Source organism: Argonema antarcticum A004/B2, from assembly GCF_023333585.1.
In the GTDB taxonomy this organism is placed as follows: domain Bacteria; phylum Cyanobacteriota; class Cyanobacteriia; order Cyanobacteriales; family Aerosakkonemataceae; genus Argonema; species Argonema antarcticum.
On sequence record NZ_JAIQZN010000059.1, the window covers coordinates 1 to 46261 of the forward strand.

Annotated in this window: 51 protein-coding genes and 1 pseudogene; 27 read left to right on the top strand and 25 right to left on the bottom strand. The window is 45.6% G+C overall.

Translation table 11 applies throughout. The features are described 5' to 3' along the window. Positions 1-76 precede the first annotated feature (76 nt). The 3 genes from rne to LAY57_RS22585 form a co-directional block, all read right to left on the bottom strand. A complete protein-coding gene (gene rne / locus LAY57_RS22575) occupies positions 77-2386 on the bottom strand; it encodes a ribonuclease E (protein ID WP_249069109.1) in 2310 nt (769 codons plus the stop codon). Positions 2387-3336: 950 nt separating this feature from the next. Continuing rightward, on the bottom strand, positions 3337-6129 hold the full coding sequence (locus LAY57_RS22580) for a TIGR03936 family radical SAM-associated protein (protein ID WP_249069215.1): 2793 nt from the start codon (positions 6127-6129) through the stop codon (positions 3337-3339). Between the two features lie 315 nt (positions 6130-6444). Then, positions 6445-6804 (bottom strand): STAS domain-containing protein, encoded by a 360-nt coding sequence (locus LAY57_RS22585; protein WP_249069110.1) that lies wholly within the window; start codon positions 6802-6804, stop codon positions 6445-6447. A 687-nt stretch (positions 6805-7491) separates the two neighbouring features. On the opposite strand from LAY57_RS22585, the gene LAY57_RS22590 reads away from it, so the two are divergent. Beyond that, a complete protein-coding gene (locus tag LAY57_RS22590; RefSeq protein WP_249069111.1) occupies positions 7492-7686 on the top strand; it encodes a hypothetical protein in 195 nt (64 codons plus the stop codon). A 24-nt stretch (positions 7687-7710) separates the two neighbouring features. Here the strand turns inward: LAY57_RS22590 and LAY57_RS22595 are convergent, their stop codons facing one another. Next, positions 7711-8085, bottom strand: coding sequence for a hypothetical protein (locus LAY57_RS22595; protein WP_249069112.1), 375 nt, complete (start codon positions 8083-8085; stop codon positions 7711-7713). A gap of 533 nt (positions 8086-8618) precedes the next feature. Between LAY57_RS22595 and clpS the strand changes: the two genes are divergently transcribed. From clpS to LAY57_RS22615, 4 genes are read left to right on the top strand one after another with little or no spacing between them, the layout of a single operon-like run. Further along, the gene (gene clpS, locus LAY57_RS22600; protein WP_249069113.1) at positions 8619-8900 is read left to right on the top strand and encodes an ATP-dependent Clp protease adapter ClpS; all 282 of its coding nucleotides are present in this window, start codon (positions 8619-8621) and stop codon (positions 8898-8900) included. Positions 8901-8917: 17 nt separating this feature from the next. Beyond that, the gene (locus LAY57_RS22605) at positions 8918-9736 is read left to right on the top strand and encodes a CPBP family glutamic-type intramembrane protease (protein WP_249069114.1); all 819 of its coding nucleotides are present in this window, start codon (positions 8918-8920) and stop codon (positions 9734-9736) included. A gap of 44 nt (positions 9737-9780) precedes the next feature. Next, positions 9781-10026 carry a DUF433 domain-containing protein gene (locus LAY57_RS22610; protein WP_249069115.1) on the top strand — a complete coding sequence of 82 codons (246 nt, stop codon included), beginning with the start codon at positions 9781-9783 and terminating at the stop codon, positions 10024-10026. Between the two features lie 8 nt (positions 10027-10034). Next, a complete protein-coding gene (locus tag LAY57_RS22615; RefSeq protein WP_249069116.1) occupies positions 10035-10382 on the top strand; it encodes a DUF5615 family PIN-like protein in 348 nt (115 codons plus the stop codon). 117 nt (positions 10383-10499) lie between these two features. Here LAY57_RS22615 and LAY57_RS22620 read toward each other — a convergent pair whose 3' ends face one another. The 3 genes from LAY57_RS22620 to LAY57_RS22630 all read right to left on the bottom strand — a co-directional run bounded on the left by LAY57_RS22620 (position 10500) and on the right by LAY57_RS22630 (position 14285). Continuing rightward, a complete protein-coding gene (locus tag LAY57_RS22620; protein ID WP_249069117.1) occupies positions 10500-11204 on the bottom strand; it encodes a pentapeptide repeat-containing protein in 705 nt (234 codons plus the stop codon). An 8-nt stretch (positions 11205-11212) separates the two neighbouring features. Continuing rightward, positions 11213-12583, bottom strand: coding sequence for a DICT sensory domain-containing protein (locus LAY57_RS22625; protein ID WP_249069118.1), 1371 nt, complete (start codon positions 12581-12583; stop codon positions 11213-11215). Between the two features lie 130 nt (positions 12584-12713). Continuing rightward, complete coding sequence (locus tag LAY57_RS22630) at positions 12714-14285, bottom strand: photosystem II high light acclimation radical SAM protein (protein WP_249069119.1); 1572 nt, start codon at positions 14283-14285, stop codon at positions 12714-12716. A gap of 621 nt (positions 14286-14906) precedes the next feature. Here LAY57_RS22630 and LAY57_RS22635 point away from each other — a divergent pair. The 5 genes and pseudogenes from LAY57_RS22635 (at position 14907) to LAY57_RS22655 (ending at position 18145) form a co-directional block, all read left to right on the top strand. After that, the gene (locus LAY57_RS22635; protein WP_249069120.1) at positions 14907-15296 is read left to right on the top strand and encodes a DUF1830 domain-containing protein; all 390 of its coding nucleotides are present in this window, start codon (positions 14907-14909) and stop codon (positions 15294-15296) included. A gap of 215 nt (positions 15297-15511) precedes the next feature. Continuing rightward, positions 15512-15949 (top strand): DUF4079 domain-containing protein, encoded by a 438-nt coding sequence (locus LAY57_RS22640; RefSeq protein WP_249069121.1) that lies wholly within the window; start codon positions 15512-15514, stop codon positions 15947-15949. A gap of 120 nt (positions 15950-16069) precedes the next feature. Continuing rightward, positions 16070-16339 carry a hypothetical protein gene (locus LAY57_RS22645; RefSeq protein ID WP_249069122.1) on the top strand — a complete coding sequence of 90 codons (270 nt, stop codon included), beginning with the start codon at positions 16070-16072 and terminating at the stop codon, positions 16337-16339. 71 nt (positions 16340-16410) lie between these two features. Then, positions 16411-16992: pseudogene (locus tag LAY57_RS22650) on the top strand (hypothetical protein). A gap of 397 nt (positions 16993-17389) precedes the next feature. After that, positions 17390-18145, top strand: coding sequence for an ABC transporter ATP-binding protein (locus LAY57_RS22655; RefSeq protein ID WP_249069123.1), 756 nt, complete (start codon positions 17390-17392; stop codon positions 18143-18145). 208 nt (positions 18146-18353) lie between these two features. On the opposite strand, the gene LAY57_RS22660 is transcribed toward LAY57_RS22655, so the two are convergent. From LAY57_RS22660 to LAY57_RS22675, 4 genes are all read right to left on the bottom strand, one after another. After that, positions 18354-18614 carry a type II toxin-antitoxin system RelE family toxin gene (locus LAY57_RS22660; RefSeq protein WP_249069124.1) on the bottom strand — a complete coding sequence of 87 codons (261 nt, stop codon included), beginning with the start codon at positions 18612-18614 and terminating at the stop codon, positions 18354-18356. Then, the gene (locus LAY57_RS22665; RefSeq protein ID WP_249069125.1) at positions 18611-18850 is read right to left on the bottom strand and encodes a hypothetical protein; all 240 of its coding nucleotides are present in this window, start codon (positions 18848-18850) and stop codon (positions 18611-18613) included. The genes LAY57_RS22660 and LAY57_RS22665 overlap by 4 nt, the downstream gene beginning before the upstream one ends. Before the next feature lie 328 nt (positions 18851-19178). Further along, a complete protein-coding gene (locus LAY57_RS22670; protein ID WP_249069126.1) occupies positions 19179-20405 on the bottom strand; it encodes an RNA-guided endonuclease InsQ/TnpB family protein in 1227 nt (408 codons plus the stop codon). A gap of 176 nt (positions 20406-20581) precedes the next feature. Next, positions 20582-21340 (bottom strand): response regulator transcription factor, encoded by a 759-nt coding sequence (locus LAY57_RS22675; RefSeq protein ID WP_249069127.1) that lies wholly within the window; start codon positions 21338-21340, stop codon positions 20582-20584. 393 nt (positions 21341-21733) lie between these two features. On the opposite strand from LAY57_RS22675, the gene LAY57_RS22680 reads away from it, so the two are divergent. Next, positions 21734-21982: a DUF6761 family protein gene (locus LAY57_RS22680; protein WP_249069128.1), complete on the top strand. Its 249-nt coding sequence runs from the start codon at positions 21734-21736 to the stop codon at positions 21980-21982. A 516-nt stretch (positions 21983-22498) separates the two neighbouring features. On the opposite strand, the gene grxD is transcribed toward LAY57_RS22680, so the two are convergent. The 8 genes from grxD to LAY57_RS22720 form a co-directional block, all read right to left on the bottom strand. Next, on the bottom strand, positions 22499-22822 hold the full coding sequence (gene grxD / locus LAY57_RS22685) for a Grx4 family monothiol glutaredoxin (RefSeq protein WP_249069129.1): 324 nt from the start codon (positions 22820-22822) through the stop codon (positions 22499-22501). A 157-nt stretch (positions 22823-22979) separates the two neighbouring features. Beyond that, positions 22980-23219, bottom strand: a complete 240-nt coding sequence (locus tag LAY57_RS22690; protein ID WP_249069130.1) for a BolA family protein — start codon at positions 23217-23219, stop codon at positions 22980-22982. Positions 23220-23271: 52 nt separating this feature from the next. After that, on the bottom strand, positions 23272-23892 hold the full coding sequence (locus tag LAY57_RS22695; protein ID WP_249069131.1) for a hypothetical protein: 621 nt from the start codon (positions 23890-23892) through the stop codon (positions 23272-23274). Positions 23893-24008: 116 nt separating this feature from the next. Continuing rightward, the gene (locus LAY57_RS22700) at positions 24009-24722 is read right to left on the bottom strand and encodes a lysophospholipid acyltransferase family protein (protein ID WP_249069132.1); all 714 of its coding nucleotides are present in this window, start codon (positions 24720-24722) and stop codon (positions 24009-24011) included. A gap of 233 nt (positions 24723-24955) precedes the next feature. Continuing rightward, positions 24956-25435 carry a tRNA adenosine(34) deaminase TadA gene (tadA, locus tag LAY57_RS22705; protein ID WP_249069133.1) on the bottom strand — a complete coding sequence of 160 codons (480 nt, stop codon included), beginning with the start codon at positions 25433-25435 and terminating at the stop codon, positions 24956-24958. 63 nt (positions 25436-25498) lie between these two features. Next, the gene (gene grxC, locus LAY57_RS22710; RefSeq protein WP_249069134.1) at positions 25499-25813 is read right to left on the bottom strand and encodes a glutaredoxin 3; all 315 of its coding nucleotides are present in this window, start codon (positions 25811-25813) and stop codon (positions 25499-25501) included. A gap of 264 nt (positions 25814-26077) precedes the next feature. Next, positions 26078-26380: a putative antibiotic biosynthesis monooxygenase gene (locus LAY57_RS22715; RefSeq protein WP_249069135.1), complete on the bottom strand. Its 303-nt coding sequence runs from the start codon at positions 26378-26380 to the stop codon at positions 26078-26080. A 32-nt stretch (positions 26381-26412) separates the two neighbouring features. Then, positions 26413-26712, bottom strand: coding sequence for a putative antibiotic biosynthesis monooxygenase (locus LAY57_RS22720; RefSeq protein WP_249069136.1), 300 nt, complete (start codon positions 26710-26712; stop codon positions 26413-26415). A gap of 174 nt (positions 26713-26886) precedes the next feature. Between LAY57_RS22720 and glpX the strand changes: the two genes are divergently transcribed. The 4 genes from glpX (at position 26887) to LAY57_RS22740 (ending at position 30002) form a co-directional block, all read left to right on the top strand. Beyond that, positions 26887-27924 (top strand): class II fructose-bisphosphatase, encoded by a 1038-nt coding sequence (glpX, locus tag LAY57_RS22725; protein ID WP_249069137.1) that lies wholly within the window; start codon positions 26887-26889, stop codon positions 27922-27924. A 131-nt stretch (positions 27925-28055) separates the two neighbouring features. After that, positions 28056-29357, top strand: a complete 1302-nt coding sequence (locus tag LAY57_RS22730; protein WP_249069138.1) for a glutamyl-tRNA reductase — start codon at positions 28056-28058, stop codon at positions 29355-29357. Positions 29358-29512: 155 nt separating this feature from the next. After that, a complete protein-coding gene (locus LAY57_RS22735; RefSeq protein WP_249069139.1) occupies positions 29513-29767 on the top strand; it encodes a DUF4160 domain-containing protein in 255 nt (84 codons plus the stop codon). Next, the gene (locus tag LAY57_RS22740; RefSeq protein WP_249069140.1) at positions 29730-30002 is read left to right on the top strand and encodes a DUF2442 domain-containing protein; all 273 of its coding nucleotides are present in this window, start codon (positions 29730-29732) and stop codon (positions 30000-30002) included. Before LAY57_RS22735 ends, LAY57_RS22740 begins: the two co-directional genes overlap by 38 nt. A gap of 56 nt (positions 30003-30058) precedes the next feature. On the opposite strand, the gene LAY57_RS22745 is transcribed toward LAY57_RS22740, so the two are convergent. The 4 genes from LAY57_RS22745 to hpsL form a co-directional block, all read right to left on the bottom strand. Beyond that, positions 30059-30337, bottom strand: a complete 279-nt coding sequence (locus LAY57_RS22745) for a hypothetical protein (protein ID WP_249069141.1) — start codon at positions 30335-30337, stop codon at positions 30059-30061. A 24-nt stretch (positions 30338-30361) separates the two neighbouring features. Beyond that, positions 30362-31546: a hormogonium polysaccharide biosynthesis glycosyltransferase HpsP gene (gene hpsP / locus LAY57_RS22750; protein WP_249069142.1), complete on the bottom strand. Its 1185-nt coding sequence runs from the start codon at positions 31544-31546 to the stop codon at positions 30362-30364. 75 nt (positions 31547-31621) lie between these two features. Then, positions 31622-32602, bottom strand: coding sequence for a hormogonium polysaccharide biosynthesis glycosyltransferase HpsN (gene hpsN, locus LAY57_RS22755; protein ID WP_249069143.1), 981 nt, complete (start codon positions 32600-32602; stop codon positions 31622-31624). Between the two features lie 52 nt (positions 32603-32654). Beyond that, a complete protein-coding gene (gene hpsL, locus LAY57_RS22760) occupies positions 32655-34301 on the bottom strand; it encodes a hormogonium polysaccharide biosynthesis protein HpsL (RefSeq protein WP_249069145.1) in 1647 nt (548 codons plus the stop codon). A gap of 243 nt (positions 34302-34544) precedes the next feature. Here hpsL and ffh point away from each other — a divergent pair, with 243 nt between their 5' ends. The 10 genes from ffh to LAY57_RS22810 all read left to right on the top strand — a co-directional run bounded on the left by ffh (position 34545) and on the right by LAY57_RS22810 (position 41563). Next, complete coding sequence (ffh, locus tag LAY57_RS22765; protein WP_249069146.1) at positions 34545-36005, top strand: signal recognition particle protein; 1461 nt, start codon at positions 34545-34547, stop codon at positions 36003-36005. Between the two features lie 85 nt (positions 36006-36090). Beyond that, positions 36091-36351, top strand: coding sequence for a 30S ribosomal protein S16 (rpsP, locus tag LAY57_RS22770; protein ID WP_249069148.1), 261 nt, complete (start codon positions 36091-36093; stop codon positions 36349-36351). Continuing rightward, on the top strand, positions 36314-36733 hold the full coding sequence (locus LAY57_RS22775) for a KH domain-containing protein (protein WP_249069156.1): 420 nt from the start codon (positions 36314-36316) through the stop codon (positions 36731-36733). Before rpsP ends, LAY57_RS22775 begins: the two co-directional genes overlap by 38 nt. Positions 36734-36851: 118 nt before the next feature. After that, positions 36852-37025, top strand: coding sequence for a 30S ribosomal protein S21 (rpsU, locus tag LAY57_RS22780; RefSeq protein ID WP_249069165.1), 174 nt, complete (start codon positions 36852-36854; stop codon positions 37023-37025). Positions 37026-37202: 177 nt separating this feature from the next. Beyond that, positions 37203-38156: a PhoH family protein gene (locus LAY57_RS22785; protein WP_249069173.1), complete on the top strand. Its 954-nt coding sequence runs from the start codon at positions 37203-37205 to the stop codon at positions 38154-38156. A 205-nt stretch (positions 38157-38361) separates the two neighbouring features. Beyond that, the gene (locus LAY57_RS22790; protein WP_249069174.1) at positions 38362-38769 is read left to right on the top strand and encodes a ChuX/HutX family heme-like substrate-binding protein; all 408 of its coding nucleotides are present in this window, start codon (positions 38362-38364) and stop codon (positions 38767-38769) included. Next, positions 38770-39645: a DUF6816 family protein gene (locus LAY57_RS22795; protein ID WP_249069176.1), complete on the top strand. Its 876-nt coding sequence runs from the start codon at positions 38770-38772 to the stop codon at positions 39643-39645. Between the two features lie 17 nt (positions 39646-39662). Then, entirely contained in the window at positions 39663-40283 is a 621-nt protein-coding gene (locus tag LAY57_RS36295) for a serine O-acetyltransferase (protein ID WP_249069178.1), read from the top strand. Next, positions 40283-40939, top strand: a complete 657-nt coding sequence (locus LAY57_RS22805) for an HAD-IA family hydrolase (protein ID WP_249069180.1) — start codon at positions 40283-40285, stop codon at positions 40937-40939. The genes LAY57_RS36295 and LAY57_RS22805 overlap by 1 nt, the downstream gene beginning before the upstream one ends. 102 nt (positions 40940-41041) lie before the next feature. After that, positions 41042-41563 carry a low molecular weight protein-tyrosine-phosphatase gene (locus LAY57_RS22810; RefSeq protein ID WP_249069182.1) on the top strand — a complete coding sequence of 174 codons (522 nt, stop codon included), beginning with the start codon at positions 41042-41044 and terminating at the stop codon, positions 41561-41563. Positions 41564-41683: 120 nt separating this feature from the next. Here LAY57_RS22810 and LAY57_RS22815 read toward each other — a convergent pair whose 3' ends face one another. Then, positions 41684-42319, bottom strand: a complete 636-nt coding sequence (locus LAY57_RS22815; protein ID WP_249069183.1) for a response regulator transcription factor — start codon at positions 42317-42319, stop codon at positions 41684-41686. Positions 42320-42443: 124 nt separating this feature from the next. Between LAY57_RS22815 and LAY57_RS22820 the strand changes: the two genes are divergently transcribed. Next, entirely contained in the window at positions 42444-43205 is a 762-nt protein-coding gene (locus LAY57_RS22820) for an HpcH/HpaI aldolase family protein (protein WP_249069193.1), read from the top strand. Between the two features lie 250 nt (positions 43206-43455). Then, a complete protein-coding gene (locus LAY57_RS22825; protein WP_249069203.1) occupies positions 43456-44124 on the top strand; it encodes a 2OG-Fe dioxygenase family protein in 669 nt (222 codons plus the stop codon). Positions 44125-44484: 360 nt separating this feature from the next. On the opposite strand, the gene LAY57_RS22830 is transcribed toward LAY57_RS22825, so the two are convergent. Beyond that, positions 44485-46071: a glucose-6-phosphate isomerase gene (locus LAY57_RS22830; RefSeq protein WP_249069213.1), complete on the bottom strand. Its 1587-nt coding sequence runs from the start codon at positions 46069-46071 to the stop codon at positions 44485-44487. Positions 46072-46261 lie beyond the last annotated feature (190 nt).

Sequence of the window (46261 nt, forward strand, 5' to 3'; positions counted from 1 at the left end):
ACTTTTGACTTTTGACTTTTGACTTTTGACTTTTGACTTTTGACTTTTGACTTTTGACTTTTGACTTTTGACTTTTTTACTGGTTGTTCTCACCATCCGTGGCTGAGGAGCGACGGCGGCGACGTCGCCGCAGCATTACAGAATCGGCCCGATCGTCGGATTCGCTTGATGTCATACCTACATCATTAGGCTCAGCACGAAAATCAGCGTCAGCGTCAGCGTCAGCGGTATCTGTGTCTTGGTTTTCTCTTTTCGAGTCTGAGTCAAAATCTTGCTCAGTTGGGAAGCTCGGAACTGTTATGTCCACCTCTGTACTAGAGACATCACTTCTGCCTGTACTTGGTGGTGCTGTTTCATAAGCAATATCTTCCTCTGCTTGTCCCGGCAACTTCACGATCACAGTTGCGGCTTTGGGATTTTTAAGCTGCCGATTTAAACGCACAATCGGCGACACGCCCATAAACGCATAAACTTGCTGTTCCTCTGGGGTCATTTCTACAGAAACTATCTCTGGAGGTGAAGTTTCTGGCTTAGCAGGTCGCTCTATCCGCGATGGATCGAGCCGGATGGATTTTGGCCCTGTTGACGAAAACGGCTTTGAAGTAGCCGGTTCGGGCTCGCTCATCCATTTTGGATCGGTACTTATGGGGCTAGCTGGTGCAGTAGAAGGCATGAAAGGATTCAGCTTGCCGGACTCTTCTTCTGGGCGTTCATTTTCCTCACCAATGCGGCGACGACGCCGACGGCGAGAATTATTTGCTACACCGCGTTCCTGATAGCTGGGATGATTCATAACATCCACGTCTAGATCCGAGCCGGTTCCCAGATCGTCTGCGTAAGGGTCTGTTTCCCAGTAGTTTTCTTGTTCAAAAGAGTCGCGTGGAGCTTCTGCTTGTCCGTAGGGTGTGGGTAGAACTGGACGACTTTCTGAAGAACGGTAATCTCTTAAGGAAGGCATTCCAGAACCGTCTGGGATGTCTTCTACGGTTGGAAATGCGCGATCGCTCTTCGGCAGGGACAGGCCGGTTGTCTGGGAAGCCGATTCGCTCCGGTACGAGGAACCAGCGACAGGAGGCAGTATTGTCGATTCGCGATCGCTCTTCGGCGCGGGTGCTATTATCCCCTGGGAAGCGAATTCACGGGCGGCAGTTTCACTGGGTAAATGGACTAGATGGCCCAATCCTCCACAGGTAGAGCAAGGACGACCGAATAATTCGTAAATGTTTTGACCTTGCCGTTTGCGGGTCAGTTCTACTAAGCCTAGTTCGGAGAGTTGGGCAATCTGCGGCCTTGCTTTGTCGGCTTTGAGCGCTTTATTAAAGTGTTCTAACACCTGCAACTGGTCTCGCCGGGAATCCATATCGATAAAGTCAACGATAATTACACCAGCAAGATTACGCAGGCGCAGCTGACGGGCAATTTCGGTAGCGGCTTCGCAGTTTGTCCAGAGAACGGTTTCGCGGGCTGTAGCCGATCGAGTGAAAGACCCGGAGTTGACATCAACAACGGTAAGTGCTTCTGTTGGCTCGATGATGACATAGCCTCCAGAGGGGAGATCTACTCTAGGTTTGAGGGCTTCTTTAATGGCAGCGTTAACGCGGAAGTATTCCATTACCGACAGACGCTCGCGGTGATGGTCAATCAAAACCCCTTGGGGTGCCTTTCCGACGCTCCAACTCATTAATTGTTGCTTCACCCGCTTGACGCCTGTGTGCGAATCTACCACAATCCGATTCACATCCTCGCTGTACATATCTCGCAGTACGCGCTGGACAAAATCATCATCCCGATTTAGCAGTGCAGGTGCCCGCGTTGAGATAGCTTCTTGTTGAATAGCCTCCCACTGTTTTTGCAATGATTCTAAATCTTCAATAATAGCTTCTTCTGGCCGATTTTCAGCTTCTGTTCGCACCAGCAAACCCATCCCTGCTGGTTTTAACAAAATAGCTAAGGCTCTCAGCCGGTTGCGTTCGCTTTCGCTTTTGATGCGCCGCGATAGATTTACACCCCGACCAAACGGCATCAGCACCAAGTAGCGTCCTGGTAACGTAATGTTGCCAGTGAGTCTAGGCCCTTTGTTTCCTGTTGGCTCCTTCATTACTTGCACTAGAACTTTTTGCTGGGGTGTCAGCAGTTCTGTAATTGCCCCAGCGGTGCGTTTTAAGCGCAGTGGCCCCAAGTCAGATACGTGGATAAATCCGTTGCGATCGGGGTCTCCAATGTTAACGAAGGCAGCGTCTATACCAGGAAGTACGTTTTCAACAATGCCGAGATAAATGTCACCTACTTGGTGAGTTCCGGTAGCAACAACTAATTCTTGAATTTGATCTTCGGAAAATACAGCAGCGATGCGATGCTGCTCAGCGATAATTATTTGCTTTGGCATTCAAATTCCTCAAAAATTAGCAAAATATAGCAGGATATAGACCTGCTTTAAGGCACAGATACATCAATCATTAGGAAATTTCAAATTGAATAATTGCCATTTCAAATTTATCTTGAATTAACAATCTTCCCTTTTTCAATCTGAAATTACAAATTGGTCATTGCCACCTTTACAAAAGTCTGAAAACAATCTTCAATGGTTAAGCTGTGTAGTGCCCTTCTAGGTCGATTACGCACTAAAATTTCCCTTTTAACGAATAGCAAAAGTCAGATGTACTTACGTACCGCATCGGTTGGGTTATGTTTCGCCACATCAGAAGAATAAGTCGAGTTTTTACTCGTGTCAAACAAGCTTCGCTACCTAAAACACCGATTTAGTATTCGCGCTGGGGCGATGAGAAACCGCGTTTCTTTGGTTGTCAAGGTCAATATTTCGTTGCTCTAACCCAAAGAAACCCGCTTTCTGGCATTACTGAATTGGTGTTCTAGATCGACAGGGAATCAAGACCCCGAATGTGTTTTAAATCGCCACGTTCAGCTGATTCACTACTTATCAGAGATAGGTCTTGCTCAAACCAGTTGGTTTCTGGTTCTTTACAAAGTCCCAAATTCTATTTGGGAGTCAGTGATATGTCAGAGTATAAAAGTTTATTGCTCTAACACCCCTCTTGTTAAGGGGAAGCAGCATCAAACTCTGCCCGAAGCGCTGAAAAAGGCAAAAGTAAAAAGGCAAAAGAAACAAGGGAGTAACTCTCGCTACGTTTCTACTTTTTAATTTTTACTTGCCTGTTGGGGATGTTCCCCAGTACTCAAGCATGACCAAATTTTGTTTATAGAGTTAATCGCTCGCAAGTAGGATTGCTAGGGCCTCGCGCCGCTGCGCTAAAGTCGCCCTGACTCCTATTTTTGATTAACTCTAAATGGGATCTTATCATATTTTTGTTGAGGATCTCATACCACGATCGGGTTACTACAGTTTTGAACCTGTAGGATGAGGCTCAAGCGGTGAGAGTGGAGCAGTTGAAATTCACAAGCATTGACTTGTGCCAACATATAGATGACACCATCGGGTCGTAGCAGGTTACCGTCATTCCGACAACTGCCAACATAGCGTACGTACCGAGCCCGATCGATAGGAGAGTTATTCTCCTGAAGCTCTAATTCAAATAAGCGATCGCGCAGATTCACCATTTGCTTCTTGCCTGACTTGCTTGTCTGCTCCCACAAAATAGCGTCACTGGCTAGAATTGCTTCAATCCACTGCTTCCACCGATCGGTCGAAGCATCGGCAGCAGCAGCTACCGTAATCAAATACTCAACTCCCTCCAACAACTGAGCGGACGAGGGAGTCCTCGGTTCAACTTCCTCAACCCGATAGATCGGAATATTACCGGGGAGTTGGGTGACTAGCCTTGCTTGGAAAGTCGCCACATCGATATGCTCAGTTAACTCAAAGTCTACAATCTCACCGCTGCTAGTAGCGCCCAGAGGGAGCGCATTAGCAATGGAAATGCGGGGAGAAGCATGAAATCCATTGGTAAAAGCAATGGGTAGGGAAGCTCGCCGCACAGCGCGATCGAACAAGCGGGCTAAATCTAAATGGCTCACTAAAGCCATATTACCTAGCTTACCAAACCAAACTCGCAAGCGCTGCACCCGTTCTTGTTTGGGAACAAAATGGCCCACAAATTCAGGGATGGGTGGAGGCTCAACGACAACATTGTGACCGAAATCAACGCCGCAGACACCGCAGTGGGAACAGCCTTCAAACGAGCAATCTGGAACCGTTGCGGCTTCTAGAGATCGTTGCAGATCAGCTTTTAGCCAGTTTTTATCAATTCCGGTATCGATCCGATCCCAAGGCAGAGGTTTATCGAGAAGGGAATTGGGAATTGGGAATTGGGAATTGGGAATTGGCGATTGTTCTTTCCCCGTCCCCAGTACCCATTCGCCGTTTTCTACCTGGCGATATTTCCAGGTTAGATCGGATTGGGCGATCGCGTCTCCCCAAGCTGCAAAAGCGCGATCGGCGCTATCAAACCAGGCGTCCATCCCTGCACCCAATTCCCAGGCGCGACGCAGTACAGATGCCAAACGGCGATCGCCCCTGCCTATAAAATCCTCCATTGCCGAAATCCGAACATCGGTGAAGTTGACCTTCACTCCCTTCATGCCGCGAAATTCAGAGCGCAGCAGTGACTGCTTGCGTTCAAACTCAGCTGTTGAGACGGAATGCCACTGAAACGGCGTGTGAGGTTTAGGCGTAAAGTTAGAAATCGTCAGAGTGAAATTAAGCGTTTTCCTACCTTTTGCCCTACATTGCTGCTGTAGCCAGCGGACTGTTTCGGCAATGCCTAAAACATCGACATCGGTTTCCCCTGGCAAACCAATCATAAAGTATAACTTTATTTTATCCCATCCCTGCTCAAAACCAGTTTTTACACCCCGCAGCAATTCTTCGTTGGTAAGTCCTTTGTTGATAATGTCCCGCATCCGCTGAGTGCCAGCTTCAGGAGCAAAAGTTAGCCCACTCTGCCGGTTACCCCCAAGGATATTGGCAATATTTTCGTCAAATCTATCCACCCGCTGACTGGGTAGGGACAAGGAAATATTTTCGTCTTTGAGACGATTTCTGATTTCCATCCCCACTGCCGGTAGAGCTAGATAATCGGAACAGCTGAGGGACAACAGAGAAAACTCGTTGTAGCCAGTCGCCCTCATTCCCTCCTCTATAGCTTTTACTACTTGCTCTGGTTCTACATCTCGCGCCGGACGAGTTAGCATTCCTGGTTGACAGAAGCGACAACCGCGTGTACATCCGCGCCGAATTTCAATCGTCAGGCGATCGTGTACAGTCTCAATATATGGAACCAGTCCGATCGAATAAGCTGGCATGGGAGTCGCCACCCGTCGCAAAATGCGATCGGGAACATCCGGGCGATTGGGATGAATTGACCCATCGGCAGCCATATCGTAGAACTGGGGAACATAGACGCCCGGTATTTGTGCCAAATCCAGCAGCAATGCTTCTCGACTCAACCCAGCTGCCTTACCTTCTTCCAGCACTAAGCCAATTTCAGGCAGCAGTTCTTCCCCATCTCCCAAGGCAAAGAAGTCGAAAAAGTCGGCGTAAGGTTCGGGATTGGATGTTGCCGTCTGTCCACCCGCAAAAATCAGCGGGTATGGGGAATGGTGATTGGGGAATGGTGATTGGGGAATGGTGATTGGGGACTGGTGATTGGGGACTGGTGATTGGGGACTGGTGATTGGGTATTCTCTCCCGCTCCCCCACTCCCCCGCTCCCCCACTCCCCCACTCCCCCACTCCCCCACTCTCCTGCCTTTCTCGCCAGGTGAGGGGAATTCCAGCCAAGTCCAACATTTCTAGAATGTTGGTTGCTCCAAGTTCGTAGCTCAGGCTAAAACCCAAGATATCAAAATCTGTAAGAGGGCGACGCGACTCAACGGCAAAAAGGGGAGTAAAGGTCGATCGCAGTTTAGCTGCTAAGTCGGGTGCAGGTAAATAGGCGCGATCGCACAACTGTCGCGGCTGAGTGTTTAAGATGTTGTAGAGAATTATATGACCCAGGTTAGATGCCCCGACTTCGTACACTTCGGGGTATGTCAATACCCAACGCACGCTTGCCTCATTCCAAGGCTTATGCACTGCTCCTAGCTCGTTGCCCAGGTAACGAGCTGGTTTAAGAATATCTGCTGTTAGTAATTCTTCTACTGCTACTGCCACGATAAAACTCAGGTTTGATTTTACAGACAAGGCATTTGTAGTGTGTCTGCCCTATCCATTCATCATACTTGCTGTTATCGCTGACAAGGTTGGGAAGTTAAGAAACGAATTTATTTTCGTTAATGTCGGCAGAAAGCCTGAGCTTGATTCTGTTTGATTATCCTCATTCCCAAAGACACCTAGCTCAAGCAGTCAGCTTTTTTCATGCCAAAACTCTGCTTCAACCCCAAAACAGGTCAAAAAGCAGGTAAGGCACGGTTATATTTTTGTTATCATCCTCAAGTATCGATCGAAATTGTATCGATTGTATATGAGCTAGGCGGCCAAATTTGTTGCAAACAGATCTATTCTAGCTTCAAAAGCGGTGCGACTTTCAAAAATCTCAAACACCCTATCCAACTGAGTCAACTCAAAGATAATCCGAATTGAAGGTGAAAGACAACACAGGCTAAATCTCTGATTTTGGCGCTGAGCTAGAGTTAAGGCAGAAACTAATACCATTAAGCCAGCGCTGTCAAGGGATTCTACCTCTTCCATATCAACCAGCACCCTAGCTTTGCGCTCGGAGCTAATAGCTGTTGTTAGCTCTCTTCCAAATTCAGGGGCGTTGGCAGCGTTGAGATGGCCGTAAGGTCTAACAAGTGTCATTTGCGAAGATGCTAGTGTTGTCTGCATGATTCAATCCCCCTTAACAAAAAATAAATATCTCACTGTATGTCTTTGACTTTATATGCTACCTGTCAGCGTTGACCACTCTCTTTAGGCATTTTCACGGAATCTTCATCCAACATGGGTACTTTTATAAAGTTTTGAGAAAGAAGTCTGGCTAAAAAGTATGCAAAGATACGGAAGTGCCATCCCATCGCCCCAGCCAAGCTAAAGCTGAGCCAGTATTTTCACGGATACAGCCACTGCATACTAAAGAAGACTGACCCCGTAAATATAAGTCCAGCTTATGTCCAAAGGATAAGTTAAGACGATCGCATCCTCCGTGCGATCGGTATTAACTTATCAAGTTGTAAAAATAGTTGCACCCTAGCTGCAAAAGCCCTTGTCTTGTCTACAGCAGTTAAAAGCTATTTCCGGAAACCTGGAAAATTTGCTATTAGTTAAGAAGGAAGGTCAACGCAGCTATTTGACCAAACAAAGCCAAAAATGCTTGACTAGACAAAATACGGGTATGACCCGGCACGATGCCAATACCAGTCCGCTGGCTACAACCCAATGGTTATGCTAAGAGTAAATCATAAATTTTATAAATATCGCTGTGAGTAAGATCACTGATGGTAAACGTTTAAGATCACTCGCGGCTAGAAATATACAGCAGAAAATTGCAATATAAAGGAGTTCTGCCCACCAACCGTGGAAGCTAAAAACGTGATTCGTCAACTTGTAGAAAAAGCTCTCTTTATTCGGCGATTGACTCCCGATATTGAGGATGAAATCAACTATGAACTGACGCGACTGGGTTACATCTCAGACGTGGATTACGAAGCGTTGGAACTATTGATGGATGAGATGGATGCCGGTCGAATTCAGTTGGTGTCTAGCTATTAAGATAGTATTTTTCTATCTTAATGGCTAAAATATAAAATTATTTTGGTGGGCTAACCAAACTTGGCGGACAAAATCCTGGAGTTGTTGGTGTGCCATTTGGCTACTGTCAGGTTGGGTTTTTGATGCCTGTAAGTGAGTAAAAAGCGGCATAACCTCAGTATCAAGAGCCGCTCGGAATAAAATAGAAGGCCAGATTAGATCCGCGCCTTGACGTAAGTCATACAAAGTGGACTGGTCTTTATGGGTTTCACTAAAGGATTGAGGAACTACTAGCATCAAAGGGCGGGCCCAGCACATCTGGCCCGATCGCACAATTTGAATGACTTCTGCGTACAGGCGCGTCTCCTCATGCTCCAAACAGACTATTTGGTTTGGCTGAAAGTTAATAGCAGAAATCATCACCGCTTGCTCCACAGGACAAAACTGTATATTTTGCTGCCTACTTATTGTAGTAGGCTCCTGCCAAACCTTCTTCAGTGCGATTACATAGGGAAATTTTGACGCGACGCTTTACAGATTCTGATACCAGATCTGTATTGAGATCGTCAAGCTCGATCGCACGGGAAGTTAGACACCAAAAGAATTAGCGGCTATTGGGAATTGAGTGCATAGCCCCCGAAGGGCCATCTTATTCATATCGCTTGCCAGATCGATCGAGCAAGTTCTTCTAAAAATTGCAATTTAGGTGGCTAGATCTGAGATTCGATGGTATAAGTAAGTATTAAGGACTATAAAGCAAAAATCCAAATCGTGCCTTTGGTTACTTAAAACCGTATAAAAAGCCACAAAATTGGCAGCAAGCTTAGGTAAGCAACACCTAAGATAAATTTGCATTTTCCATAAAATATCGGATTTCAAGGATATTCGGTAGTCAGTCTAATAAATCTGAATGAGTTGCTTAATATTATCGAATTTAAGGAGAGGATAAAGCAGTGTCTATCGAGACCCTTGAAAAGCGTTCAACGTCTCGTAAACTTGCGCCTCGTTATCGGGTGCTACTGCATAACGATGACTTCAACCCGATGGAGTACGTGGTGCAGGTATTGCTGACAACGGTGCCTAATCTGACCCAGCCCCAAGCGGTCAGCATTATGATGGAAGCTCACAACAGTGGGATTGCCTTGGTGATTGCCTGCGCTCAAGAACACGCAGAGTTTTATTGCGAAACGCTGAAAAATCATGGTTTGACCAGTACTATTGAACCTGAAGAGTAGCCAGAAATAGGGGTTTAGTGGAAATTAAACTCGTTAATTTAGCCAGCTATCCCGCCCCCATACGGCTGGCTGGGTTTTTCCTGACTTTACTGCTGCTATGGTTGCCCCTGGCTGCCCCAATTTACTTTTTGGGCAATGACAAGAACTTGGTGACTATCCTGACAATGGGATTGTTATTCGCCGAGTTTCTTGTGCTGCTGAGGATTTGGGGTAAGAATATCTATCGGCAACCTCAGTTGCTCAAAATCTATGGTTTAGTAAGAACGCGGCAAAATGTCTTAGAACTTGTGAAAGGGCTGAATATTGGCCTTTTGTTCACCCTCAGTCTATTTGGACTGGAAGGACTGTTAGGTTGGGTTGTTTGGCAGGATTCAGATCGATTACTCAAGATAATTATAGAAGGATTTATCAGTGCTTTGGGTGTCGCTTTTGCCGAAGAGTTAGTATTTCGAGGTTGGTTGCTAAATGAGTTGCAGCGAGATTATCGTCCCAATACAGTTTTATGGGCTGATGGAATTATATTTGCCAGTCTGCATTTTCTGAAATCCTTTAAAGAAATGATTCGCACCTTGCCTACATTTCCGGCGCTGTTGCTATTGGGGTTGACGTTGGTTTGGGCGAAGCGCGGAAGCAAGGGGCGTCTGGGGTTATCTATTGGATTGCACGCTGGCTTAGTTTGGGGTTATTACATTATTAATGTAGGGCAGTTAGTAAAATTTTCTAACCGTGTTCCTGAATGGGTAACAGGAATCGATCGAAATCCTTTAGCTGGAGTAATGGGGTTGATATTTTTGGGTATTTTAGCGTTTTGGATGAGGAAAAGGGCGCAGGGGTAGAGAGAGCGATCGCATTTTTTTATAAATTACTATAGGTAAAACAAATGGACTGGCGAGAATACATCCATTCTGACTCAAAAATTTTGGTAGGTAAACCAGTTGTGAAAGGAACTAGACTATCAGTTGAATTTCTGCTGGGGTTATTTGCAGTTGGATGGACAGAAGAACAAGTTTTGGATAATTATCCTTCTCTAACTCCTGAAGCACTCAGAGCAGTATTTGCCTTTGCTGCTGAATGTATGCGCGAACAATCTTTCTTCACAATTCCATTGATGGCTGAGGCTGGGTGATGAGGTTTTTGGCTAATGAAAATTTTCCCCGCAGCAGCGTAAGGTATTTGCGCGATGCAGGCTACGATGTAGCTTACGGTAGCGAAGATTCTGTGGGTGCAGAAGATCGCGAAGTTCTAGTGCGTGCAGTTAATGAAGAGCGAATCATACTTACGTTTGACCGAGATTATGGTGAATTAATTTATCGACTAGGAATGCGAGCGCCAGTCGGTGTTGTCTATTTTCGTTATCAGCCTTTGACACCCGAAGAACCTGCTGAAAATTTACTTCGCTTATTAAATGTAGAAGGTTTGTCTTTGTCAGGAAGATTTACTGTTGTGGAGCGATCGCAGATACGTCAGCGTCCGCTACCTTAAGAGGAGATTAGGGGCGAAAGCTGCTTCGCTAAGTTCAAAACCTCTTGTAATTTCACAACTCTTTCCCTGCACTACTTGCCAAAATTCTAGAACTGGCAAAAGCGATCGCCCTACATTTTACTCTTCTGTTTTAATATGCTCCATCTCAGCTATCTTCAAAGGAATTTGAATCTTTGACGGTAGCGGCTCAACCTTAGCCAAAGCAGTACCAACTAAACAAACTCCTACTAAACTAACACCAAGCAAATTGGCATCTTCTAATTCAGCACAAAGAAGATTTGCGCCAGTCAAATTCGCGCCCGTTAAATTCGCACCCCGCAAATCTGCTTCTTCCAAATTGGCATTACTTAAAGTAGCTCCTTGTAAATCTGCCTGACTCAAATCTGCACCCTGCAAATTAGCACCGCTGAGATTGGCACCCCGCAAATCTGCACCACGTAAATCTACCCCTTTTAGGTTTACGCTCATCAAGTTGGCACCGCTCAAAAAAGCACCAGCAAAAGATGCTTGAGTTAACTTTGCACCCATCAAATTAGCGCCTCGCAGATTACTTCCGCGCAAGTCAGCACCAGTCAAATCTGCCTGCATCAAATTAGCACCCAACAGGGTTGCCCTTAAATCGGCTGCTGTTAATTGAGCGCTCAATAAATTAGCTCCCTCCAAACGAGCGCCTTCGAGTTTGCAACCGCTCAAATTCGCCCCAACTAGGTTAGCGCCAGCTAGGTTAACGCCCCGCAAATTACTGCCTGAGAGGTCTTCATCTTCTAAAATTGCTCCAGGCAGTTGTTTAACTTTCCCCGCACGAATGGCTTCTATATCCATGAACTTTATTAAGTACTGGTTTCTTGATAACTTTTCGATTCAGCAGGCAATGGAGGATTTAGTAACCACATCCCAGATGTTACTTTGGGCGGTGTTATTGGCAAGTTTAATCCCTGTTGCAAACCCATCACTAACAATGTCAAGGTTTCCACTAATTTGGGGTCCCAACGCTCATTTGCTTGCGCCTGACATTCTGCCAAAGCTTTAGACAAAATTTCCTCGCGGCTGAGGTTTTCCGATTCTTTTGCTAATTGGTTGACGCGATACTCAAAATGTGCTGTTAAACCCAATATTCTCGATTCTAAAGGAATGGCATCATAGCCCACACCAGCAGGAGTTCCGCTACCATTCCACCACTCGGTTTGATGGGTGATAATACTGGCTACAGCTTGTAACCTTGGCATCCCACGCAAAGCCTGCACACCAGGTTCCAAAGGGCAACAAGGTGCTTCTTCCAAATCGGTAACCGCTTTTACCCCCAAAGGCACTAATCCGTGCAACAAACCTGCTAAACGCAGTCGTTTCAATTGCCAAGCGGGGAGATCCAAAAGTTGCCCCATCACTTCTGCCAACGCAGCTACTTCGGCAGTTGCCATTGGGTTGCCGGTATTAGCTAATTCCATTAATTGCGCCATTCGCACAAAGGCTTGCAACTCGTTGGAAACTAAATTTAGATCCAACTCTTCGTGATGGGATGCAGCTATTTCATGTGCAGTTAAATCTTCCTGACTGTTATGGAGATATTCCACCACGCGGGAGACAATTTCACCCAGATTGTCTTGTTCGGCGCTAGCAGCTTCGGCGGTAATTGCTTGCACTTGCGCGGTTAAGGTTTTCTGGAGTTCTGGGTCGTAACGATCGATGTGCGCGATCGCTAATTCTACCGTTTCCAACACTAAACCTGGCTCAAATGTCCAAAACCCGTAAAATTTGCGCTCTCTATCTTCCTCTGGTGGCCCTTCAGGCCCGTAATCTGCGGGGGATAACTCTTGACAAAGTACTATCGCCGTGTAACTGGGCGACAAGATCATCAAATGCCATTCTTGAGCCACCGGGTCAACTGTTTCCAGTCCCACCAGCGCTACATTAGACAATTTGCTTGTCGGGTGTTCTCCAAAGCCGCTATCCGGTGCCGCCATAATTACAATTTGGCGAGACTTTTGGGCTATTTCGCCATATCGTTCCGCCTCTTGCAAATACCATTTGCCCCGTTGAAATGCCGTAATCATTAACGCTGCCGTGTTGGAAGTTAAAATACTATCTTCCAGCGCGTGACATAGGGCAACCAAAGTGTTTTTGTAATACACTCCAAAACGCAACGGTCTTTGTCCCGATTTATGAGCATCTGCCAGCTGTTGTAAAATTGAACCTTCTAACATAATTTTATTTAACGAACCACGAAGACGCAAAGGACAAGAAGGAAGAGAGGAAGTTTTTAGGTTTTGTGGGGCGGGCATCTTGCCTGCCTCTTAGTTATGACAGGCAAGATGCCTGTTCTAAAAGATGTTATTAAACAGTTACCAGCTGTTTTTCTTTTGATTCAATAGATGCAGTCAAGGCTTCTTCCAAGTCAGCACAACCAAGTTTTTCTTCTAAAATCCTCATCACTTCGCGTCCGAAATCATTAGGATTTTGACGCCATGCCTGGAGGCAAACTTCGCCAAAGAAGGAACCAAGGGGTTCTGGGTTCCATAACAATTTTTTGGCTGTCCACGGCATTAAGCTCATCGGATCGTAACCTGGTTTGATGATGTTATTTTCAAAGGCATATTCTTCTAAATGGGTATGCGGTTGCAATCCTATGAAGAAGATAGCCGGTTCGACTTTATCCACTCCAAAAATCCGCTCTAGTTCCCGATGATAGGCAATGGTTTGACGAATGGTTTCCGGGCGCTCATCAATGACATTGAATGAGTAGTTTACCGAAACGAGGTCGTTAAATCCAGCTGCTTTCAAGTCGCGACAGTTTTGCAAGACGGTGCGGAGGTTGTAACCCATTCGCATTTTCCGCACGAGTTCCTGGGAACCGCTGGTGATACCGATTTCAAAGTAATTCATTCCCGTCTTTACCATCAAGTCGCACAACTGGGGTGTCAAGTTGTCTGCCCTGATGTATGCTGCCCAGTGAATATCTTCCATGCCAGCATCGAGGATTTTCTGCAATAACTCTACAGCATCGTCGATAAATTTACGAGCTGGGATAAATTGGGCATCGGTAAACCAGAAGTTGCGAACTCCTCTGTCGTAGAGTTGGCGCATTTCTGCGACGACTTCCTCTGCTGGGTTGATGCGTACCTGTTTGCCTTCTATGACGGTATAGATGCAGTAGCAGCAGTTGTGAGGGCAACCGCGCTTGGTTTGCACGCCGATGTAGAAGTCTTCCTCTTGCAGGTAATAGCTAAACTCAGGCCAGATGGTTTCTATATAGTGGTAGTTGCAGGCGGTTTTTTCTATGTTAGTGGGGAGTTCGTGGATCATGCGATCGCGCGGCGAAGTCTCTCCCACAATGTAACAGCGTTCGTCTCTAAGATCCTGCCCACGCAAAACTTTTTCCAGCAACGCCTCGCCTTCTCCCACTGACACTATTGTTCCAGATGGTAAACTTTTTCCCAGCTGCTCGTAAAATACGCTGACTGCACCGCCACCAACTACCGTCCTCGCTTCTGGATTATATTTCTTAGCACATTTTAACCCCCGTTTAATTAATCCCAGGTTACGCCACAGTTCTGTATAATACGCTGTCGTGACGCGCAGACCTCCCAGGGCTCCCCGTAATCTGATCAGCGGATTGGGCGCGTAGTAAAACTCAAAGGCGTGCTGGAGTGGGTTACCGCCTCTACCTCCTACTGGGGCATAAATCTGGATATCCCGCCAAGAGAATACCAGTAGGGTCGGTTTGAATTCATCGACACAAGCATCCAAGGCATTGGCAAAATCAAGGGGTGGCACTGTTCCCAGGTCGAAAATGCGCTGTCCAACTTCTGGAAACAGCTTGTGTATATGGTCGGCTAAGTAAACAACGCCGATCGGAAAAATAGGATTGCAGGGTAGGCGGACATAGAGTATGCGAGTTTCCGTCATGGGCTTCTGTATTAAGGATTGCTATGAGTCTACTTAGAAGCAACAGTCAAATAGATGCTAAGAGCCATTGCTACCTGTAGTGGGCTTCTAAGAAATTATGATTATTTTTATATAACTTTACGATAACATCAGGTTTTCTCAGCGATAGCGTAATTTCGCTGAATTTTCGCACTAGGCATAGGGCCTGCTTGGCTAGCATCGCAACTGATTTGCTGAAAATGTAGGTGGCCTTACGCTGGACTGCCGTCAAGCAGCTTGTCACTATTGGGTTGAGGCTTTCGCACTCCTCAAATCAAAGCTACTGGGTTACTACCTTCGCGCCAGAAGAATATCTATCTTGAGAAGGGGGAAGCATTTCGGCGATCATCTGTCGTCTCACACATCAGTTTTCGCCGGGAATGCTAATGCCTACGGCACGCACTCGCGTTCGCCCCTACATAATCTTGTAGCGCGAAGGAAGTAATCTGTAGTTCCGTAGTGTAGATTACCAACTTTATCTCCATCTTTAGACATAAATTTGCTAAATTTGCTGAGTTGGTAGTCGGAGTTACAGCACGCGGGGATCGGAGATGTTACATTTTTTAATGTAACCAAGTTTGACACACATCCTCATTAGCTGTTATGGCTCAAATTCTCGATCCCCTACCGCCTAACTCCAACAATGGCATTCTCTGCTGCTACGTGAATGCGACGAGTAAGGTTCAGATCGCTAGGATAACCAATATTCCCAACTGGTACTTTGAGCGGGTTGTTTTTCCAGGGCAACGGCTCGTCTTTGAAACTATGGTAGAGGGGGTACTGGAAATCCATACGGGTATGATGGCAAGTGCGATTTTATCAGACAAGATATCTTGCGATCGCTTGCGGCTCGACGAAGACCCTCAACAGGAAGTCCCTCCCACTCAAAAACAGCAAGAAGAAAAAGAAAAAACCCCCAACAGAGAAGGAATTAAGAAAAATGTAGAGATAACGCCATCTTTAACAACTCTGGCTTTAGTCGCTGTAGGCTAAAATACGATTTCAAAAAAAGCTTCAAAATAAAAGTATTGTTCTCTGCCTTCTGTGTTAATAAAAGCCGAATTGGGAGCATCCCATTTTTGCAAATAGAGCGGTTTTCAGATGAGTGAGGTACAGAGAAACGTGGAGAGAAACCCGGTTTCTTGAAGAAACCGGGTTTCTCCGGCTGTACTTCATCCAACTGAAACCCGAAAATAGGGTGAAATAGTTTGAATTTACCTGATTTTGTGTGGTTATGGAGAATCGCCGCTTGGTCTATGGGATTCTCGCTTGTAGCTTATTTCCTGCTAGCTGCCAGCGGCATTTGGATGTTCTACCTTCGTAGCACAAGGCTAGAGCGACCTAGTTGGTTGCAACCTTTGCACTATGGGATTGGCGGTACAATGGTAGCCTTGGTATTACTGCTCCTAACCATCGGCATCGTCGGTACTTTGGGTCACTATGGCAGCTTGAACCACTCAGTACACTTACCAGTTGGCTTGGCAGTAGTTGGATTGGTGTTGCTTTCGGCTGGAAGTGCCACCCAAATTGGTTCCCAGCATCGTTGGGCGCGATCGTTCCACATCGGCACAAATGTTATTTTGTTGGTCGGATTTGCCTTGGTTTCGCTGACCGGCTGGATCGTTGTCCAGAAGTATCTACCATAAGACAAACCAGTACGAGATGTAAATATACTTAAAGATTTGCGAATATCTTTCCTGAGATCGATCGATCTAGGTGAAAATTCAGTAATCATACTGAATAAGTTCTCCTAGAGATGAAAAAAAATGTCTTATTCTCCTTTGGCATCAGGTTTCTTTATTGTGGGCGCAAACGGTCAGCCGGTGGTAGAAAAATCTCGGCAAGGTAATTACACGATGGTTTTCCTCAACCGCGCTGATGTTGCTAGCTATCGTCAGCGGATGTCTGAGGTTCATCGTGTATCTGCAAAAGATTACGCGATTACCGCCATGCCAATCCATCAAATCCAGCGGTTACTCAGTCACGCTAAAGTCCAAGTCTGCGTCATAGACAACTGGGATAAGGTTGTTGCCTAAAAACATCCAGTTACTGATTGAAGTTTTACAGCCCAAAAAGTATTATTATATACATAATCAAGAAACATTCTGTGTTAAGTAATCCCGTCGATCGGATAAACACTTCCTCTGATGAATCTCAGCCATCAGTCTTCCGTATTTCTCCTTTAATCTGGCTGACGCTTTTGTGTTTGTACGTAGGACTCACGATACCCTTACCTTTTTTGGCGAAGGTGACGGCGGCAGCTGTACCGCCGATGTTATTGTGGGTGGGGATTGGTCTGGGTGCGATCGCACTTTATGGCGCATTAAGCGAACGGGTGATTTTAGATGAGGAAGCAATACAAGTAACGTATCCCCCCTGGGTTCCCCCTTTGTTTCGTAAAGGTTGGTCTTTACCTTGGACAGAAGTGTAAGAATTAAAATGTCGTACCACAGGTCAAGGGGGACTGGTTTACTATTTTGTGAGTAAATCCGGGAAAGGATATTTGTTACCTATGCGTGTAGTTGGTTTTGCTCAAATGGTTAAGCAGGTGGAAGCTAAAACGGGTATTGATACAACGGATATTCGTCCTTTAGCTCAACCCTGGATGTATTTAATATTATTGGGTGTGAGTCTGATATTGCTATTGATTGATGGTTGGACAATTTGGACTGCACTCCATCGGTACTAGATATTCACACGGAATTATCGAGATTAATATTCATATCAAATCAATAGGCTCCGTCAAGATTCGCATCCGCTTGTGCTAGCAGAAGCAGAGTAAGAATATCAAATTTTAGAACTGATATCATGTCCGGTAGCATCGATTACCTTAAAAAATCTTCTTCTTATTCTTATCTGCGTTTATCTGCGTTCATCTGTCTTCATCTGCGGTAAAATTTAACCAACGATAACAACAGACAATTTAACGATCGCACTCATACACTAACGATGCAACCGAACACGAGATGAATCGTCGTAAGTTTAAAGAAAATATGTCTAAATTGGATAATTGCAATATGTCAGCACTTAAGTGGAAAAACGATAAACTGGATAAAAGCTTCTGAGTTATTCAATAATTTTTAGCCTTGCCAACAGCACAAATTCCCATATTACGGCTAGCACAGGTGAGCTTAAGGGCACCTGTAAGTTTACAGTATTTGCTCAAAAATATTTCTTTTGAGGTATTTCCAGGCGATCGCATTGCCCTTGTCGGGCCATCAGGCGCTGGCAAAACCTCACTACTGCGACTATTGAACCGACTGATTTCGCCCAACGATGGTTCAATTTATCTGGAAAATCAGGATATCCAGCAAATCCCCGTCATCCAGCTACGTCAGCAAGTCACCCTAGCACTACAAGAACCCAAACTTTTGGGGATGACAGTTCGAGAAGCAATCGCCTATCCCCTGCTGCTACGACGCTTGCCACCACAAGAGATTCAGGAACGAGTAGACTACTGGATAGAGCGGTTACACATACCAGAAGATTGGCTAGGACGCACTGAGGTACAACTTTCAGCCGGTCAGCGACAATTAGTAGCGATCGCACGCGCCTTAGTAATTCAACCTAAAATTTTATTATTAGACGAGCCAACTTCCGCGCTTGACGCCGGTCGTGCATCCCATCTCCTACAAGTGTCGATCCGGTTGGCCCAGGAAACTAAAATTCCGATTCTGATGGCTAATCACCAGTTAGATCTAGCACAGCAGTTTTGTACGAGAGTGTTGCATTTGCAACAGGGAGAACTCGTTCAAGACGTAGAAGCTGCTAGTCTTGACTGGAGCAAGCTGCGCGAAACATTTATCCAATTGGAGCAGCAGACGGTTGATGAATGGCTTTGAAAGGTCAAAGCACTTTATTATTTAGGGCTTGCTGAATAAGTCGCAGAAAAGGAACAGAAGGATAAATTAGCTAATGAAGTCAGCATGGCAGATATTTTTTTTCATTTATAACTAGCTAACAGATAACTTTTATTAATCACCAACCCCGAAAAAGTTATTTTTTGTAAAAATACTCTGCCATATCAAAACAATAAGATGTGAAGAAATATCATGCTCTGTAAACATCTTTCCGATGTTTGCATTGTAATAAAAGAATGATGAGTTCTTCATCGCCGATTTCATAACGAACGCGATAATCACCGATCCGAATACGGTACTCATTATCAACACCTTTCAGCTTGACCACCCCATCTGGGCGCGGGTTTTCGGCAAGTTGCATGATTTTGACAGCGATACGCTCGTAGACATCATTCGGCACGGCATCTAGCTGCTTTTGCACAGCTTTAGGCGTAAGTATGGTATAGGTCATGTAGATTTATTTGCCCGTTCTGCCATGTATTGATCGAAAGTTGTGTAGTCTCCTGCTTTGTAGTTAGCACGGGCAACTTGAATTTCGGCCATGTCTTCTGGAGAATCATCCTCATCCGGGAATAATTCAGCTTCCAAAAATTCCCAGAGCTTGTATCTTTCAGCAATTCCCAGTGATGAAATAGCTTCCAGCAGTGATTGAAATGAGATGTCTACTTTCACGGTATTCTCAGCCATCAGAACTTTCCTCTACTTTTAATTCTACACTGAGCATATTTCTTCAGGATTCTCAAAGTAGCTGGATCGTGATTCTATCCTATAACAAGTTCCTTGATGGGATGGAAATCATAGCGCGGGCGGCCAAATCGATGCCTTAATTGTAGCGATTTTGACTCCTACCACAGTCAAGGAGAATCTTCGCATATATTCCAAGCCTGCATTGAGCGAGATCCTCCCAAACGCGGGGCTAAAGCCCTCGGGCTTCTACCCATAATTATAATGTTTTTGGGGAAGGGGGGTTTCATCTAACCGCTCAAACTTTACCTACTCAAACCTACTCAAAGGCTTAAAGTCCAGTCATTCGTAGTGGGTCAAGCACCACAGGGTTAAACGGCAAACCCTTTATTCCTTGGTCTAATACATCAGGAATTACTTTTCTAGTAATATTAAATGACCCATTCACATCGGCATTTAATAACCTACCATTCGCTGTTTTATACAATCCTCTAGCTATTCTATGTCCCTGAAATTCAGGTTTTTTCTCCCCATATTTAGGTACATCATCCCCATCTACAGCACTGGCAACAGATGTATAAGATTCTTCTGTAATGACTACTTTTATTCCTTTCAATTGGGCTTTATACCTCAACATTTCTATTAACCTATAATGTGGAATGTTCACAAATTGTTGATTATTCCTTTTACCTAAGTTAATTGATTGTTTCCAGGTAGCATTATGCCCAATTACTAGGATTCCTATTTGATGCTGTCTACACCAATCTATGACTCTTCTGCTGGCTGTATGTAGATAGTTTTCTACTCTACAGTTACGTTTATGAGTGAGATTTTTTAATCTTTGACATTGGGTTTGATTATGCTTGAGTTTTAGCTGGGATTGTAAACTGGAACGTTGTTTATTGTAAAAGGTGTTAATCGCTTTTAGTGGTCTGCCTTTAATCAATAGAGGTCTGACGCCTGTTTGATTGGTAGTTACAGCCATTAAGTTATTAACTCCTAAGTCTATACCTGCTATTTGTTGATGATTGGTTGTCTCCTCGGCTTTTTCATAAACTATTTCGATTACATAACAACTACTTTTCGGCACTATCCTCGCCTCTAGGATTTCCTTTGGTGATGTGGGAATTTGGATTTCACTCATGGAGAACTGACAAATTCCTTTTTTTAAGGCTTTTTTCGAGATTGATTCATGAGAATATGGGAGAATATTGCGCCCTTTGGTTTTATGTTTATATCTTGGTATTTTTGGTTGACCTAAGAATTTTTCGGGATTTTGTTTCCAGGCTTTTACAGCTTGAAAATAACTTGTCCATGCTGAATCTAATCTGCGGATGATTTGCTTACTAACTTTTGTGGGTAAGGCTTTGTAGTCCAGGGTTTGTGCTAGGAGGTGATAAAGTTGATTAAAGTTTAATTTCTGGTGGTGTTGAAAGAAGTGTTGACGATAATGATAATTAGCTAGGTTAAACAAATTTTTCGACAAAAAACTTTTGTGGTCAATTTCTGACCAGAGGGGATGGTTTTTTGTAATGATATGACGTTCAACTAGCTTCATGTTTTGATTATATAGCAACCGCCAGGGCGGTTAAGACATCCTCAAACGCTAGAACCAATTGACAGCAAGCATTTGAGTTTTAACTTTTGCTATAACCGCCTTGGAGACTGCTATACTGCCCTTCTGGCAGCGCTGAAAACCCCAGGGCCTAAAAATTACTCATTATTGGCATTTAGCTATAAAAATGAGTAAGATTGAGCAGAATTAGCTAGATTTTCTGGAACTGCATTTACCCCAGATCCATACCCTCTCAGAAACTCAGGATTAAAGCGATAGCCCACATTCCGAACTGTTTGAATTAAGCTGGGTTGACGCGGGTCAATTTCGAGTTTTTTACGCAGCGAGAGAACGTGAGTGTCTATAGTGCGGGGGTTATCGATCTCATCGGGCCAAGCTCTATGTAACAGTTCCGAACGGCTCAGCGGCAGTCCGCCAGCTTGAGCCAAGACATAGAGCAAACTGAACTCTTGGGGCGTCAGATCGATCGAATCTTCTTTAAAGCGGACGCGGCGCTGCACCAAATCGATTTTCAGATCTCCATAATCCAGGTAAGCGGGTGGAATTGCCATTCGGTTGCGTCGCACCAGCGCTTCAACTCGCGCCAAAAACTCTTGCATACCAAAAGGCTTCGTCAGGTAATCATCTGCCCCAGCTTTTAACCCAGCAACGATATCCGCTTCAGTGTTATGAGCCGAGAGCATCATAATATACGGCTGTTGCTGTCGCAGCAGCCACCCGCAAAACTCAGAAGCATCCCCATCGGGAAGTTCCGAATCGATGATTACGAGTGTAGGTTGGCGCAGATGAAAAACTTCCCGCGCCTGATAGAGGTTGGCGGCTTGATAAACCCGGTATCCTGCCTGCTGCAAGTGCCAACCTAGCAGCGATCGCAGATGCGGATTTACCTCAATAATTTGAATTCCAACTGATTCCACGGAGGCTTGCTTTCCTTGCCCTTATTAAATCTCACCTTAACAGAGCCGTTTTGACAATTTTGTAACGATCGCTACCCTGGACTGGACTGTATTTTTATTGCTGACTATTCCATTGTGGATGCAGGCTTGCTCCTCTGGGTACTCCCAGGGCCGATCGTCTGTCCTTATTTACGGCCTTCTCACCGAGTCGATCCAGCCACAAAGGTAAGGACTTCGCCGGGATATAGCTAAAATAAAGGTAACGTAGCGATCGTACACCCCACAATCTAATTGTAGGTCCTGTAGATCAAGCCAAAGCTGCGCTAGCGCCCCAGCCGACAAAGCCACAATCAAAAAAGCTTTTGCCGACAGGCGTCAACTTAAGTAGACACCAGACAAATTGAAGATACGATCATGCTTCAGGACACTGATACTATCCGCCACTACCAAAAACTTACCGACGCCCTCGTCGAGATGTGGCATCGCGGCTATAGATACGATAGTTTGCGGTTATATTTGGACGGCTATTTAGCTGCACTGCGGCATACCAACGCAATTGAACCATACCGCATCCATCGCTTAGAGGAGGAAGCAACTCGTTACATATACGATCGATCGAACTTTGAAATTCCACAGACTCAACCCCAATCCGACTACTACTGATGCTTTTTTAGTATTGGCATCAGTAGGTTACCCGAAAAAAATTTTCACCTGTTGCCTGTGGATGATACTTTTAAACGGTCTACAGGTACCAAATTTTTAGTTTTCGGTTACAATCCTTATCGTTTTTTTATTCATTTTTGTGTAAATTTCATTTATAGCAAAGTGCTTAGGCTTTAGCTTTGTAGGTTGGGTTTCTTACCTCAACCCAACCTACAAAGAATGGGGCTCTTTCGGAGTTGTTATGCTTTTGTTCAAAAAAATAACATTTTTATATAGCTAGGAACTAGGGGAAAAAGGGTCTAGAATCAAGGGTTTGGTGGAATTAAAAATGTCCTAACCGACGAGAGCGGTTGCTATACCTCTGCTCCAGAGAGCGAATAGCATAGTAAATACGAAAGAGGAAATTATTAGTATTTGGGGAGATAGCATTCCCCAAGATCGAATCAAGGAAAAATCAATGATTTTGATTGGGAAATGCTTCGCCCCAGCCTCCAAGATAAGGCAAGAGCCTTTGCTCTAGGATGCTAACGCAACCTCTACCTTTTGCTGTAACTCACCCTTTTGATACATCTCGATCATAATGTCAGAGCCGCCTACCAACTCACCATCAATGTAAACCTGGGGAATAGTCGGCCAATTGGCATACTCTTTAATTCCCTGACGAATTTCCTGATCTTGTAAGACATCAAAAGTTTCGTAGGGAACGCCCAATGTGTTGAGAATCTGAACCACATTGTTAGAGAAACCACACTGGGGCATAAGCTTGTTGCCCTTCATGAACACGAAAATTTTATTGTGTTTTACCAAGTTGTCAATTCGTTCTTTGAGTTCCGGTGTCATAATTCTTCACTGCCTTCGTGTAAAGTGCGATCGACTCGCGATCGCTTTGTTGTCCAGTATTTTTTTCAGCGCAATTGTGGGTTAGAAAATACTAAGGTCACCCTACGCTTGGTAGTTAATCGAGCGTTATGCCGCTTCAAGCAAACTAATCGGGGGCTTACTGAGCCTGGGGAATCGAGGTTTTCAGAGCCAGAGCGTGGATAGCTTCTGAAGACATCGCTTGTCGCAGCGCACCGTAAACCATCTGGTGCTGTTGAACAAGCCCCTTGCCTTCAAACAAAGAAGAAACCACCGTCACTTGATAGTGATCGCCGCCGCCGGTCAAGTCTTGAACCTGAACCAGTGCATCAGGAAATTCCTCCTTAATCATAGCTTCAACCCGATCGGGACTAATCATTCCATTCCTCTCGCTTAAAAACGGTTCGCTCTTTGTTTTAAATCTACTTTAACTATTGAGCCGAAGAAGACGGCGAGTTATTCCCAGTTCTGGGGTAAGGCGAATCCACAAACCCCAATTCAAATAACTGCTGATAGGCTTTTTTCCCCAAATCGCGAGTCGGATTTTGAGAGCGAATAATCTGAACCAGCAACGGCACAGCCAATTCAGGCTGATTTTGCGCCCGGTGTACCAGTGCCAGCTGATAGGTTGCCTCATCCCGCATTTGCGCCGTTTCTACTGCCTTGCGCCGTTGGGTATCAGATATGCGGTTATCGATCCCTGAGAAACTGCCAGCTAACTCTTGATAGAAGTTAGACAACTGATTGAAAACCTGACGAGCGTCCTGGAGTTTCTTCATCGCCAAAGCATAGTTTTGAGCCGAAACGGCGCTACTGGCTTCAGACATGAGACGCTGCCCGCCTTGGAGGCTAAGTAAACTATTATCCTGAGTTAGGGGACGCAGCTCGTTCGTCTCTGTCCCTTCCAAAGGCTGGACTTGATTGGGAGCAGCTGGCGGGGAAGATTCCTGTGCTTGGACTTGGAATGGTGCAAACACAGTCAAAGCTGCCAGGAGAGGCAGGAAAGTGAAGCCGTTGAGGTGGAGTAAGCGAACAGATCCAGAAACTACCATGAACTAGGTTTGCGTCTTAGCACAAACAGGATGGATATTTACTTCGGAGTATATTACCATTCCCAGGCAAAAGTGGGTCGGTATCTGACAAAAATAATTTAAACACAGTTTTTATGTTAGCTCTCGTGCAGCATCCGAAGAGCAGTTTCCAGATCCGCAGTCAAACGTTGTGCCCCTTTTTTCACTGTTTCGGTGCGGTAATCGGCGACATTCAGCGGAGAACCGATGCTGATTTTGATATCGCAGCCTCTGTGGGGTATGGATTTGCTGTATTTAATGCTGATGGGGACAATTTTTATCCCCAAGCCAGATTTGCTCGCTTCTGCTTGTAGGGCTATACGCGCCAATCCAGGTTTAAGCGGATGGATTTGGTTGTCAAAAAAGATGTTTCCTTCAGGAAACAAAACCAGACTTTCCCCATTTTGGAGTAGCTCAACTCCATGCCGCAAACTGCCAATTCCGGGATGTTCGGTGTCAACGGGGAAACCTCCGAAGCGCCGGACAAACCAGCCTTGGAGTCCTGTCATTTCATTAGCCGAAACCATAAACCGCAGATCCCGCCCTGTAATATCCCGACCAGCTGCATAGGGCACCATAAAAGAATCCCAACGAGAGCGATGGGTGGGCGCTAGGATAACTGGCCCTTCTGTGGGTAAATGTTCCCGACCCGTCACCGAAATCTCACCGAAGTAAAAAGGTAAAATAATCCGACGCCCCAAGGGATAAGCCAACTGACTGAACCAAGGCGCAACGTGAGAGGTAACAGTAGTTACCTTTGCCGGTGTTGAAGTTGCAAGGGTTTGTGCAGAAGAGTTGAGCGGGATCGTCATAGGGAAGGTTAGTAACTACATCGAAGCATCTTCAATTCCACCGTAAATTTTCTGTGGTGAGTTGTCTTCTATTAAAGGGACAGTTCTACGGGTGTCATTAGTCGGAAAAATATAGCTAGGGACTAGGGGCTAGGGTTTCAGAAATTAAGAACGTCCTAACTGACTTTCATCGGTTGCTGTTCCCAGGCAAAATCTGTGGAAGGTAAAAACTAAAACAAAGGCTTTTTGTCTTTTCACTTTTGCCTTTTTTGTGCAAACCAGGATTGCAGCTGGTGGCGACAGGCAGATTCTAAGATACCACCGAGTACGGATAAGCGGTGATTGGAGCCAGCGCTATCGGGAATATTGGCAACTGTACGAATTGTGCCAGTTTTGGGATCGTCTGCTCCATAAACTAACAGACCCAGCCTAGCTTGGACGATCGCACCCGCACACATGGGGCATGGCTCTAGGGTAACGTAGAGGGTGCATCGATCGAGGTGCCAGTCTTGCAGGGCTTTGCCAGCTGCCCGGATAGCGAGAATCTCGGCGTGGGCTGTGGGGTCAAACTCCCGCTCTTTGCGGTTTTCTCCTTCTGCTATTAAGTTACCCTGACTGTCAACGATGACGGCTCCTACAGGCACTTCTCCGGCGTCACCGGCAGTTTGTGCCAGTTCTATGGCTCTACCCATCCATTTTCGGTGAATTAGATAGGCTGGGTCATCAATTGTCATCGGTAAATATTGCCGTCAGACTGAAGTCAGATGGCTCACAAACTCTCGTCCGCAAGGCAAGCTTCACACAGCTGGTTGAGTTAGCAAGGAGTCTAAGTTGCCTTGTGTATCCAGCTGATAGATATCGTCGCATCCACCGATGTGCTGATTATTGATAAAAATTTGGGGAACTGAACGGCGTCCGTTGGCCCGATCGGCCATTTTGTTTCTAGCTGCTTCATCGCCGTCGATTTTGTATTCGGTGTAGTTAACGCCTTTCCACCAGAGCAGCATTTTGGCGCGGATACAGAAAGGACAGGTTTGCCAAGTGTAAATCTCTACGTTGGCTTTGATTTGCTCTGGATGGCGGCCCAGGATGGGGTTGAGGAAGTTGAGCATTTTGGTTTCCTTGATGATGGTGTAGTATAGCTAGGGACTAGGGGCTAGGGATCGCTGGCTTTCTTGACGAGCTAGTGTACCGAAGTCGCGATCGTATTTCTTCCCTTCAATTGCAGCTTGCAAGCTTTCAAAGTTTAACAGCACCGTTTAAGCTAAACTGAACAAATATCCATTTGCCCGCTCGCGCTCTTTATAAACGCAGAACCTTTAATGGGGCAACGGCTGCCCTCCTCGCCGCAGCAATTGTAACAAATTCATATCATTTTATGAAATGGGATATAGCCATTTGCGAAATAATTGTGTTAAGCGCGGCATGATCGAGTAGGTGAGCAGGATAACAGTGAGACCTGTGATAATCAAAGATTTGAGCAACGCAGGAAGGCCGGATAGTAGCGGTACCAGCAAACTATTGAGAATAGAAATCGTAAAAAACACTCCCAACCATGTAACTAACGCCATTTTGTAGCGAGGGGGTGGAGCCTTCATCGACCGATTGGGGAGTGTAAACCAGGTTTCCAATCCGGTCAGGGTTTGAATATCTTCTGGCTTTTCAATTAAGGGCTGCAATCGCTCAATCCACTCTCGCCGAACATCAGATTCTAGCCAGGTCTTGAGATGTCATAGCAATCGAACTTGAGAATGACCACGTACTCAGGATGGGCGTGATGGTGGGGTCGAATAGTGCTGACACCCAGATGTCCCTTGAATGTTCGTGCATCTGCGGCGATGCCATGAAACCATGCTTCGTAACCTTGCTCGCGCCCCGGTCTCACTACATGAGAGATCACAGCGGTGACTGGATAGTTTTCTTCACTGGTATTGCTCGCCAACGGTTCTTCCAACATAGAATTTAACGTTCCGGGTAATTTGATTGATGGGTGAACAAACCAGACGGTCAACGGAGTACCGTTAGACCGCAGGCTTCTTTTTCCCTTTTTGCAAGACCAGCAGCAAAACTTAACACGGCTTGAACCCCGACACCTCTGCACAGCGATCCCTACTCTGATAGACTTGAAAACTGTTAGAGCCAGACGAAACCTAGCAAAATCAAGCAGTTTGGAAGGACGCACCCCGTGGAAAATACACTCAGTTTAGAGATTATAGAGGTAGTTGAGCAAGCAGCGATCGCATCTTCCCGTTTGATGGGTAAAGGCGATAAAAACGAGGCTGACCGCGTGGCGGTAGAAGCCATGCGGGAGCGGATGAACAATATTCACATGAGAGGTCGCATCGTGATCGGCGAAGGCGAACGCGATGAAGCCCCCATGCTCTTTATCGGTGAAGAAGTTGGTATCTGTACCCGTGAGGATGCCAAAGCCTTTTGCAACCCAGACGAACTGGTAGAAATTGACATTGCTGTTGACCCTTGCGAAGGCACTAACCTAGTTGCTTACGGTCAAAATGGTTCGATGGCAGTGTTAGCAATTTCCGAAAAAGGCGGTTTGTTTGCTGCGCCCGACTTCTATATGAAGAAGCTAGCTGCTCCCCCAGCAGCGCGAGGCCACGTTGATATTAACAAGTCCGCCACCCACAACCTCAAGGTTCTTGCCGAGTGCTTGAGCCGCTCTATTGAGGAATTGGTAGTGGTGGTAATGGATCGTCCCCGTCACAAAGAACTGATTCAGGAAATTCGCCAAGCTGGGGCAAGAGTGCGCCTAATCAGCGACGGAGACGTTTCTGCCGCCATCTCCTGTGCCTTTTCCGGTACGAACATTCACGCCCTGATGGGTATTGGTGCAGCACCAGAAGGCGTCATCTCAGCCGCCGCCATGCGCTGTTTGGGAGGACACTTCCAAGGTCAATTGATTTACGATCCAGAGGTGGTGAAAACGGGCTTGATCGGTGAAAGCAAAGAAGGCAACCTCGCTCGTCTCAAAGAAATGGGTATCAACGACCCCGACAAGATTTACGAGGCAGAGGAACTGGCTTCTGGCAATACGGTGTTATTTGCAGCCAGCGGTATCACTCCTGGAACTCTGATGGAAGGCGTCCGCTTCTTCCACGGAGGAGCCCGGACTCATAGCTTGGTCATTTCTACTCAGTCCAAGACGGCTCGCTTTGTTGACACGATCCACCTGTTTGACGAACCAAAGAGTCTGCAATTGAGGTAGTCATTAGGTAACAAGGCATGGGGCATTGGGCATGGCCAAGTTCAGAAAAACTATGGCCAAACTGACCCCAATGCCCAAACTGATTCCAATGCCAAATTAGCAATTAGCAATTAGCAATTAACAATTAGCAAATGAATATTGCAGTAGTAGGGCTTAGCCACAAAACAGCACCTGTTGAAATTCGTGAAAAACTGAGCATTCCAGAAGCGCAGACGGAAAGTGCGATCGCGCAACTTTGCAGTTACCCCAATATTGAAGAAGTTGCTATTCTCAGCACCTGCAACCGTCTGGAAATTTACATCGTTACCAGCGAAACCGAACAGGGAATTTCAGAAGTACGCCAGTTCCTCTCCGACTACAGCAAATTACCGCCGATTGACCTGCGTAAGCACCTATTTATGTTGCTCCACGAAGATGCCGTCATGCACATGATGCGGGTTGCCGCCGGGTTAGATAGCCTGGTGCTTGGCGAAGGGCAAATTTTGGCTCAGGTTAAACATACTCACAAAATATGTCAGCAATACAAAGGCGTCGGACGCATCCTTAACCGACTCCTCAATCAAGCCCTCACTGCTGGTAAGCGAGTCCGCACCGAAACTAGCATTGGTACTGGTGCAGTCTCCATCAGCTCCGCTGCTGTGGAGTTGGCGCAAATGAAAGTGCCAAATTTAGCAGCTTGTCGAATAGGGATTCTGGGTGCTGGCAAAATGTCTCGGCTGCTGGTGCAACATCTCATCTCCAAAGGCGCAACTGAAATAGCGATTTTGAATCGCTCTATGCAACGATCTGAGGAATTGGCAAATAAGTTCGTTAATGAAGTGCAGCTGCAACTTTACCCGCTTTCCGAAATGATGCAGGTAATCGCAGCATCGGATATAGTTTTTACCAGTACTTCTGCCACCGAACCGCTACTTAATCGGGCAAAACTGGAACCCGTTTTGTCACCAAATCGGTCTTTGATGTTATTTGATATTTCCGTTCCGCGCAACGTGGATGCCGATGCGAACGATTTGGCTAATGTTCAAGCTTTCAATGTCGATGATTTGAAAGCTGTAGTGGCGCAGAATCAGGAAAGTCGGCGACAGATGGCGAAGGAAGCTGAGGTGCTTTTGGACGAAGAGGTAGAAGCTTTCGATCTGTGGTGGCGCAGTTTGGAAACCGTTTCTACCATCAGCTGCCTGCGGGATAAAATGGAAACTATCCGCGCCCAAGAGTTGGAAAAAGCTTTGTCTCGTCTCGGTACTGAATTTGCGGAAAAACATCAAGAAGTTATTGAAGCCCTCACGCGGGGGATTGTCAATAAAATTCTGCACGATCCGATGGTACAACTGCGAGCGCAGCAGGATATTGAAGCGAGACGCAAAGCAATGCAGACTCTGCAAACGCTGTTCAACCTAAATCCAGAAACTCAATCGAAAGAGCAATATAGCTAATAGTCACTGGTCATTAGTCACTGGTCATTAGTCATTGGTCATTGGTCATTGCGATTAACGATGAACCATAAAAAATGAACAAAATGACTAATGACTAATGACATTCACCAGTAAGCAATCGGTCATACGGGATAGCTTTCGTTTAATATTGAAGAATGCCGACAGTTTTAAGAATAGGTGCTTATCGATTTTACTTTTACAGTCATGAACCAAACGAGCCACCGCATATACATATTGACCGCGATGACTCATCAGCTAAATTTTGGCTAGAACCAGTCAGCTTAGCAAATAATATTGGTTTTAGCGCTAAAGAACTTCGGAAATTGCAGTTAATGGTACAAGAGAATCAAATAAGGCTTGTGGAGGCATGGTATGGGTATTTTGGCGATTCGAGCAGACGAGAGAGTTAAGGATGTTCGCTTTACAGAAGAAACAATCAGTGTCGATTTAATGGACGGTCGAACGATTACCGTGCCTCTAGTCTGGTATCCGAGATTGCTTAACGCTACACCGGAACAACGATCGCAGTGGGAAGTCTGTGGTGGAGGTTACGGTATTCACTGGGAGGAGATAGACGAGGATCTCAGCACAGAAGGAATGTTACGCGGTGCGCCTGCTCCCAGAGTATCAGTTATGGGTAGTTGAAGTTGAGTTACTAGCCTCAAATAGCTTTCAAAGTAGATCGGTGGATGTCGATGGTTCTAGATGTAGTGGACAGGATTTTGTACCTCGAATTTGACGTTGGAATTGACAATGCGACCATCTAGAAATTTCACAACCAGTCTGCCATCTTCTCTACGAGAACTAGCATTTCTATCGAACACACCTTCAATCATCTGAGAACCCTCCCAGTTGACTATCTGGACATGAGTGATCTTTTGGAATTTGTCTTCAGCAACAACCCAAGCTTGTGATTCACCACTAGCAAGCAGTTCAAGCAAGTTGTCTCTTGTTCGCACTTGGAGAGTAAGTTTTGACATGACTTGATTTGTCTTGGCTGTGTTCTATTTTACAATAAGAGTAGATGATATAATTGTTTGATATGCTTGAATGGTTTGTTGCGCGATCGCACTCCAACTATACTCTTTCAAAGCACACTCTTTTGCCTTTAAACCTCGCCGCTGACGTTCAGCTTTATCTCTTAACGCTAACCGCAACATTTCAGTAAGGGATTCAACACTTAAAGAACAAACCCAACCTGCTTGTGCTTTTTGGACATCTTCCCAAATATAGACTCCTTCGGAAATAACTACAGGTATTCCTGCTACCATAGCTTCCGCCACCGCAATGCCGAAATTTTCGTAGTAAGAAGGCAGCACGAATAAATCCGCATTTTGTAGTAATGATGCTTTGCGATCGCCTGTCACAAATCCAGTAATTGTTGTATGCAAATTTATTGGCGAAGCTTCAATTTGTGCTTTAATTTTCCCTTCATAATCCGGGTCTTGCGGATTCCCACCAGCTAAAATAAACTGAAATTTTATACCTTCAGCCAACAAATTTTCCAAGGCGGGAATTAACAAATTTAGTCCCTTTTTTGGGTCAATCCGAGACATGAAAAGTATTTGGGGAATGTCAACAGATGGTTTATCTGTGTCGATCGCATATAACTTATCTGTTACATTCGTTACTACACCCAGCGGAATCACCAAATCTCGTGTCGATACCCCAAATCGTGCCGAAATTTTGGCTTCCTGGGTACTGGTGAAGTGAATAGCCGCTGCACCTGCTATATTAGGCTTTTCTAGCAATGCTGCGTAAAGAAGCTTCAACAATCTTTTCTTTTGCAGATCGGCGGGATCGAGAGTGCCAAGAGGACGTAGGATGTAGGGGAGATGGTGCGATCGGGCCACAAAAGCAGACAATGATGATATTGGCGAAAACAGCGCGTGAATATGCGCCAAGTCAAACTCGGCCGCGTGTTTACCCAGCCATCTCAGCAAATTAAGTGAAAATTTATACCTGCGAAACGGAGAACAGCGGAAATAGCGGATCTGGTAACCATCCTTCTCAACTGGGCGATCCAGAGGTACATCTAACGGCGCTTGTCCTGCATCTCCGTTAGAATCTGTAGTAAGAATTGTTACTTCTACACCCGATCGGGCTAGGGCAGCAGAAAGACCCAATACCATCTGGCTGGGGCCACCGTAGACTAGGGAAATTGAAGGGATAATCTGGAGAATTTTCATATAAATTACATATTTTAAATCTTGTCCTTGTTGATAGTTAATGGCTAATTGCGATCGACAACAAACAAATAGTTATTAGCCATTTTCCGCTTCCAATCGGGTATAAACTTGACCATCGTTCCAGCCAGATTGAGCTATACTGCCGATCGCACTGATAAATCCCAGGCTATAAGATCCCATACGTCCTATCACTTTGGGTAAAGACTTGCTTTTGCGCGAGGCTAGACTTGCCAAAACTTGATCTTGAAACAAGCTAGATGAAAATTTCAACATTTGCTTGGGAGTCAGGTTTTTGAAGCCCATGAGGAAATGATTGTGATAAAACGTAATTTGATATTCGAGCGATCGCGTACTTATATCATGACATCCACCTGTCTCTTCCCCCAAATGAACCAAATAAGCCTCCGGATCGTACCAAATCTTATAACCAGTTTGTCGTATCCGCAGACAAAAATCCGATTCTTCCCGCACCGCACTACCGCGAAATCGTTCATCAAACCACAACCCATACTTATCAAATATCTCTCGACAAAACGACATATTACAACCCCTTGCCGTGATCACCTGTTGCGGTTTTACAGTATGAACTAAATTAAGATAATATAATCCAATTCCGGGCTCCATCGCTTCTGGAGGTAAATAATCGATCGTCAACCCCTCCTCAGACTCAGCAAGCTTCATGCGATCCAAAACACGACCTGCTACAGATCCCACATCTGGACGTTCTAAATAATTGCGGACATGAGCAGCTAAAAATCCTGATGGTAACTGAACATCATCATCAATAAATAGAATAATTTCCCCCTTCGAGCGTCGTACACCATAATTACGCGCACCCGGTAAACTAGCCCAATCAACCCGGAACAAACGAATTTGAGCAGCTTTTTCCAATTCTTCTAAATAAGCCTGCGTTTCCAACTGATGCGTCTTGGTTTGATCTACAACCAAAACTTCAAAATTCGGATAATCTTGCTGCACCAGATCGAAAAGCGTATCTCGTAAAGCCTGCTCTCGTTCGTAAGTAGGGACAATCACTGAAATCAAAGGATAGTTCATAATTAGTTGTTACTTTTAGGTTTGAGTTGTCGACAATAAAGGTTTTATGCAGCTATTCCGTTGCCACGCTATTAGCTAAACGCTTATTCTTCTTATTCTTCTTTGAAAGCTGGTTTTCCAGTTCGGCATTTATTTTTTCCTGCTTATCCAGTTCTGGCAATTTTAAAAGAACCCCAGCAAAAAACCAATAGTAAACAGCAACTGGATCGACATCCAAAGGATAATAGTAAGTTTGGTAGCTAATAAACAAAATAAAAACCCAAAAACAAGCTCCAAAGCTTCGCAAACTCGGATCTTGGAGAGAGCGGTAAGCTTTGAAAGTAAATACTGTCAGAGACGTAACCAAAGCCAAAAACGCGATTAGTCCAACTGGGCCAATCTCGTGCATCACCTTGGGAAACCAAGTTTCTATCAGGGCAGTATAGCCAAAGACGCGGGCAGAGTTTGTTGCTCGGCCCAATCCTAAACCGATCATCGAGCCCTTAAGGTTCTTCCAAGTAAACTCAAATTGATAAACGATAAAATCGTCAGCCGGTGAAGCCTCCCAACGACCAAGGAAACTATCTATCCGTTCTTGAACAACTTCAGGATAGAGCGTTGCGGCAATTCCCAATACAACCCCTAACCCAATGGCGATCGGCAAGAAGCGTTTGAGGTTAAAAATTTGGCCGGTTAATACCAGCAGAATCACCATTGAAAGTGGTGCAAGGAGCAGAGCAATTCTCTGACCGGAAATAACGGCTATCACGAAATCCGCAGCCATTCCCAGCAAGCCAACAGTTCGCCAGCGAGCCGAGGGGTCGCTGAAAGCAGTTGCAAAGGTGAAATACGCATTCGCGATAATGAACCAGCCCCACTGCCAGGGTGCTACAAAAGTTCCCGGCAAGCGGATTACCCCCTGTGAGGGACTATAGAGTAGAGAGCCACCGACCAGACACCGCGCTTCTAAGGAAGCTTTAAATAAATCCGCTCCTTCCAAAAACTGGGTGCCAGCACATCGACCTGTGACTAGAAACATATACTGCACAAAGCAAAGGCCAAAGCAAATGAGTGCCAGAAATACGTGCAAGCGCGTCATCAAGAGAAAATCTTTTTTATTGCGGATGAGGTAATACGCGCAAGTGATTAAGGGAATATATCCCATTAGCACTTTTAAGCCCAAAATCCCCATTGCAAATGGTTTTTCGGGCGGCTTAGCAGTCATCTGCTGCGACCCGTTGACAAAAAATAAAGTCATCAGACAACAAGCCAGCAGAATCATCAGCCAGGGCTTTAGATCTTTAGGGATAATTATAGGTAGTCGCTTTCGCTGACACTCTTGGATAATGGTAATGAGTCCGGGAATGAAGAAACCATCTTTTGCCAACTGTAGCACTGGACTATTGCCCAAGCTGTAGATAATGGTTCCGCTAAATGGCATATAGATGAGGAACGCCCAAAGAGCTTGTCGGGGGTATTTGAAGGAAAAAGCGAGGCAAATTATACCTGCGATCGTTCCCATAGCTCCTTTCGGCCCACTCAAAGGAAAGGCCATCATGCCAATAAAAGCAGCACCAAAGACAGCGGAGGTAGAAAAGCTAATCAATTCCTTCCGCTCTTTGGCAGCTTTTCTTTTTTCTGCTAACTGCTCCTTCAGGCTTAAGGTTGACTTAGCAGTACCTTGCTTTTTGGATTTGGACTTTGATTTCTTTTTGGGCATGATTTAACTTTGAGCAACTGCCCCAGGATAGAAAAATGCCATAGCACTCTGTTATAACATTCACGACGCTACTCGACCAGTGAAGCCCCAAAGGTAGCAGTCAGCCTCTGTAGGGTCGCCAAACGGGGAAAAACGAGATAGAGCGAGCGAGAGAAAAATATTTTCCCCATCTCAGAATGCCCAATGTCTCATGCCCGATCGCCAACTGGTAAGTTATATATATATCCGAACAAAAACTGATTTATGTTTGACGCACTATCTGAACGCTTAGAAGGGGCTTGGAAAAAGCTGCGGGGGCAGGATCGCATTTCCCATGCCAATATTCAAGAGGCCCTGGGGGAAGTCCGTCGCGCCCTTCTGCAAGCGGATGTAAATCTCCAAGTCATAAAAGATTTTATTGCCGAAGTCGAAACCAAGGCCCAAGGTGCCGAGGTAATTACAGGCGTGCGGCCCGATCAACAGTTTATCAAAATTGTTTACGACGAACTGTTGGCCGTGATGGGGGAAACCAACGTTCCCCTAGCTCATGCTGACACTTCTCCCACGATTATCCTGATGGCCGGGTTGCAGGGGACGGGTAAAACCACTGCTGCTGCTAAGTTGGCTTTGCATCTGCGTAAAGAGAACCGGACGGCGATGCTGGTAGCGACTGACGTTTACCGACCGGCAGCAATTGACCAGTTGGTAACTCTGGGTAAGCAAATTGACGTGCCGGTGTTTGAACTGGGAACTGATACGAACCCGGTGGAGATTGCCCGTCAGGGTGTGGAACGAGCAAAGGCAGAAGGCGTCGATACGGTGATTATCGATACGGCTGGTCGCCTCCAAATTGACCAGGATATGATGGCGGAGTTGGCCCGGATCGCGCAAACGGTGAAACCCCACGAAACCCTGCTGGTGGTGGACGCCATGACGGGTCAGGAGGCGGCGAATCTTACCCGCACATTCCACGATCGCATCGGCATCACAGGGGCGATTCTGACTAAGCTGGATGGGGATACTCGCGGCGGTGCAGCCCTATCGGTGCGGCGAATTTCCGGTCAGCCAATTAAGTTTATCGGTACTGGCGAGAAGGTTGAAGCCCTGCAACCGTTCTACCCAGACCGAATGGCATCGCGAATTCTGGGTATGGGCGATGTCCTGACGCTGGTGGAAAAGGCGCAGGAACAAATCGACTTTACTGACGCCGAGAAGATGCAGGAGAAAATCCTGTCGGCCAAGTTTGATTTTACGGATTTCCTCAAGCAGATGCGCTTGATGAAGAATATGGGTTCATTTGGCGGTTTGCTGAAGATGCTTCCCGGAATGCCCAAAATTTCCGATCGGCAGTTGCAAGAGGCAGAAGTAAAGCTCAAGCAGACTGAGGCGATGATTAATTCTATGACTGTGGAAGAACGTCGCAACCCAGAGTTGTTGGCGTCTACTCCCAGTCGGCGGCGGCGGATTGGTCGGGGTTCTGGTTATGGGGAGTCGGAAGTCAGCAAGTTGGTGACCGATTTCCAAAAAATGCGAAGTCTGATGCAGCAGATGGGACAAGGCGGTTTACCTGGCATGGCGGGTATGGGTGGAATGGGTGGGGGGATGTCTCCCTTCGGCGGCGGTGGGAATCGTCCGTCGGCTCCGGGTTGGCGGGGCTATAACGAACAGACTGGTAAGAAGAAACCGAAAAAGGAGAAAAAGAAGAAAGGTTTCGGTCAGCTGTAGCTAAGGTGTGCGATCGCGAAAGCTCTATGCTCAACATCAGGCTACAATAATTGTTTAGTCAAAATTGCGAACGTTATTTTTCGGCATGATCAAACTGCGCTTAAAACGATACGGTAAAAAGCGGGAGGCCAGCTACCGGATTGTAGCTATGCCAAGTACCTCTCGCCGCGATGGTCGTCCTTTGGAAGAACTCGGTTTTTACAACCCCAGAACCGATGAAACACGGCTAGATGTTCCCGCGATCCTCAAACGACTCCAAGATGGAGCCCAACCTACTGACACCGTTCGCAACATCCTCAAAAAAGCCAATGTCTTCGAGCAGGTTAGTGCCTCAGTTACCCAGTAACGGCCAAATCCAACCCCAAGTAGCTATTCCAGACTATGGTGGGCTGGTAAAGTTTTTGGTGCAGCCTTTCTTAGAATCTCAGGAGTCTTTGAAAGTAGACTGCGAAATATCTGCTAGTAGTCCACGGGTTTGGATTCGCGTCGCTTTAGAAGGAGAGGATAAAGGGCGAGTCTTCGGTCGAGGCGGACGTAACATTAAAGCGATCCGGACGGCTATAGCAGCAGCTGCGATCGCATCTGGGCAATCCGTCTATCTTGATATATACGGCGGCGTATTCCTGGAACAAGAAACTGGGCCACCGCCTAGTCGAACCGGAACGCGAACACTTCCACCTCCCTCCTCAGTTGCGCCTAAGTCGTCTCCTAGACTCCGCTCCCGCTAGGGTGTAAATTAGTGACGAGCTGTAAAACTTACAGGTTGACGCCACGGCCTTAATCAAAAAACGTTGATTGGCGTCAACACTTTTATCCAAGTTTTAAAAGGCAGGTGAATAAAAGCAAATGTCAGAAGTCCGTTTGGGTGAAAATGAGTCGATCGATTCTGCTTTGAGACGTTTCAAAAAAAAGATTCAAAAAGCTGGGATTTTGTACGAAGTCAAGCGTCGCGAACGTTACGAAAAGCCTAGCCTTCGTCGGAAGCGCAAAGCGGAAGCATCCCGCAAGCACCGTTACTAGACAGGGGTCTTCCGTATTTACTATGCTATTTGAGTTCTCGATCAGAGGAGCAGAGGAATAAAAATGTTATTTTTTTGAACAAAAGCATAAGAACTCCGAAAGAGCCAAAAATACCTACTACTAAAAGTAGGTAAAATATCAATACCCACTCAATCTGCTGGGGAATACTTGTAGGGAATGGTAGACGGCACAACGATTGAACTGCCGAGTCAAGAAAGCGCGATCGCCCTGAGCGGAGATCGAGAGGAAAATCTCAAAACCCTGGCGCAGCAAACAGGCGCGAAGCTAGTGCTGCGCGGGCAAGAATTACTGATTTCGGGAACGGCGAATCAAGTTGACCTGTGTGGGAGACTGGTGCGATCGCTCGAAGACTTTTGGAAACACGGCAAAAGCATCACTAGCGTCGATATCCTCACAGCTCGTCAAGCCCTCGATACCCAGCGTAGCGACGAGCTGCAAGACTTACAGCGAGACATTCTCGCCCGCACCCGCCGTGGCGATGAAATCCGTGCCAAAACCTTCCGGCAGCAGCAGTACGTCCAAGCCGTGCGTACCCACGACCTCACCTTTTGCGTCGGGCCAGCCGGTACCGGCAAAACCTTCCTCGCAGCAGTTCTAGCCGTTCAAGCCCTATTGGCAAATCAGTACGAACGAATCATCCTCACCCGACCAGCAGTAGAAGCGGGCGAAAAACTGGGCTTTCTGCCTGGAGACTTGCAGCAGAAAATTGACCCATTTCTTCGCCCCCTCTACGACGCTTTATACGAACTCATCGACCCTGAAAAAATTGCCAACTTGATGGAACGAACCGTAATAGAAGTAGCTCCTTTAGGCTATATGCGGGGTCGCACCCTCAACAAAGCTTTTGTAATTCTGGATGAAGCCCAGAACACCACACCAGCTCAGATGAAAATGGTTCTGACGCGCCTTGGTTTCCGTTCTCGTATGGTAGTAACCGGAGACATCACCCAAACCGATTTGCCCTCAAACCAACCATCTGGCTTAGCCGTAGCCCAAAAAATCCTCCAGCACGTCGAAGGCATCGCCTTTTGCCATTTCTCCCAGGCTGATGTCGTCCGCCATCCCCTCGTCCAAAGAATTGTCGCAGCTTACGAGCAATACGAACAATAGCTAATAGCTAGGGGCTAGGGGCTAGGGGCTAGGGGCTAGGGGCTAGGGGCTAGGGGCTAGGGGCTAGGGGCTAGGGGCTAGGGGTTTCAGGAATTAAAAACGTCCTAACGGCCTTGGCGGTTGCTATAATGGCAAACGGCAAATTTAAAAATTAAATTTGCCATCTAAAATTTAAAATCTGAAATTACCAATTACCAATTTTGATATGACTGCTAATTTGAAAGAATTTCTAGAAGCTTGCCAAACATTGGGAACACTACGTTTAATTGTGACCAGCAGCGCCGCTGTCTTAGAAGTACGCGGATCTCTAAGCAAGCTATTCTACGCTGAATTACCCAAAGGCAAATACGCCAATATGCACGCCGACATTTTCGAGTTTCATCTCAATATGGACGCCATTAAAAAGGTGAAATTTGAAACTGGTGAATCAAAACGAGGCAACTTTACCACCTATGCCATTCGCTTTTTGGATGAAAAACAAGAGCCAGCCTTAAGCGCATTTCTCCAGTGGGGCAAGCCAGGTGAATACGAGCCGGGACAGGTGGAAACTTGGCAGCAACTACAAGAGAAATACGGGGAAGTTTGGGAACCTGTGCCTGTGGAGGTTATTTAATTGGATTTTTTAACCACGAAGACACGAAGAAGAGTTTTAAGAGGGATTTGGAGTTTTTCTCTGATTTTTGTGTTCATCTTCTGGAGCGGTGAGGCAAAGGCAGGCGTACTGGCGGAAAGATTGGCTCAATTTCCCCAGTGGAATAGTAAACCGCCAACTCAGAAAGTGGCTCCAGCTGAAGATTTAATCTATCCAGATTGGATTGCCGGAACTTGGAATGTTACAAGTACTCTTGTGGATTTGGTTGCACCTTTGGCACCAGATATTGTGACGCCTGGGTTTGAAAATAATCGACGGTATCTCAATGAACCCATAACTTTTCCAGTGCGTTTTCAAGTCGTCAACCAAAATGATTTTAAATTTTCAATTTTCAATCCCAAATCCTCTCTTGCGAAGGTGGGCATCGTGACGGGAACCGCCAAGACGCCCACTTCGCGCAAAATCCAAAATCTAAAATTACAGGGATCGGTGGTAGCAGATCGAGCTTTCAATGGATTGAATATAGCCACGGCGGTTTTGGGCTCTAGCGCTATCTTATCCGTCAAAACAGATCCGCATAATCCCAACCGTCAGATTACTTTACTCCCAGGAGAGCGGCAACTTGTCTCCATTGTTACCAGTCGAGCTACTGAGATTCCTAATCCCGATAAATTCATTTCAACAGAAGTTTCTCAACAAATATTTCGCAGTCCTACTCAACTTTATTTGAATCAGGTAGAAACTACAACTGCTTACAGAAAACTTCAGGCATCTGGTGCAGCAATTGAGGCAGATCAAATAACTGCTGTTTACCTTTCGCCCCAAGACCCGAATTATTTTGCTGCTGCTGAAAGGCCAGTTGCGCTCTATCACTATCGCTTAGAATTTTTTCCATAATCAAAGGAGGTTAAGGTGTGAAAGATTTTATTAATAATATTTTTTTAATTGGGGAGCTAATTTTAGTGTCTCCTCAACTATTATTATTCTATTTGTCTAGCGAGAAAGAAGTTATCGTAGCGGACGTAAAACGGTGGGTAGAAATATTTGAATGGAAGAGTACATCCGATTTAAGTAATTTGTTGTCTTTAACGGCAAAGAAGCAAGAGTTTAGAAACTTATATTATTACAGAATAGCTAAAGGGAATTTTGCAGCTAGATTGGTGATGCGAATAATTAAGATTTTTTATAAAGAATGTCCGTATCTCTTTTTAGATATGTCTAGCAATATCGGCCCTGGTCTATTTATTCAGCACGGCTTTAGCACAATTATTATGGCAGATATAGGTGAAAACTGCTGGATCAACCAACAGGTATCAATTGGCTACAAAGATAAAACTGGTCGGCCTAAAATTGGGGATAATGTCAGAATAACGGCTGGGGCAAAAGTGCTTGGTAATATAACTGTTGGGAACAATGTTACTGTAGGTGCTAATGCAGTTGTCATTAAAAATGTGCCCGATAATTGCGTGGTAGTTGGTGTTCCAGCTTACATTGTTAAAAAGAATGGTTTGAAAGTGAAAGAAGAATTAGTCTGATGCAGCAACCAAAGGTAATTTTTTTAGATGCAGTGGGCACTTTATTTGGAGTTAGGGGTAGTGTAGGGGAAATCTATAGGGAAATAGCGCTTCGATTTGGAATAGAAGTTTCAGCTAAAGCGTTAGATCGAGTTTTCTATAATAGCTTTAAATCAAGTAGTAGGATGGCTTTTCCAGGAGTTGAACGGCAAGAAATACCTAATAAAGAATTTGAGTGGTGGAGTGCGATCGCAATTCAAACTTTCCAAGAGGCTGGCGCTTTTCATCAATTTGCTGACTTTTCCAGTTTTTTTGCCGAACTTTATGCCTACTTTGCTAAAGCTAACCCTTGGTTTATCTATCCCGATGTTCTTCCTGCTTTGGAATACTGGCGCAAACAGGGTATTGAATTAGGTATAGTTTCTAATTTTGATTCTCGGATTTACTCTGTTTTGTCAGATCTCCATTTGGCAAAGTTTTTCACCTCAATTACGATTTCTACAGAAGTGGGTGCAGCTAAACCAGAATCGGAAATTTTTGTTAAAGGTTTGCACAAACATGACTGTTTAGCTGAAGCTGCATGGCATATTGGCGACAGTTTTAAAGAAGATTATCAAGGGGCTAAGGCAGCTGGATTAAGAGCAATTTGGCTGAAGCGAAGCGAACCTTTCCTGTAAGATATATAGCAACCGCTCTCGTCAGTTAGGACGTTTTTAATTCCACCAAACCCTAGCCCCTAGTCCCTAGCCCCTAGCCCCTAGCCCCTAGTCCCTAGCTATATGCCTTACAAGTTACTATTCGTCTGTCTGGGTAACATCTGCCGATCGCCTTCAGCAGAAAATATCATGAATCACTTAGTTGAGCAAGCCGGACTCATTGATTCGGCTTCGCAGACGTTAGGCTCTAGCATTATCTGCGACTCGGCTGGTACTTCCAGTTATCATATTGGGAGTCCCCCAGACCGACGCATGACCCAAGCAGCTCAACTTCGAGGCATAAAACTTCGTGGTGAAGCACGCCAGTTTCAAAAGTCAGACTTTGAGGAATTTGACTTAATTCTGGCAATGGATAAGGAAAATTACCGAAATATTGTCTCTCTCGATCCAACTGGCAAGTATCGAGATAAAGTACGATTGATGTGCGATTTTTGTACTCGTCACACCCTTAAAGAGGTTCCCGATCCCTACTATGGTGGCCCAGAGGGGTTTAATCAGGTGATCGATCTGTTGTTAGATGCCTGCGAAGGTCTGCTGCAATACATTATTGGCGATCGAATAAAAGAACTGGATACTGGGGAGTAGGGGAATTTTAGATTTTAGATTTTAGATTTCAAATTGAAATATCTCTTCAATTCTTCCCCTCTTCCCCAAACCCCTTTTTTCTTTTGACTTTTGACTTTTGACTTTTGACTTTTCTTGCCCCTATTCCACGAGATGTTGTTCCATCGCAAAACGAACCAGTTCTGTGCGGTTGCTAGTAGTAGTTTTTCTCAGAAGGCTACTGACGTACTTTTCAATTGTTCTAGCGCTCAAGTGGAGGCGATCGCCAATTTCAGCATTTGAGAAACCGTGAGTTATCAAATCCAGTACTTCCTGTTCTCGCTTGCTCAACTTGCATTCTTTTAAGACTGTCTTAGTTTTGTCAAGCCGGGTTGTCGAGGCTCGTAAGTTCGAGTCAGATTGATCTATCTTTCGACTGAGGAGATTACGAATTATTGCCCCTAGTTCATTTATTTCAAATGGTTTGGGAAGATAGAGATCGCATCCTAACTCATAGCCGCGAATCCGTTCTTCAGTACTCCTTCGCTCCGTCAATAAAATCACGGGTAACTGGCGGAACTCCGGTCGCTGACGAACCTGGCGCACTAACTCATAGCCGTCCATCCGAGGCATCATGATGTCGGTGACCAACAAATGAGGGCGATATGCCTCAACTAATTCCAGCGCCTCCTGACCATCCTCAGCTGCGATCGCTGAGTAGCCATACATCTCTAAGTATTCTGTGACAAAAAGACGTATTGCCAAGTCGTCATCTGCAACCACGATTATCAAGGGCATGGGAGTAAAGATGGCTAGCCTATCTAACCCCTAGAATAGGTCAAGTCTAGGCTGAAAGTTATTGACATCAGAGGTATTTTATTAAGATTTTATTGCCTAGATGGGTACAGCTTAACACTAACCAATGCGTGAAAACCAACTCAAACGAAAACTAAAACAGGGCGAAACCGTACTTGGTACGTTTATTAACTGCCCCTATCCCGCGTTTATGGAAATTTGCGGATATGCAGGATTTGACTTCGCCGTTATAGACATGGAACACGGTGCATTACACACATTGGTTGCCGAAGACCTCTGTCGTGCGGCAGATGGTGTAGGAATAGCACCCGTTGTCAGAGTCCGCAAGAATGACGCCCCCCAAATCCAACGCGCCCTAGACATCGGCAGTGCTGGTGTCCAAGTGCCTCAGATTGAAACCAAGGAAGACGCCCAAGCCGTTGTGTTAGGGGCTAAATACAGCCCCCTTGGCGATCGCGGTCTTTCTTTCAACACCCGCGCTGGCTTGTACACAGCCGCAGGGACGCAAATCACCGACAAGTTGAACGAGGAATCTCTAGTGGTCGTTCACGTCGAAGGCAGGCGCGGTGTGGAAAACATCGCAGATATTGTCAGCGTCCCTCACATTGATGTTATCTTTCTCGGCCCTTACGATTTGTCCCAGTCGCTAGGTATTCCCGGACAGGTGCGAGATCCTCGCGTAATTGAACTCATGCAGAAATGCGTTACCATCATCCGCAACGCAGGGAAAGCCGCTGGCACATTTGCCGACAATCCCGAAGTGGCGAAGCAGTGGATTGCTAGCGGAGTGCAATATGTTGCCCTGGGCGTAGATGTTGCTATTTTCCTGCGATCGTGCCAAGCCTTAGTAGAAGCAGTTCGTAATTAGCTTCATCTGTCTTACTCCTTTCACGCCAGAAGATTATCTATCATTCTTTTTCCCCTGGAGCCCCTCTGCGGCTTTATAGATATGATATTCAGCGGGAAAGGAGTAAGTTATTTCAGGAAAACTCTATCATAAGATTGCGATTTTTGTAGTTTATTTAACTACAGTTTACAAAAATTTGTTTTATACTAGGGCTATACACCTCCTTAAGAAGAATTGGTTAAGGGGATCAAAGTATAAAGGGTAAAAGAAAATGCAAACTTTATTGGGAGCGACGGAATCCCCATATTCTATTAGTTTTGCTTTAGAAAAAGTCGATTCCATCAAGCTGGAGGGTTTTAAGCGGTTTTTTAGAGATCTTCCTCTCGATCCTTATATAAAAGGTAAGTATCGTTCCCGAAGGTTATCTCGCTTAAAAGTCGTTGGCAATCAGTTAACTAAACTCCCGCATGGCTATCTTTTTCAAAGCAAGCAATACAATCCGTTGGTTGGGGATATCAGGAGAGAGTTTGCCGAACTAGATGATGCACTTATAGAACTAGATGAGTTTAAAAAACTTGTCTTGGAATTTAGGAATTACTCTAAACTTGACGCTGCTGTTGAAATAGGAGTTCATCAAATCCGTACTACTTGTTCGCCGAACAATTTTGGCAATCCAGCACCCGAAGGAATACATAGAGATGGTTGTAATTTTATAGGTATTTTCTCAGTTGATAGAGAAAATATTGAAGGTGGAGAAACTCATCTCTATGTGGCTAAAAAGGAAAAGCCCGTCTTGAATAAAGTTCTTAATCCGGGAGAACTTTTGCTAGTAAACGATCGCAACTTCTTTCATTTTACCACTCCCATTAAACCGATGTCTTCTGGAGAGGGCACAAGGGACGTTTTTGTTCTTACTCACCCCAGCTTACTTCACGATTAGAAGTTCAAAGTAAATCGCCCTAATTCTGCGGGTTATTCGATTTGAGATTTTGGATTGACACTAAGGATAAATGCGGGTTTGGCTATTTGAAACCAATAATATCGTGTCCGGTAGCATCGTTAGCATTTATCGTGATATCGTCAAATTATTTGTTGTCATCTGTGGTTATATTTTTACCACAGATGAAGACAGATGAACACAGATGAACACAGATAAGAGTGGGAATTTTTTAGGCAACCAATGCAACCGGACACGATATAATTTATAGATAGGTAAATTTAAAATTTTAGATTTAAAATTTCCGATTGAAAAAATCTCAAATCTAAAATTTGAAATTACCCTACCCCGCTACCCAAAAAATCAACTTGCAGAAACAGTTAAACTGGCGGGTGATGCTGGATTGCCCTGTAGGACTACGCCGCGATCGTTAGCTGCTATATGACGCAAAATCTTGTAAATTGCCTCTATTTCGTCACTAGCACCAGCTTTTTGGGCTAACTGGGCAATAGAAAGAGGAGTGCCTTCGTCCTTGAGTATCTGCACCACCCGTTTCTGTAAATCTAGAATAACTGCTGCTGCTTTCTTACCAGCTTCTACACCCGGTTGATGATAAGCGTTGACGTTAATCAAGAAACCGTATAAACCGACGGCCCGATCGTAAAGCGCAATCAACGCCCCAACCGTGTGGGGATTAACTTGGGGAATCGTTAGGGTGATAGAATCGCGATGGTTTTCGTAAAGAGCTTTGCGGGTTCCCTGTAAAAAACCTGATAGATAATCTCCCGATGTAACTCCTGGGTCTATTTCTATCGATGGCCCCTGACGATCCTCTAAAACTTCAATAAAAGTGAGGAAGAAATTTGGGACGCCTTCGCGCAGTTGCTGCACGTAAGCGTGTTGATCGGTTGAACCTTTATTACCATAGACGGCGATACCTTGGTAGACGATATTGCCATCGAGGTCTTTCTCTTTACCCAGAGATTCCATCACCAGTTGCTGAAGATAACGGCTAAATAACAGCAGACTATCTTTGTAAGGCAGCACCACCATATCTTTTTCTCCTTTGCCATTACCCGCAAAGTACCAGGATAGGGCTAGTAGGGCGGCTGGGTTATTTTTAATGTGGGGTACGCGGGTGGCGGTGTCCATTTCTTTAGCACCGGCAAGCATGGCGCGGATGTTGATTCCCTGCAAGGCGGCTGGAAGCAAGCCTACAGCTGACAATTCCGAAGTGCGTCCTCCCACCCAGTCTTCCATCGGAAAGGTTGCTAGCCAGCCTTCTGACTTGGCTTGCTTGTCTAAATTACTGCCAACACCCGTGATGGCAACAGCGTATTGGGAAAAGTCCAAATTCTTGGCAGAATATGCTTTCTTGACTTCAATCATGCCGTTGCGCGGTTCTGGCGTTCCTCCAGATTTGGAGATTGTTAATACCATAGTGCTGCCAAGTCGGTCTTTTAGCTTGCTGAGGAGGCGATCGATCCCAGCTGGGTCGCTGTTGTTGATGAAGTGAATTCGCAGCGGTGGGAAGTCTGGCGCTAAGGCTTCTGCGACGAATTCGGGGCCGAGTGCCGAACCGCCGATGCCTATAGAAATAATGTCGGTAAATTTGGGGACGGATGGTGGATGAATGTCCCCACTGTGGACTTTGCGAACAAATGTTTCGATTTTCTCTAGCGTCTCGACGATTTGTTGTTTGATTTCTGGCGTTGGGGCAAGATCTGGGTTTCGCAGCCAGTAGTGACCCACCATGCGGTTTTCGTCGGGGTTGGCTATAGCACCTGCCTCTAAAGCTGCCATATCCTGAAAAGCCCGATCGAACTTAGGTTGCAACGCCTCTACAAAGCCGTCGTCAAACCGCATCCGACTCACATCTAGGTAAAATGCCAGCCCTTGATGGTAATAAAGCCAGTCTTGGTAGCGTTGCCAGAGTGTAGCTGCGTCCATAGCAAATACGATCCTATTATCTTTTTCCATAACAGTGTAAAGGGAAAGTCAAAAGTCACTCATTCAAAAGTCACTCATTCAAAAGAAAATTGGTCATTAGTCATCGGTCGTTAGTCATTCTCCCCCACTCTCCCACTCCCCCACTCCCCCACTCTTCCCCTTTTGACTTTTGAATGAGTGACTTTTGACT

Coding starts and splice junctions, on each gene's coding strand:
- rne (WP_249069109.1), bottom strand. CDS start 2,386: ATGCCAAAGCAAATAATTATCGCTGAGCAGCATCGCATCGCTGCTGTA.
- LAY57_RS22585 (WP_249069110.1), bottom strand. CDS start 6,804: ATGCAGACAACACTAGCATCTTCGCAAATGACACTTGTTAGACCTTAC.
- LAY57_RS22595 (WP_249069112.1), bottom strand. CDS start 8,085: ATGATTTCTGCTATTAACTTTCAGCCAAACCAAATAGTCTGTTTGGAG.
- LAY57_RS22610 (WP_249069115.1), top strand. CDS start 9,781: ATGGACTGGCGAGAATACATCCATTCTGACTCAAAAATTTTGGTAGGT.
- LAY57_RS22620 (WP_249069117.1), bottom strand. CDS start 11,204: ATGGATATAGAAGCCATTCGTGCGGGGAAAGTTAAACAACTGCCTGGA.
- LAY57_RS22625 (WP_249069118.1), bottom strand. CDS start 12,583: ATGTTAGAAGGTTCAATTTTACAACAGCTGGCAGATGCTCATAAATCG.
- LAY57_RS22630 (WP_249069119.1), bottom strand. CDS start 14,285: ATGACGGAAACTCGCATACTCTATGTCCGCCTACCCTGCAATCCTATT.
- LAY57_RS22635 (WP_249069120.1), top strand. CDS start 14,907: ATGGCTCAAATTCTCGATCCCCTACCGCCTAACTCCAACAATGGCATT.
- LAY57_RS22645 (WP_249069122.1), top strand. CDS start 16,070: ATGTCTTATTCTCCTTTGGCATCAGGTTTCTTTATTGTGGGCGCAAAC.
- LAY57_RS22660 (WP_249069124.1), bottom strand. CDS start 18,614: ATGACCTATACCATACTTACGCCTAAAGCTGTGCAAAAGCAGCTAGAT.
- LAY57_RS22665 (WP_249069125.1), bottom strand. CDS start 18,850: ATGGCTGAGAATACCGTGAAAGTAGACATCTCATTTCAATCACTGCTG.
- LAY57_RS22670 (WP_249069126.1), bottom strand. CDS start 20,405: ATGAAGCTAGTTGAACGTCATATCATTACAAAAAACCATCCCCTCTGG.
- LAY57_RS22680 (WP_249069128.1), top strand. CDS start 21,734: ATGCTTCAGGACACTGATACTATCCGCCACTACCAAAAACTTACCGAC.
- grxD (WP_249069129.1), bottom strand. CDS start 22,822: ATGACACCGGAACTCAAAGAACGAATTGACAACTTGGTAAAACACAAT.
- LAY57_RS22690 (WP_249069130.1), bottom strand. CDS start 23,219: ATGATTAGTCCCGATCGGGTTGAAGCTATGATTAAGGAGGAATTTCCT.
- LAY57_RS22695 (WP_249069131.1), bottom strand. CDS start 23,892: ATGGTAGTTTCTGGATCTGTTCGCTTACTCCACCTCAACGGCTTCACT.
- LAY57_RS22700 (WP_249069132.1), bottom strand. CDS start 24,722: ATGACGATCCCGCTCAACTCTTCTGCACAAACCCTTGCAACTTCAACA.
- tadA (WP_249069133.1), bottom strand. CDS start 25,435: ATGACAATTGATGACCCAGCCTATCTAATTCACCGAAAATGGATGGGT.
- grxC (WP_249069134.1), bottom strand. CDS start 25,813: ATGCTCAACTTCCTCAACCCCATCCTGGGCCGCCATCCAGAGCAAATC.
- LAY57_RS22730 (WP_249069138.1), top strand. CDS start 28,056: ATGAATATTGCAGTAGTAGGGCTTAGCCACAAAACAGCACCTGTTGAA.
- LAY57_RS22735 (WP_249069139.1), top strand. CDS start 29,513: ATGCCGACAGTTTTAAGAATAGGTGCTTATCGATTTTACTTTTACAGT.
- LAY57_RS22740 (WP_249069140.1), top strand. CDS start 29,730: ATGGGTATTTTGGCGATTCGAGCAGACGAGAGAGTTAAGGATGTTCGC.
- LAY57_RS22745 (WP_249069141.1), bottom strand. CDS start 30,337: ATGTCAAAACTTACTCTCCAAGTGCGAACAAGAGACAACTTGCTTGAA.
- hpsP (WP_249069142.1), bottom strand. CDS start 31,546: ATGAAAATTCTCCAGATTATCCCTTCAATTTCCCTAGTCTACGGTGGC.
- hpsN (WP_249069143.1), bottom strand. CDS start 32,602: ATGAACTATCCTTTGATTTCAGTGATTGTCCCTACTTACGAACGAGAG.
- hpsL (WP_249069145.1), bottom strand. CDS start 34,301: ATGCCCAAAAAGAAATCAAAGTCCAAATCCAAAAAGCAAGGTACTGCT.
- ffh (WP_249069146.1), top strand. CDS start 34,545: ATGTTTGACGCACTATCTGAACGCTTAGAAGGGGCTTGGAAAAAGCTG.
- rpsP (WP_249069148.1), top strand. CDS start 36,091: ATGATCAAACTGCGCTTAAAACGATACGGTAAAAAGCGGGAGGCCAGC.
- LAY57_RS22775 (WP_249069156.1), top strand. CDS start 36,314: ATGTCTTCGAGCAGGTTAGTGCCTCAGTTACCCAGTAACGGCCAAATC.
- rpsU (WP_249069165.1), top strand. CDS start 36,852: ATGTCAGAAGTCCGTTTGGGTGAAAATGAGTCGATCGATTCTGCTTTG.
- LAY57_RS22785 (WP_249069173.1), top strand. CDS start 37,203: ATGGTAGACGGCACAACGATTGAACTGCCGAGTCAAGAAAGCGCGATC.
- LAY57_RS22790 (WP_249069174.1), top strand. CDS start 38,362: ATGACTGCTAATTTGAAAGAATTTCTAGAAGCTTGCCAAACATTGGGA.
- LAY57_RS22805 (WP_249069180.1), top strand. CDS start 40,283: ATGCAGCAACCAAAGGTAATTTTTTTAGATGCAGTGGGCACTTTATTT.
- LAY57_RS22810 (WP_249069182.1), top strand. CDS start 41,042: ATGCCTTACAAGTTACTATTCGTCTGTCTGGGTAACATCTGCCGATCG.
- LAY57_RS22815 (WP_249069183.1), bottom strand. CDS start 42,319: ATGCCCTTGATAATCGTGGTTGCAGATGACGACTTGGCAATACGTCTT.
- LAY57_RS22820 (WP_249069193.1), top strand. CDS start 42,444: ATGCGTGAAAACCAACTCAAACGAAAACTAAAACAGGGCGAAACCGTA.
- LAY57_RS22825 (WP_249069203.1), top strand. CDS start 43,456: ATGCAAACTTTATTGGGAGCGACGGAATCCCCATATTCTATTAGTTTT.
- LAY57_RS22830 (WP_249069213.1), bottom strand. CDS start 46,071: ATGGACGCAGCTACACTCTGGCAACGCTACCAAGACTGGCTTTATTAC.